The sequence below is a fragment of the Stenotrophomonas sp. YJH_SMC_106-19 genome, assembly GCF_059368375.1.
This window is the reverse complement of sequence record NZ_JCAFRQ010000002.1, coordinates 396,814-452,836: the sequence shown is the minus strand read 5'-3', so window position 1 is coordinate 452,836 and position 56,023 is coordinate 396,814. Positions and strand designations below refer to the sequence as shown.

The following is a 56,023-nucleotide window of genomic DNA, read 5'->3' as shown; positions in this document are numbered from 1 at the left end:
CACCGCGAACACCGGGCCGTCCTCCTGCCTGGCCAGTACCAGCGCATCCTGCAGCCGGTCCAGCAGGTGCAGGCGGTTGGGCAACCCGGTCAGCGCGTCGTGCATGGCCTGGTGGGTCAGCCGCTGCTCGGCACGCAGGCGCTCGCCGATCTGGCCCAACAGCTTTTCATTGACCTCAGCCAGTTCGCGCGTGCGTTCGTCCACGCGCTTTTCCAGTTCGGCATGCGCCGAACGCAGGCGCTGCTGGTCGCGCTGGCGGGCCAGTCCGGTGCCGATGTTCTGCGCGACGAAGGTCAGCAAGCGCTGGTCGTGGATGCTGAAGGCACGCTGCTCGCTGTAGCTCTGCACCACGATCGCGCCAACCACTTCGTCATCCCGCAGCAGCGGCACGCCCAGCCAGCACAGCGAGCGCGCGCCGGACTCGCGCACCTCGCCACTGGCGCGCAGCGAGTCGATCTGCGCGCGGGAGGCCAACAGCGGCTGGCGGTTGCGCACCACGTATTCGGTCAGGCCACGACTGAACGCACGGGAGGCGCGGCTGGCGTGGCGTTCATCCACCGAGTAGACGAAATCCAGTCCATCACCCGCCTCGTTGACCAGCGCGATGTAGAAATTGCGCGCGTCGAGCAGTCGGCCGACCACGCCATGCACCTGGCCGTAGAACTGCTCCAGGCTCTCGGCGGACATCGCCATCTCTGCAATGTCGTACAGCGCGATCTGCAGCTGCTCGGCACGACGACGCTCGGCCACTTCGTCCTGCAGGCTGTGGTTGGCGCGCTGCAGCTCCTGCGTGCGCAGTTCCACCTGCTGCTCGAGCCGCACCTGGGCCTGGCGCCGGTCCATCGCGGTCTGTACGTGCTGGGCAACGAAACCCAGCAGTGCACGCTCGGCCTCGCCATAGCGGTCTGCCTGCTCGTAGCTCTGCACCACGATGGCACCGCACACCCGGCCATCGCGCAGCATCGGCACACCCAGCCAGTCCAGGCTTTCGGGGCCGCGAAGCGGGTCATGCTCCTGCCCGACCTCGCGGGCCAAGAGTTCCCGCGAAGGTCCGCTCAGGGGCCTGCCATGGTGCAGCAACGCCACCGTCAGGCTGCGCGGCATTCCACCGGCGTCGAAGCTCTGCGCCGGATCGGCGACGAAATCATCCACCTGGTCGGCGAAGTACAGGAACCTGATCTGGTCGTGCAGGTCATCGTATTCGACGATGTAACAGTTTTCCGCGTACATCAGCGTGCCCAGCACGTCGTGCACGCGGCGCAGCATCTGCCCCATCTCCAGGTCGGCGCCGGCAAGATCGGCAATCTGGAACAGCGCCTGCTGCAGCCGCTCGGCCTCTTCCAGCGCCTTGATCTGTCCCGCCTGGCGGCCCCGCTGCAGGGCCAGCTCCATGGCCTGCCGCGCCAGACCCCACCATGCGGACGAAGGCGCCGCGCCTTCCACCACCAGGTACAGGCGGGCACCATCATGATCCCAACCGTGGCGGCCATCGCCTGCAGCCGGTGCCCCGCTGTCGGCCGCGACCGGGGGTATCGGCCAGATGGCGTCACCGCGCCCCAGCTGGGGATCGTCCCAGCCGACCCGGACCACCGCCGATTCCGGCAGCAGCGCATGCAGCGCGCGCACGAGTTCCGTACTCAGCACGGCCTCGTGTGATGGCGTTTGCGCAGGTTCAGCGTGCGTGGACAAATGACAATCTCTTGGCGCCGTCTGTGCGTCGCCTCCCCTGAGCCGCCGAGCATAGCGCGCCACCGGGGGGGCAATGGAAGCCCGGCAACCCCGAATCGTGCGCCCGTTCGTTATTCCTGGCGTCCGCACCCCGTTCCGAGCCATGAACCTCGCCCTGTCCGCCCCCGCACCCCGCTATGCGCCATCGTCGGCAGGCCTTAACCTGTACCGCGTGGAAGCCAGCGCCCTGCCAACCGATGAAGCCTTGATGCTCGCCTGGGCCGGCGGCGACCTGCACGCGTTCGAGAGCCTGTATGCGCGCCATCGCAAGCGCCTGTTCGGCTTCCTGCTGCGCCAGCTGCGCGATACCGCCCTGGCCGAGGAGATCTTCCAGGACGTCTGGCAACGGGTCATCAGCGCACGGTCCGGCTGGCAGCCGGATGCCGCCTTCAGCACCTGGCTGTTCCGCATCGCGCACAACCGGCTCAACGATCACTGGCGCGCCGCACGCCACCGCCCGGCGGCGCCGGCCGATGCCGAGCTGCGTCTGGCCGCGCTGGAAGACGGGCAGACCCCGGAAGCAGAGCTTTCAGAATTCGAGCAACGTCGCCGCATCCAGCGCGCGATGGAAGAACTGCCGCTGGAGCAGCGCGAAGTGCTGCAGCTGCGGCTGGATCAGGAACTGAGCCTGGAGGAGATCGGCCAGATCACCGGCGTAGGCCGGGAAACCGTGAAATCGCGGCTGCGCTATGCGATGGACAAGCTGCGTGCGGGACTGAACGCATGAACCGAGACGAACCCCTGACGCCTGAAGAGCGCGAGCTGGCGCGCCTGCTCGGCCGTCGTGTCGAACAGGCGCCTCCGGCGGCGCTGGATGCCACGATCCTGGCGGCCGCCCGTGCGGCGGTGCAGGCGCCACCGGCCGACGCGCCCGGTGCGGGCAGCGTGCGTGCACGGCGGCCGCGCCGGCACTGGCCTGCGGTGTTCGGCGTTGCTGCATCGATGGTATTCGCCATCGGAATCGCCTGGCAGCTGCGCCCGGAACCGCCCGCGGTCCCGGCGCACGATGCACAGATCACTGCGCCGCGCGTCGCCGACGAGGTCGCTGCCGAAGTGGCCGCGCAGCCTGCCGAGCGCCCTACCCGGCCTTCCCCTGCCGAGCCGGCCATCGCAAGTGCGCCGCCGGCACCACCGGCGCCAGTCGCGGCACCCAAGCCCGCCGCGCCGACCCGATCCTCCGCACCGCAGACACCGGCACCGACGGTGGCGGCACGAGCGAAAGCGGCGGCTCAGGCCACCGAGCGCGCCGCCGCCGACACCGCAGCTCCGCCGCCGGCTGCGGAACCTCCGGCCGCTGTGGCCTATTCGGCACCGCTGCCTGCTGCGGCGCCTGCGCCGCCGTCGCTGGAAGCGCGCGACGCCGTTGCCCCCCTGTCCGGCGCGATGGAGGCCGCTCCGGCCAGCGCGGGACAGCGCGGTGACACCACGACGCTCAAGCGGGCCGCACCGCTCCGCAGCGCACCGGGCGTGATGCGTCGCGGCAGCGATGCCGCGCTCAGCGCTACGGCCGTGCAGGCCGAAGTGGCCGCCGACGCCCAGCTGCCCCGCCGGCAGTGGCTGCAGAAGATCCGCGAACGTCGCGACGAAGGCCAGCGCGACATCGCCCGTGCCAGCCTCGAGCGCTACGTGCAGCAGTATCCGGAGTCGCGGCTGCCACGCGACCTGCGTCCTCTGCTGGACGACTGAAGCATGGGGGCGGCAACCCCGTAGAATGAAGGGAATGCCCGATACCCTCGCCCAGCCCGTCAGCCACACGCTGGAAGTCAAGCACAGCCGCTTCATCGCCCATGCCGCGCCCATCGATGGCGCGGCGGCGGCGATGTCGTTCCTGCAGCGGGTGATGGTGGCCGACGCCACGCACAACTGCTGGGCCTACCGGCATGGACAGGAGTATCGCTCCAGCGATGATGGCGAGCCGGCGGGGACTGCCGGCCGGCCGATCCTGGCCGCCATCGATGGCCAGGGCTTCGACCGGGTCATGGTGGTGGTGATCCGCTGGTACGGGGGTATCAAGCTCGGCGCCGGTGGCCTGGTCCGCGCCTACGGCGGTACCGCCGCCGAGTGTCTGCGCACGGCACCGCGGCTGCCGCTGGTGGCGATGGCACGGCTGCAGCTGCTGGCCGGCTTCGAGGACCTGGGTACCCTGCATGCGGCCCTGCCCGCGTTCTCCGCCGAGAAGCAGGATGAACAGTTCGACGCTGAAGGCGTGCGCCTGCGGATCGAATTACCCGCCGACCAGGCCGACGCATTGAAAATCCGCCTGCGAGACGCCACCCGTGACCGTATCCGTATCCGAGATGACGACCAGGATGACTGACAAGGACGACGCGGCCGCCGCGACCCCGCCATTGCGCCGCCTCGGCAGCCTGCGAACGCTGTGGCCGTTCGTGCGCCGGCACAGTGGCCTGTTCGCCGCCTGGCTGCTGGCGCTGGCCGTCTCCTCGGCCGCCACCCTCAGCCTGCCTCCGGCCGTCAAGCAGATGATCGACCACGGCTTCAGCAGCGGCGGCCAGATCAACCGGGCGTTTGCCCTGCTGATGCTGGTGGCGGTAGTGCTGGCGATCGCCACCTCCGCACGCTTCTACTTCGTGTCGCTGCTCGGCGAGAAGGTAGTGGCCGACCTGCGCAGCCGTCTGTACGGGCACCTGATCCAGTTGGGTGCCGGTTTCCATGACCGCAGCCGCAGCGGCGAACTGGTCTCGCGCCTGACCGCCGACAGCGAGCTGCTGCGCAGCGTGGTGGGCTCGACCATGTCAGTCGCATTGCGCAGCAGCGTGACGGTGGTCGGCAGCCTGGCGATGCTGTTCGTGACCAGTCCGCGCCTGGCGGCGTGGTCGCTGCTCGGCATCCCGCTGGCGGTACTGCCCATCATCATCGGCGCACGCAAGCTGCGCACCGTCGCGCGCAGCAGCCAGGACCGCATCGCCGACGCCAACAGCCTGGCCAGCGAGACCCTCGGTGCCGTCCGCACGGTGCAGGCACATGCGCGCGAGCCTTACGAGCGCGGCCGCTTCGACCTGGCGCTGGGCGATGCGATCCGGGCCGCACGCCGGCGCATCGGCGCACAATCGCTGGTCACCGCCAGTGCCATCCTGCTGATCTTCGGTGCCATTGTCGGCGTGCTGTGGCTGGGCGCCCACGATGTCATCGAGGGCCGCCTCAGTGCCGGCACCCTGGGCCAGTTCGTGCTGTATGCGCTGATCGGCGGTGGTTCGGTGGGCGCTCTGGCCGAAGTCTGGAACGAGCTCCAGCGCGCTGCCGGCGGCATGGGCCGGATCGGCGAACTGCTGCAGGAGGATGTCGAGATCCGCGCGCCCGCGCATCCACGCGCGCTGCCGCAGCCGCTGCAAGGCGAGATCCAGTTCGATGACGTGGTGTTCCACTACCCGCAGCGACCGGACCAGGCCGCGCTCGACCACTTCAGCCTGCATGTGCGCCCCGGCGAGACCGTGGCCCTGGTCGGTCCCTCGGGTGCCGGCAAGAGCACGGTGCTGTCGATGCTGCTGCGCTTCCATGACCCGGCCAACGGCCGCATCTGCGTGGACGGCATCGATGTGCGCGAGGTCGATCCCGCCGACCTGCGCGCCCAGCTGGCCCTGGTGCCGCAGCAACCGACGCTGTTCGCCGCCAGCGCCCGCGACAACATCCGCTACGGCCGCCTGCAGGCCAGCGATGCCGAAGTCGAGGAAGCGGCTCGTGCCGCTGAGGCCGATGGCTTCCTGCGTGCGTTGCCGCAGGGCTATGACAGTGAGCTGGGCGAGCGCGGCGCGCGCCTGTCCGGCGGGCAGCAGCAGCGCGTGGCGATCGCCCGCGCGCTGCTGAAGGATGCGCCGATCCTGCTGCTGGACGAAGCCACCAGCGCGCTCGACGCGCAGAGCGAGTACGGTGTGCAGCAGGCGCTGGAGCGCCTGATGGCGGGCCGCACCACGCTGGTCATCGCACACCGTCTGGCAACCGTGCTCAAGGCCGACCGCATCGTGGTCATGGACCAGGGGCGCATCGTCGCCGAAGGCACGCACGCACAGTTGTTGGCTGAAGGGGGTCTGTACGCGGAGCTGGCGCGACTGCAGTTCATCGATTGATGACGGTCGGCTAACACCTCTGGCCCCAAGCTGGCCGCGCAGAAGCAGCATCCGCTGAAGGAGGTGGACGATGTCGTTCCGTCAGTTTCCCGCAGTCGACAGCAATGGCGAGAGCCATATCATCATCGAGTTCAAGCCCGAGGCCAGTGGCAGCGGGCATCATTCCGAAGCCACCCCGCGCTACGAGCTCGACGACGGGCGTCATCTGGTGCGCAATGGCCGCGAGTTCAGCACCAGTGGCGGCGAACTGCGGCTGACCATCTAGCGTCGCGTGGGTCATCGCAGGGCAGCCGGGCATAGCCCGGCCTCACCGGCAGCACCCTGGTCAGTTTTTCGCCACAGATCTTGACAGCTTGTGCTGGCAAGGCGTGAGCAGTGTTATCCACATGTTTGCGCAGAATTCATCCACATCCCCTGTGGATGAATGCACTACGCCAGTACCCGTCCGATTCCGCTGGCATCCACGGCGGCCGCTGCGTCGGCCAGGGCACGGGGATCACTGCCGGCGACGAAGCCGATGCGGAAATGCACTTCCCCGCCCGGCGTGCGCGAGGAATGGATAGAAGCCAGGCTGATGCCGTGCTGCTCGAAGATGTTCAGCAGCTCACGCAGTGAGCCCGGGCGATCTTCCGGCAGGTGGACCGACACGGCGTTGCGCTCGGTCAGATCGGCCAGCAGGTAGCCTACCCGCTCGAAGGTATAGTTTCCCGAGGCCAGTGCAGGCGCGCCGAAGGCGGCCTGGTTCGCCGCCAGCATCTGCTCGCGGAACGCACCGCGCGCCATGTCGTCGCCTTGGTCGACCTGGGCCTGCAGCATGCGCAGCTGGCCGACCAGGCGTTCCAGCATTGGCGCGACATGCGGATTGCCGAACTGGATGTCCTCATAGATCGCCGGATTCAGCGAGAGGATGCGCGAGATGATCGCGGTGTCCAGTTCGAACGACGCCGAGCGATAGGGAAGCATCGCTTCCAGTGTCCCCAGTTGCGGCTGATATTCCCGCAGCACGCCGGCCTGGGCCAGATGCGTGGCATGCACCATCGCCTGCACCAGCGCCATCATCTGGTCATGGTGCTGTGGCGTGGCGCGCACACACTCGGCCTGCAGCGCCACGCACAGCGCATCCAGCCAGGGCCGACAGTGCTGCAGTCGCGCTTCGCAGACCACCATCACCCTGCCCTTCAACGTGGGGGCTTTCGGCGGCGCGGTCATCGGGTGCAGGCCGACCACTTCGGCCTGTGAGGCAAGCATCGCCTGTACCGGCGCGTCCTTGACCGAGGTGACATCGAGCCACAGGCGCCCGCGTTCACGACCCGCCGAGCGGCGCACGTATTCGGCGATCAGTTCCGGCGTATGCCGGATCGGTGCAGAGAACACCAGTACATCGGCCTCGGCCAGCAACTGCTCCGGTGTATGCGAAGCAGCATCGGCCGGATCGTAGCCGATCACCTGCAGTCGCATCTGCTGCTCGAAGAAGCGGCCCAGCCAGCGCCCGTAGGCGCCGGCACTGCCGACGATGCCGATCGTGCGCGGCGCAAAGTGCTGCACTGCCGTCATGCCACCCGTTCAGCGCGGAAGCGCGTGCCTTCGGCCAGTGCGGCGGGCGCCGCGGCAATCACGTCGAACTCCTCGAAACCATTGGCCAGCGTGGCCTCCAGGGCGGCATGGGTACCCGCGATGGCACGCGAGATCGCCTGCTGCATCGACTCTCCCCGCAGCAGGAACGACACCACCAGCGACATCAGTACGTCGCCGGTCCCGGCCACGTCCACCGGCAGCAGCGGCGAGGTCCAACGCCAGGTCTCGTCGCGTCCCACCGCCAGCGTCACCAGCTCGCCCGGCGTGCCACCCACGCTGTGCGCGATCACCCAGTGCGGACCACGCGCCAGCAGCGTACGCGCGGCGGCGATGGCGTCGGCCTCGGCCAGCGCCGGCATGCCGGTCAGGCGATTCAGTTCAAAGGCGTTCGGGGTCACCAGCCAGGCATGCGGCAACAGGCGCTCGGCGAAGATCGCTTCCAGTCCCGGTTCCACGTAGGGGCCAGTGTGTGTGTCACCGATCACCGGATCCAGGCAGTAACGCAGCTGCGGGCAGGCCGGCAGGATGTCGTCCAGCCAATCGGCGAAGGTGGCACCGTTGGCCGTGCTGCCAAAGTAGCCGGAGACGAGCATCTTCGCCCGCTGCGGCAGGCCGCGCTCGTGGGTGCCCAGCAACAGATCGGCGAACCAGTCGGCGGGCAGCACGCGACCGCGGGTGGTGTCGTAGAACGGCGCGTTGCTGAGCAGCACGGTCGGAATTTCAGCTACGCGCACGCCGAGCGCGCGCATCGGCGGTACGGCGGCGCTGTTGCCGGCATGGCCGTAGACCAGTTGCGACTGGACCGAGATGACATCGATCGGCGACGGGCCGTCGGGCCGCTGGCGGCGGCCGTGGACCAGGTGGTTGTCAAGGGATTCGCTCATGGCCGCATTCTACGCCCAAGGGGGTTTTCGGCAGGGCTTGCAGCCCTGCACCTGCTCAATGCAACGGCAACGGCCGAAGCCAAAGCCAAAGCCAAAGCGGCATTCCGTGGGGTGGCGGGGCGGTGTGGCTGGTCAGGACACGCCGTAAACCCATCCATGGGGCTCGATGGCGCCATCCATGGCGCCAACGGTCCTGACCACCCACACCGCCCCACCTTCGACAGGTTCACGCGGCTGTTGGTAACTGCGGCTGTTGTTCCGCGCGGCTGTTGGTAGGTGTCGACCTTGGTCGACACATCTGTCAGATATCGAATGAATTCATCCACGCATGGCGTGGATCTACCGTGTCGACCAAGGTCGACACCTACCAGAGCAGAGTGCTGTTCCGACAGATCGCGGAAAACCACCGAAGGCGGGGTGGGTCCGGTTGCGGGGGCGTGAGCCGCATGGATGCGGCGACCGAGCTTACATGGACGTATTTGCAGCGTCCCCCGCAACCGGACCCACCCCGCCAATCCACGGATAGCGCGCTTCGGTTGTTGCCGTTGCCTCTGCAGGTGCAGGGCTGCAGGCCCTGCAAACCCACCCTCCCTCAGTGAGCAGCAGGCCGCGACGGCGGTAGCCACGCCGCCACGATGCCGAGCAACGGCAGGAACGCGGTCAGCTGGTAGACGTACTCAATGCTGGTCTTGTCCGCCAGCAGGCCGAGCACGGCAGCACCCAGTCCCCCCATGCCGAAGGCGAAGCCGAAGAACAGGCCGGACACCATGCCGATGCGGTGCGGCATCATCTCCTGCGCATACACCACGATGGCAGAGAAGGCAGACGACAACACGAAACCGATCAGCACCGCCAGCACCGTGGTCCACAGCAGATCCGCATGCGGCAACGCCAGTGCGAACGGCGCCACACCCAGGATCGAGGTCCAGATGATCGGCTTGCGGCCGATGCGATCGCCCAGCGGACCGCCCAGGAAGCCACCCGCCGCCGAAGCCACCAGGAACGCGAACAGATGCAGCTGCGCCTGCGCCACCGGAATGCCGAAATGGTGGATCAGGTAGAAGGTGAAGTAGCTGCCGATGCTGGCCATGTAGAAGTACTTGCTGAAGATCAGCACCAGCAGGATCGCCAGCACCTTGGCCACGGTGCGCGGAGGATGCCGCGACGCCACCGCCGCCACGCCGGCCGGGCGGGGTGCGCCCAGGTGCAGCGCATACCAGCGGCTCACATAGGTCAGCAGGGCGATGCCGACCAGCGCAGCACCGGCAAACCATGAGGCCGCATGCTGGCCGTACGGCACGATCACGGCGGCGGCAATCAGCGGCCCCAGCGCGGTACCGAAGTTGCCGCCGACCTGGAACACCGACTGTGCGAAGCCATGGCGCCCGCCGGACGCCAGCCGTGCGATGCGCGACGCTTCCGGGTGGAAGATCGCCGATCCGATGCCGACCAGCGCGGCGGCCATCAGGACCATCGCATAGTTCGGCGCGAAGCCGAGCAGCAGCATCCCGCACAGCGTCGAGGCCATGCCGATCGGCAACGAGTACGGCGCTGGATGGCGGTCGGTATGCATCCCCACCAGCGGTTGGAAGATCGACGCGGTGAGCTGGTAGGTCAGCGTGATCAGGCCGATCTGGGTGAAGCTGAGATTGAAGCCGCCCTTGATGACCGGATAGATCGCCAGGATCAACGACTGCATCATGTCGTTGACGACATGCGAGGTGGAGATGGCGGCCAGTACGCCGGGCGCCACCGGGCGGGAGGTCGTTGCAGGGGAAGCCAGAGTCGACATGGACGCAGTCAGATTTGGGGGCGGTTCCGCATGCTACGGTTGCCTTCCCCTCCCTTCTGCCGCGTTCGGGTCATGGCCTATCGCAAAAAGGACATTGGCGGTGACGTCGATCCGGCTGCGCCGTGGCGCGATGTGCCGCTGCATCGCCCGGTCACCTACCGGGTTACCCAGTACCCGGCCGGCACCCATATCGCAGGCCACAAGCACCAGCGCCACCAGCTGGTCTATGCCATCTCCGGGCTGATGGTGGTGCGCTCGGAAGTCGGTCGCTGGGTCGTGCCCTCCACCCGTGCGATCTGGATGCCGGCCGGCATGGTGCATGCGGTGGACTGCATTGCCGCCGTGCACATGCGCAGCCTGTACATCGACCCGTCATTCGCCCCGCAACTGCCGGCCGAACCGTTCGCGGTACAGGTGGCACCGCTGCTGCGCGAACTGCTGCAGGCAGCCACCCTGATCAAGGGCGAGCACATCGAAGACAGCCGCGATGGCCGCGTGGTGCGCCTGCTGCTGGACGAGCTGCATCGCATGGACGTATTGCCGCTGCACCTGCCCGCGCCCACCGATCCGCGCCTGCAGCGGATCTGCCAGCACATCCAGAAGCATCCCGGCGACGATGCGACGCTGCAGGACTGGGCGCAGTCACTGGAAGTGGATGTGAAAACCATCCAGCGCCACTTCGCCAACGAACTGGGCATGACCTTCGGCCAGTGGCGGCAGCAGGCGCGGCTGCTGGCGGCAATGGAACGGCTGGCGACCGGCGAGAAGGTCATCGATGTCGCACTGGCGATGGGCTACGACAGCCCCAGCGCGTTCACCAGCATGTTCAAGCGCCAGTTGGGGCAGACCCCGGCGGCGTTCTTCCGCTGACCCCATGCACAGAAACGCCGGGCATGGCCCGGCGCTACCGTTCAACGCTTGCGTTGAAAATTCAGGACGTCATCCGGTCCCAGAAGCCCTTCACGCCGTCCATGAAGGTGGCGGACTTCGGCGAGTGCTTGCGCGCTTCCTCACCGACGAAGGTGGCCTCGAACTGCTCCAGCAGCCTGCGCTGGTCGTTGGTCAGGTTGACCGGCGTCTCGACCACCACGCGGCAATACAGATCGCCCTCGCTGCGGCTGCGCACCGAACGCACGCCCTTGCCGCGCAGGCGGAACAGTTTGCCGGTCTGGGTCTCTGCCGGAATGCGGATCTCCGCTTCGCCACCCAGCGTCGCCACGCGCACGGTATCGCCGAGCGCCGCCTGCGAGATGCGGATCGGCACTTCACAATGCAGATCGTCGCCATCGCGCTGGAAGATGGGGTGCTCGCGCACGCGCACTTCCACGTACAGGTCGCCCGGCGGCGTGCCGGCCGGCCCCGCTTCGCCCTCGCCAGCCAGGCGGATGCGATCGCCGGTGTCGACGCCCGCCGGCACCTTCACCGACAGCACCTTGTCTTCCTCGACACGGCCATTGCCGTGGCAGGTCTTGCAGGGCTTGGCAATGATCTGGCCGCGGCCGCCGCAGTTGTGGCAGGCCTGCTGCATGGCGAAGATGCCGCGCTGGATGCGCACCTGGCCGCGGCCGTGGCAGACGTTGCAGGTCTCCACCTTGCCGTCTTCCGAGCCGCTGCCATCGCAATCGCCGCATTCGGCCAGGGTCGGGATCTCGATGCGGCGCTCGACGCCACGCACCGCTTCTTCCAGGTCCAGCTCCATCACGTAACCGATGTCGGCACCGCGGCGTGCCTGGCGCGGACCGCCGCCGGCACCACCGAAGATGTTGCCGAAGATGTCGCCGAAGATATCGTTCATGTCCGGACCACCCGGACCGCCCCCGCCCATGCCGTGCTCGAACGCGGCATGACCGTGGCTGTCATACATCCGGCGCTTGTTGCCGTCGGACAGCACCTCGTAGGCTTCCTTGCACTCCTTGAAGGAGGCTTCGGCGGCCGCATCACCCGGATTTCGGTCCGGATGGAACTTCATCGCGCAGCGGCGGTAAGCCTTCTTCAGCTCTTCTTCGTTGGCGGTGCGGGCCACGCCCAGCACTTCGTAGTAATCGCGCTTGCTCATATCGTGAATCGGCTTCCGGAATGTCGGGATTCGTCAAAGCGGAAGAGCGGAACCAGGTCCGCTCTTGCGTCGGGCGCCCCGACGCGCCGGAGGCGGTCAGGACCCTGATGCGACAACGGGACGCTGCCAGGCAGCGTCCCGCGTCGGTCCGGATCAGGACTTCTTGTCGTCCTTGACTTCGGTGAACTCGGCGTCCACCACGTCGTCGTTGCCCTTGCCCGCATTGCCGGCATCGGCGCCCGGGGCACCGCCCTGCTCTGCCGACGCTGCGGCGAACAGCGACTGGCCGGCTTCCTCCAGCACCTTCGACTTGGCTTCGATCTGTGCCTTGTCGTCGCCCTTCATCGCGGTTTCAAGATCGGCCAGAGCCGCTTCCACCTTGCCGATGACATCGCCGCCGACCTTGCTGCCGTGCTCGGTGATGGCGCTGCGGGTGCCGTGGATCAGGGCATCGGCCTGGTTGCGGGCCTGCACCAGTTCCTGGAACTTCTTGTCTTCTTCGCGGTTGGCTTCCGCGTCGGCGACCATGCGGGCGATCTCTTCCTCGGACAGGCCCGAGCCGGCCTTGATCTCGACCTTCTGTTCCTTGTTGGTCTTCTTGTCCTTGGCCGACACATGCAGGATGCCGTTGGCGTCGATGTCGAAGGACACTTCCACCTGCGGCAGGCCACGCGGCGCCGGCTCGATGCCGGACAGGTCGAACTTGGCCAGCGACTTGTTGAAGCGGGCCTGTTCGCGCTCACCCTGCAGCACGTGCACGGTCACGGCCGACTGGTTGTCCTCGGCGGTGGAGAACACCTGCGAGGCCTTGGTCGGGATGGTGGTGTTCTTCTCGATGATCTTGGTGAACACGCCGCCCATGGTTTCGATGCCCAGCGACAGCGGGGTCACGTCCAGCAGCAGCACGTCCTTGACGTCGCCGCCCAGCACGCCACCCTGGATCGCCGCACCCAGTGCCACGGCTTCGTCCGGGTTGACGTCCTTGCGCGGCTCCTTGCCGAAGAACTCGGTCACCGCCTGCTGCACCTTCGGCATGCGGGTCTGGCCGCCGACCAGGATCACTTCGCTGATGTCGCTCGAACGCAGGCCGGCATCGTTCAGGGCGACGCGGCACGGCTCGATCGACTTCTTGATCAGGTCTTCCACCAGCGCTTCCAGCTTGGCGCGGGTCAGCTTGATGTTCAGGTGCTTCGGACCCGACGCGTCAGCGGTGACGTACGGCAGGTTCACTTCGGTCTGCTGGGCGCTGGACAGCTCGATCTTGGCACGCTCGGCAGCGTCCTTCAGGCGCTGCAGAGCCAGCGGATCCTTGCGCAGGTCGATGCCCTGGTCCTTGTTGAACTCTTCCACCAGGTACTCGATGACGCGGTTGTCGAAGTCTTCGCCGCCCAGGAAGGTGTCGCCGTTGGTGGCCAGCACTTCGAACTGCTTCTCGCCGTCGACGTTGGCGATCTCGATCACCGAGACGTCGAAGGTACCGCCGCCCAGGTCGTACACAACGATCTTGCGATCCTTGTTGTCGCCCTTGTCCAGGCCATAGGCCAGCGCGGCCGCGGTCGGCTCGTTGATGATGCGCTTGACGTCCAGGCCCGCGATGCGGCCAGCATCCTTGGTGGCCTGGCGCTGGCTGTCGTTGAAGTAGGCCGGCACGGTGATGACCGCTTCGGTGACCTTCTCACCGAGGAAGTCCTCGGCGGTCTTCTTCATCTTCTCCAGTACCTTGGCCGAGATTTCCTGCGGCGCCATCTTCTTGGCATCGCTGGTGGCCACCCACGCATCACCATTGTCATGGGCGAGGATGCTGTACGGGACGTGGGCGATGTCCTTCTGCACCTCGGCGTCGGTGAACTTGCGGCCGATCAGGCGCTTCACCGCGTAGAAGGTGTTCTTCGGGTTGGTCACCGCCTGGCGCTTGGCCGAGGCACCGACCAGGACTTCGCCGTCCTTGGTGTAGGCGACGATCGACGGGGTGGTGCGATCGCCTTCCGAATTCTCGATGACGCGGGCCTTGCCGCCGTCCATGATCGCCACGCACGAGTTGGTGGTGCCGAGGTCGATACCAATGATCTTGCCCATGGGGGAGACTCCTGAGAAATGCTGTGTGGATGTCAGTCCGGCCGCTCGGCCGGTGGATGAATGGGATGTGGGGGAGGCTCGTGGAACATTCAAGCCATCTCCCGAACGCTGTGTTCAGCCGTTCAAGGTTCGCCGGGCATTGCCCGGCGATGACGATCCGGGGGTAGCGCCGGGCCATGCCCGGCGGCCGCTCCCGGATCGACCGCTCAGTCGGCGGCCACCACCACCAGCGCCGGCCGCAGCAGGCGCTCGTTGAGCAGATAGCCCTTCTGGAACACGGTCACCACGCTGCCCGGGGCGGCGTCCGGGGCCGGCACCTGGCTGATCGCCTGGTGGTGCTCCGGGTTGAACGGCTGGCCGGTCGGGTCAATCAGGACCAGGCCGTTATCGGCGGCGACCTTCAGCAACTGCTTGTAGGTCAGCTCCAGGCCCTCGCGCAGCGGGTGCGGGTCGTCGCCGGCGGCCTTCAGGCCGGCATCCAGGCTGTCGAACACGGGCAGCAGTTCGCCCAGCAGCTTCTCGTTGGCGAACTTGCGGGCCTGCTCGATGTCGCGGGCCACGCGCTTGCGCTGGTTCTCCAGGTCGGCGCGCTCACGCAGCGCATCGGCCCTGACCTGCTCGACTTCCGCGCGCAGGCGCTCCACTTCGTCATTGACGCCTGCTGCGGCGGCCGCGTCGGCGGCGCTCTGCTGGGATTCGAAATCTGGATGTTCGTGGTTCATGTCTGGGTCCCTGGCGGTCACTCCCCGCCTCCACCCACCCTAGTGTGGGCGGGATGCTGCGTTTCAAGCGTCCGCGGCACCGGATCCGCGCCCGGTCGGTGAAAAGGCCGCGCCCAGCACGTCGGCGGTGGCCTGTACCAGCGGGATCATGCGGTCGTAGGCCATCCGCTTCGGCCCGATCACCCCCAGCACGCCCAGCACCTGCCCATTGGCCGCATACGGGGCGGTCACCAGCGAAACCCCCTGCAGCGGCATCATCCCGGTCTCTTCGCCGATGAAGATGCGCACGCCCGGGGCCTGGATGGTCCGCTCCAGCAGCTGCAGGATCTCGCGCTTGCTGGAGAACAGCTCGAACAGTTCACGCAGGCGCTCCAGGTCGGACAGGTCTTGGACCCCCATCAGGCGGGTCTGGCCCGCCACCAGCATGTCGTCGGCCGCGGGCTGCAGGGCCTGCTCGGCCAGTTCGATGCTGTGCGCCAGCAGCTGCTCCAGCTCGGAACGGGCATCGCGCAGCTCCAGCAGCAGGCGCGCCCGGATCTCCGCCAGCGGCAGCCCGGCGAAATGGGCGTTGAGGTAATTGGCGACCTGCTCCAGCTGGCCCGGGGCGAAGTCCTGGCGGGTTTCGATCACCCGGTTCTGGACCTCGTTGTCGGCGAACACCAGGATCGCCAGCACCCGGCGGCCGTCCAGCGCCACGAAATCGATCTGGCGGAAGGCGAACTGCTCGCGCCGCGGCGCGCTGACCACGCCGACGAAGTGGCTCATCGCCGACAGCAGCTCGGAGGCACTGCCGAGCAGGGCCTGGGTGCTGCCGCCACCGGCCAGTTCCTGGCGCAAGCGGGCCAGCTCGCCCTCGCCCGGCGGCTGCATCTGCAGCAGGCTGTCGACAAACACCCGGTAGCCATGCGCGGTCGGGATCCGCCCGGCGGAGGTATGCGGCGACGCCAGCAGGCCCAGGTCCTCCAGGTCGCCGAGGATGTTGCGGATGGTGGCCGGACTGACTTCCAGCCCGGCCACGCGCGCCAGCGTCTGCGAGCCCACGGGCTCACCATCCTGGATGTGGCGCGCGATCAGCGTGCGCAGCAGATGGCGCGCGCGCGGGGCGAGTTGGTCGGCGGAACCGTGCATGGAATCAACCTGTGAGACACGGAGACTAGATAATGGCGCCGGATCACCTTGGCAAGCCATTGGACCGCCCGCGTGCGCGTGCTAGCGTTGCGCGGCTCAGCTACCCCCAGACCCATGCTCAGACACCTATCGATCAAGGATTTCGCCGTCGTCCGCGCCACCGAACTTGAATTCGGGCCTGGCATGACCGTGGTTTCAGGCGAGACCGGCGCCGGCAAGTCGCTGATGGTCGACGCGCTGGGCTTCCTGTCCGGCCTGCGCGCCGACAGTGGCGTGGTCCGCCACGGTGCCGCCCGTGCCGAGCTGTCGGCCGAGTTCGCGCTGGAGCATCTGCAGGCCGCACGCCAGTGGCTGGCCGACAACGAGCTGGACGATGAGGACCAGTGCCAGCTGCGCCGCGTGATCCGCGCCGACGGCGGTTCGCGGGCCTGGATCAACGGCCGCCCGGTCACCCTCGCCCAGCTGGGCGAACTGGCCGCGCTGCTGGTGGAAATCCACGGCCAGCATGAACAGCAGGCCCTGCTGGCGCGTCCTTCCCAGCTGGCCCTGCTCGATGCCTATGCCGGCAACGAGGAAGAGCGCCGTCAGGTCCGCCGCGCCGCAGCCGCCTGGCAGGCACTGGTCGATGAATCCCTGGCGCTGTCGCAGCAGGGCGACGTCAGTGACCGTATCGGTTTCCTCGAGCATCAGCTGCGCGAACTGGACCGTGAGGATCTGGAGCCCGAATCGATCCTCGCGCTGGGCGCCAGTCATCGGCGCCAGGCCCATGCCAGCGCGCTGCTGACCGCCTGCCAGGCCGCCAGCAACCAGCTCAACGGCGACGAGGGCAGCTCGGCGCTGGATCAGCTGCAGCAGGTGCGGCACGAACTGGCCCGGCTGATCGAACACGACCCGCGCCTGGGCGAGGTGGACAGCCTGATCGAAAACGCGTCGATCCAGCTGCACGAAGCCCTGTCACTGCTCGACCGCGTGCACGACGACCTGGATGCCGACCCCGAACAGTTCGAGGAGAACGAGCGCCGTCTCGGCCGCCTGCACGACCTTGCGCGCAAGCATCGCGTGCCGATGGACGAACTGGGCGCGCAGCGCGAGCGCATGCATGCCGAAGTGGAGCAGCTGCGCGGCGCAGACGAACGGCTGCAGCGCCTGGCCGGCGAGATCGACAAGGCCGCGGCCGCCTGGCGGGTGCAGGCCGAAGCACTGACCGCAAGCCGGCGCAGTGCGGCGGCCGCGCTGTCGACCACCACCACCGGCATCATCGCCGAGCTGGGCATGGGCGGTGGCCAGTTCCTGATCGAGCTGGAACCCCAGGACGGCGGCAAGCCCGACCCGCAGGGCGCCGAACGCGTGGAGTTCCTGGTCGCGGCCAACGCCGGTCAACCACCACGCGCCCTGCGCAAGGTGGCCTCGGGTGGCGAACTGTCGCGCATCTCGCTGGCAATCGAAGTGGCCGCGCTCGACCTGGACGCCGTGCCGACCATGGTGTTCGACGAAGTCGACTCGGGCATCGGTGGCGCGGTGGCCGACATCGTCGGCCAGAAACTGCGCGCCCTTGGCGAGAAGCGCCAGGTGCTGTGCGTGACCCACCTGCCGCAGGTCGCGTCCAAGGGCCATGCCCACTACCGGGTCAGCAAGGCACCGGTGGAAGGCATGACCCAGAGTGCGGTGGAGAAGCTGGACCTCAAGGCACGCGAGGAAGAACTGGCACGCATGCTCGGTGGCGTCGAAGTGAGCAAGGAAGCGCGCGCGGCCGCCCGCAAGCTGCTGCAGGTCTGACGCCGGCGGCGTCGAGCGACGCCCGGTCCGTCCCACCGCAGGTTCACCCCAGCGGCCGCGCCAGATCCACCGTTTCCACCAGGAAATCCAGGAACGCACGCACCCGCAGCGGCAGATAGCCACCCTGCCCCAGGAATACCGCGTGCACCTCTTCCAGATCGCCGGGATTGGCCTCTTCCAGCACCGGCAGCAGCCGCCCGGCCGCTATGTCGTCCCTGACCTGGAACGCGGCCAGCCGGGCCAGCCCGAGCCCTCCCAGCACCAGCTGCCGCAGGGCATCGCCGTTGCTGGCGCGCGCATTGCCGCTGGTGGGCACGCGCAGCACCTGGCCGCCCTGCAGCAGCGGCCACCCCTGCATCGCCCGCGCATGGCCGATGTCCAGCCGGTTGTGCGTCTGCAGGTCGTCGACGTTGCCAGGCAGACCGTGTCGCTGCGCATAGCCGGGTGAGGCCACGATCATCATCCGCGTCGCCCCCAACCGTCGTGCCACCAGGCTGGAACTCTTCAGCGGACCGGCCCGCACGGCCACATCGGTGCGCTGCTCGAGCAGATCGATCACTTCATCGGTCAGGGTCAGGTCCACCCCCACCTGCGGGTGCTGCTGCAGGAACATGGGCAGCAACGGCAGCAGGAAATGCTGGCCGAAGGGCACGTTGGCATTCACCCGCAGCCGCCCGCGCGGTTCGGCATGCGCGCTCGCACAGCGCTCGGCCTCTTCCAGGTCAGCAAGCACGCGCAGCCCGCGCTCGTAGAAGGCGCAGCCCTCCGGGGTCAGCTGCAGCTGGCGGGTGGATCGCTGCAGCAGGCGCGTGCCCAGCCGCTGCTCCAGCCGCGCCACCAGCTTGCTGACCGCCGAGGGCGTCATGTCCAGGCTGCGGGCCGCCGCGGAGAATCCGCCGGTTTCGATCACCCTCACGAACACTTCCAGCTCGCCGGAGCGATTGATGTCGGGTCGCGCCATGGTGATGAATCCAGTTCACAGATGATTATCCAGGCGCAGTCTAGTTCACAGAAAGCGGCAGGGACACCATGGCCCCTCCTTCCGACGGACCCTTCCGATGAACCGCCTGAGCACGTTGACCACCGCTGCCCTGCTCACCCTGTCCGCAGCAGCCAGCGCCACGGCCGCCCCTCCCCGGCACTGGGTGGCCAGCTGGCAAGCCAGTCCACAACCGGTTTGGCAGGCAGACTTCCTGTTTCCGACGCTGATCCCCGCAGAGCTGGCCGACCAGACCTTCCGCCAGACCGTCCGCATCAGCCTGGGCGGCTCGCGCCTGCGTGTCCGCTTGAGCAACGCCTACGGGACACAGCCACTGCGGGTGGGCCGGGCCACCCTGGCGGCACATCCGGGCGAGGTGCCGCAGGCGCTGACCTTCGATGGCCAGCCCGGCGTGCTGATCGCGCCTGGCCAGGACCGGCTCAGCGACGCGCTGCCACTGCCCACGCGCAACCTTCAGTCGCTGCAGGTCAGCATCCATCTGCCACAGCCCACGCCGCTGCGGACGTTCCACTGGGAGGGCCGGCAGACCAGTTGGATCGCGCCGGGTGACCAGAGCCTGGCTGCGGACCTGGACCGGGCCCGCAGCACCACGGCCCGCCTGCTGCTGTCCGGCATCGACGTCGAAACCGCAGCCCGCGCGCGCAGCGTGGTGGTGATCGGCGACTCGATCACCGATGGCGCAACGGCCAGCCTCGACCAGGACCAGCGCTGGACCGACCATCTCGCCGCACGGCTGGCACCGCAGGGAGTCGCAGTGGTCAACGCCGGCATCTCCGGCGGACGCCTGCTGCGCGACGGCATGGGGGAATCCGCCCTGGCCCGCTTCCCGCGCGATGTCCTCGACCAGCCCGGTGTCGCCAGTGTGATCGTGCTGATCGGCATCAACGACATCAGCTGGCCGGGCACAGCGTTCGCGCGCGACCAGGCCCGGCCCGGGCTCGCCGAACTGCAGGCCGGCTATCGCAGCCTGGCCGGACAGGCCCATCGCCATGGACTGCGCATTGTCGGCGCAACCCTGCCGCCGTTCGCCGGTGCCCTGCCCGGCACCCCGCTGGACGACTACTACCAGCCGGACAAGGACGCACTGCGCCAGCAGCTCAATGCCTGGCTGCGGCAGGACAGCCCATTCGATGCGGTGATCGACCTGGATGCAGTGCTGCGCGACCCCGCCGATCCCTCACGGATGGCCGCCGCCTACGATTCAGGCGACCATCTGCATCCGGGCGATGCCGGCAACCGGGCCATGGCCGAGGCCGTGGATCTGCGGATGCTGATGCCGCCATCGCACCCGGCGGTCACTCCGCCGCGCTGACGAAAAACCCCGGGCCCAGCCCGGGGTCTCGTCGCAACCGGCACGCAGGGGGTGCCTATCTGCGCTTCTTGCGCACGTACAGCACCAGCGAGTGTTCTTCCAGCTCATAGCCGTGATCGGCCGCGATCTTGCGCTGCAGTTCCTCGATCTCGGTACTTTCGAACTCGATGATCTTGCCGCTGTCCACATCGACCATGTGATCGTGATGGCCGCCGCGGTCCAGTTCATAGACGGCCTGGCCGCCTTCGAAATTGTGCTTGAGCACGAGGCCGGCAGCCTCGAACTGGGTCAGTACCCGGTACACCGTGGCCAGGCCGATCTCGTCACCATGCTCCAGCAGCTGGCGGTAGATGTCTTCGGCGGTCATGTGGTGCTGGGCAGTGCGCTGCTCGAGCAGCGCCAGGATCCGCATCCGTGGATGGGTTACCTTCAGGCCGACTTTACGCAGGTCGTGGGTTTCCATAGGTCTCCGTTCATTGGCGATTTAGCGCCAGCTGCCTCGGATTGGGTCGCGGTGGCACGCCGGGAGTGTATCATCGGTTCGATTTCCCCAACCGCCAGTCCCGATGCGCAATCTCCTGTTGGTCGCCGCCGTCGCCCTGTCCACCACCGGGTGCGGCATCATCTACAAGCAACCCATCTATCAGGGCAACCTGATCCGGGAAGATGCCGTGGCCAAGCTGCAGGTCGGGCAAAGCAAGCAGCAGGTGAACGCGCTGCTGGGCACGCCCTCCGTGCGGGACCCGTTCCATGCCCAGCGCTGGGACTACACCTCCAGCCAGCGGGTCGACCGTCTCGGCCGCACGGAAGTGAAGAACTTCACCGTGTATTTCGAGAACGACGCCGTGACGCGCTGGGAGGGTGACTATTTCCCGGCCAACGACAAGGCGCTGGCCCAGCAGACCGTCCGCCAGTTCGGCCGCAACCTGCCGAAGGACAAGAAGAAGAAGGGCCGCTGAGGCCGCCGGCCCGTTCCGACGGACGGGCCCTGGCCCTCAACCGCCGAGCGCGCGACGCCGGCGGTTGTCCTTGGGATCGGCCTGCAGCGGGCGCAGCAGTTCGACCCGGTCCCCATCCAGCAGTGCCTGCTGCGGGCGGGCCAGCACACCATGCACGGCGGCAGCCGGGCAGCCGGCACTGCCCTCAAGAGCGGCAGCGGCGATCGCATCGGCAACCGTGGCGCCCTCTTCCAGCTGCAACCGGCGTGACAGCACCCGCTGCGGCCAGGCAAGCACCACCTCGACCTCGATCATCGCTCAGTCCTCGTCGGCGACCCGGACGAAATCGTTGACCATGCGATCGGCCAGACCCTGGAAGCCGATCGCCAGCGCCGGGCCCAGCAGCCGTGAGCTGGGTTCGAATTCCAGGGTCAGCGTCACCTTGCAGGCGTCTTCGGCCAGCGCGTGGAATTCCCAACGGCCATGAAGCTGCTTGAAGGGACCGTCGCGCAGCTGCATGTCGATGCTGTGCGGGCGCTGCAGGGTGTTCTCGGTCTGGAACCAGGTACTGAACGAACCCAGGCCCAGGTCCAGACGCGCCACCAGCCGGTCCTCGCCCTGCTCCAGGATGCGGGCATCGGAGCACCAGCGGAAGCGGCGCGGATAAGCCTGGACGTCGTTGACCAGGTCGAACATGCGCGCGGCCGAATGTTCGACCAGGGCGCTGCGGCGGATAGTAGGCATGTATACGGGACGTTTCGGCAATCGACCGGGCGGGCCCGAATCGGAGACAATACGGAAATGAGCAAGAACAGCGGCAAGGATAAAGCAAAGAGCGCGACGGCCAACAAAACCATCGCGCTGAACAAGCGTGCCCGCCACGAGTACCACATCGAAGAGCGCTTCGAGGCCGGGCTGGCCCTGCAGGGCTGGGAGGTCAAGTCGATCCGGGCGGGGCGCGGCAACATCATCGACGCCTACGCTTACGTGAAGCGTGGCGAGATCTACCTGATCGGCGCACAGATCACTCCGTTGATCCAGGCCTCCACCCACGTGGTGGCCGAGGACCGGCGAGAGCGCAAGCTGCTGCTGCACCGGAACGAGATCGACAAGCTGATCGGCAAGGTCGAGCGTGATGGCTATACGATCGTGCCGACCGCGATGTACTGGAGCAAGAACAAGATCAAGCTCGAGATCGCGCTGGCCAAGGGCAAGCAGAACCACGACAAGCGCGATGCCGCCAAGGATCGCGACTGGGCGATCGAGAAGCAGCGGGTGATGCGGCGCGGCAACCGCGACGCCTGAAGCAGGCCCCGCCGCCTTGTGGCGCCGGGCCTTGCCCGGCGGCCCGGGCCGTCAACCGGCCAGCATGCCCTGCCCGCGCGCGCGCGGCGCCAGGGCTGCGTGCATCACGGCCAGGTGCATCACCACCGCCAGTTCCGGCGCGTGGCGGTCATCGCCCGCCCGCCACTGCTGGGCGAGCTGGGCAGCATCGGCCGGCAGCAGGGCCAGCAGCTGCGTATCGTCGAGGGCATCGGCTGCACCCTGCAGCTGGCGCGCCAGCTGCCGCGACTGCCACACGTGAACGCCGATGCTGAGGCTGGCCAATGTCATCAAGGTCAGCGCCAGGCCGTGCTCGAACCACTGCGCCAGCACGTCCGGCCCCCACAGCAACGCCGCCAGTACCGCCAGCGCCGGCAGGCGCCAGCCCAGCCAATGGGTGCGCCCACGCTGCGGCCAATGCACCACTACTGCGCTGGCGACCAGCGCCACCGCTGCGGTGGCCGGCAGTTCGGTCAGCCAGGTCGCCGCCAGCAGTACCGCCAGCAGTGCCCAGACCCAACCGGGAGGCAACGCCCGTCGCTGATAGTCGGCCCCGACCGGGCCCACCAGCTGGCGCAGGCTGCGCTGTTGCATCGCGTCGGTCACCCACAGTCTCCCGTTTCTGTCCTGCCCTGGATGGTCACGACCAGTGTGTCGCAAATCCGTGCCGGAGACGTTAGCAATCCGCTATGACACAGGCAGTACAACATGTTGCGGATTGACCGGCCGCGCGAGGTGACTGTTCAGCTGTTTTGCCGTAGCATGACAACCGTTGGGCAGGCCCTGCCCGTGGTGACACGGAATCGGCCCTGTACCTTGCAGCACTGTAGAAACCGGGGGTGCATTGGTTTCGACGGGGGTTGTGAAGTCGCCTGGCGCATGCCGAGGGGGTAGCTTTCCTCGTAAATCCAGCTGCAAAACTCTAGTTGCCAACGACGACAACTACGCTCTGGCCGCTTAAGGCCTAAGCCTCGAAACCGCTTGTGTCCATGCTCGCGGTGTAGAGTCACTATCATGGAATCGCGCTGGACGGCTGCCTGTCAGTCCGGCACTAGAACACAACAGGCTGGTTCCCGGATGCGCTTTGCACGCCGTGCTGTTCGGGGACGAGATTCAACGGCGAGCTAAGCATGTAGTGCTGGGGATGGAGTGCCTTCGGACGGCGGTTCAATTCCGCCCACCTCCACCAACAAGCGGTCCTTCAAGGACCGGAGAAGCCCGGACATTCCCGCCAGAAGGGGATCTCCGGGCTTTTTTATTGCCTGCGGCATACACCGCTCGCCGCGCGTGTCGATCTCGACATCGGTAAATCAGTTCAGAAATTTCCTACCCCCGCACTGGGGGAGAACGGTCTGCGAAGCCGTTCGTTCAAGGTCGCCATCAGAAAGGAGACCGCGCGGACATACCCCCTTCATCTCGAGTCGAGCCCCCAGGGCACGACCGGCTCATCGCACCTTTCACAAAGGAACTGTATTCATGCGTACGTCGCTTCGGGTTTCCCTTGCCAGTGCCATCACCCTGGTCCTGGCCAGTGCCCCTGCCTTCGCCCAATCCACCGAACGGGTGTGGACACGGGGCATGGACAACAACCAGCAGTACAGCAGTTTCATCGTCAAGTACCGCGATGGCAGCCGCAAACGCGTCTCTGCCGACACCGCCCAGGATGCGCTGAAACAGCGCTTGGGCGCGCAGCAGCGCAGCAAGCGCTCGGTGGGTGCGGCGCAGGCTGCGGCGGTGGCGCATCAGCGCCGCATGGGTGGCGGCGCCGATGTGATCAGGACAGACAAGGCACTGGATCGTCCGGAGGCCGAGATCCTGATGCAGCGCATCGCCGACGACCCGGACGTCGAATACGTGCAGCCGAACTTCATGATGAGTGCGTTCGCCACGCCCAACGATCCGCGTTACGCCGAACAGTGGCACTACAGCAATCCCGTCAGTGGCGCACGCGTGCCGGCGGCATGGGATCGCTCCACCGGCCAAGGGGTCGTGGTGGCGGTGATCGATTCGGGCTATCTCGACAACAACGACCTGCAGCCGAACCTGCTGCCGGGCTACGACATGATTTCCTCCACCCGGCCGTTCAGCAATCTGCAGTGCATCCTCGGCGGGCTGAATCCCGGTTGTGGCGGCTCCGACGATGGCGATGGCCGCGATGCGGATGCCTTCGACGCCTCGGGCATCGCGCACGGCACCCACGTTGCGGGAACCGTCGCGGCAGTAACCAACAACCAGATCGGCGTGGCCGGCGTGGCCTACAACGCGAAGGTCGTACCGGTACGCGTGCTGGGCAACCAGGGCAATGGCGGCTCGGATGACATCATCGACGGCATGCTCTGGAGCGCTGGCATCGCTGTGCCGGGTGTTCCCGCCAATGCCAACCCGGCCGAGGTCATCAATCTCAGCCTGGGCGGCCGTCGGCCCTGCTCGCCGGCCGAGCAGGATGCGATCGACGACATCACGGCCACCGGCACCCTCGTGGTGGTCGCGGCGGGCAACAGCAACCTCGATGTGTCCGAGTTCGCACCGGCGAACTGCAACGGCGTGATCGCGGTAGCCGCGAACGACCAGGGCGGGCGCCGCGCGTTCTACTCCAACTACGGTGCAGGCATCCATATCACCGCGCCCGGTGGCGAGACGTGGTCGTGCCGCGCCTCGGTGGGCGAGTTCCTGCCCCTGGCCACACCACCGAACTCGACCAACTGCGCACCGACCCGCCAGCATCCGGCGCAGGGCGTTCTGTCCACGGTGGGCAACAATGCCTTTGACTTCATGTCCGGCACCTCGATGGCGGCACCGCACGTGGCCGGCGTCGTCGCGCTGATGCAGGCGGTGGCACCGGTGCCGAAGACCACCGCCCAGGTCAAGGACATCCTGCGCCGCACCGCCCATCCGATCGCGGCGGCCAACTGCCCGGGCGGTTGCGGTCCGGGCATCATCGACGCCGCAGAAGCTGTCAGGGAGGCCAGCAACTGAGGCCAGGGGCGCAGCGGCCCGCCACAGCCGCTGCGCCATGCGTTGCCCGCCGGTCAGATCCACAGGCCACCTTCTCCCACACTCCCGGCACGAAACCCATGAACTGGTTCGACGGCATGGCCATCGGCTTCCTGCTCGGTGTCCTGGCATGTACTGCTGCGGTGGTCCTGGCAATCCGCAACAGCGATCTGGACGATTGACGACCGGCCGCTGAAGGAACCGGCGCACGCCGCTTCCGCCTTGACATACCTCCCGCTAGAGTGGCGCGACCGCGCAGGAGGATCGTATGGCAACCACGGGAATGGGCTTCGTCGGCCGCACGGCTCTCGTCTTCACCCTGCTGCTGGCGCTGAGCGGCTGCGCCACCCTGCGCCAGTTCGGGCCCTCGGTGCAGGTCGCCTCGGTTACCCCCGGCCAGTACATCGCGCTCAAGCGCGGTGACATCCTCACCACCGGCAAGCTCAGCTCGGCCACCCTGGAAACCCTGCGCGTGGCCGGGCTGGACGAGGGTGTCTGCGCCAGGCCGGGTCCGCCCTGCATCGATGCAATGGAGGCCAGCATCGTCGTGCGCGAGGAAGACAAGCGCTCGGCCCTGGCCGAACTCTGGCTGCAGTACGCATTGACTCTGCCCGCCCCCAAGCGCGAGTACTCCGCCGAAGGCCGTGCCAAGGCCGTGGTCACCGAACTGGACGCCGGGTTCCAGCCGCGTCTGGATGCGTGGATGCAGGTTGCGCGGCAGGCCTACGCCTATCTGTTCTTCACCGAGCGCACCGCCAACCAGCGGGGTTTCGAGGATCGCCAGACGCAGGTGCGGGACTACTACAACCTGGCCGTGCAGGAAGCCTCCGTGCAGCTGTTCGAGGCCTACGCTACCGGCCGGGTGCACAGCGACACCAGCCGCTTCCAGCTGGGACGATGGACCTTTGTGCTGGCGCCATCGGACGACGGCTCGCCCTTGGACGAGCGTACGCCGAGGGAGCTGGTTCCCGCCGCAGCGCTCTCGTTCACCGGCACCCTGCGCAGCGTGCATCGCCGGGATGGCTTCGGCGCCGAGCTGGTAGCGGTGATGGATGATCCCGGCAGCGACGTGGACATGCCTGCTGCCGAGGCCAGCGCCGCCGCGCCCGTACAACGCAGCTGGAGCGAAATGCCATCACCTTCGATGTCGGTGCTGCTGCGGTTCTCCGGCAACAACCTGTGGGAAGTGCTGCACGACGACGAGCCGGAGGTGGAGATCCACGATCCCTACCAGGTTTCGGAAGTCACCCTGCATGGCCAGCAGGTGCCACTGGCGGCCAACTTCACGGCAGGCTACGCGCTGTGGCTCGCACGCTCCAACTTCAGCCGGCAATCGCTGCGCTCGCTATTCGGCAGCAAGGGCGGCATCGATACGCCGCATCTGTACATGATGCAGCCCTACGACCCGAAGCGCCGCGTGCTGTTGATGATCCACGGCCTGGCAAGCAGCCCGGAGGCATGGGTCAACGTCGCCAACGAGCTGATGCGCGACGATGAGATCCGCCGGGACTTCCAGGTGTGGCAGTTCTACTACCCGACCAACATGCCCATCGCGATGAGCCACGATGCGATCCGCCACATGCTGGCCGATGTGCTGCAGCACTTCGATCCCACCGGAAAGGCCGCGGCCTCGCATGACATGGTGCTGGTCGGGCACAGCATGGGCGGAGTGATCTCGCGGCTGATGGTGTCTTCGTCCGGCGACCATCTGGTCGAGACCCTGCTGGCAACCGCGCAGATGACGCCGGCACAGCGCGAGCTGCTGCGCACCCGCGGCGCGCCGGTGCTCACGTTCAAGCCGGAGCCGGAGATTTCACGGGTGGTATTCATTGCCACCCCGCATCGCGGCACCGACGTTGCCGGCACCCGCCTCGGGCGCTGGATCGGCCGTCTGGTGCGGCTGCCACTGACCGTGCTGGAGGACGTGGCGACGATCGCCAACGACGGCCACGTCGACCGCGACGACGGCAAGCACGGCTACCAGATGAACAGCATCCAGAATCTCGACAAGGATGACCCCTTCCTCAAGGCCGTCGCCGATCTGCCGATGTCCCCGAGCGTGCGCTATCACTCCATCATCGCGCGCGCCAAAGCCGATGGACCGCTGGAGCAGACCAGCGACGGACTGGTGCCGTACTGGAGTTCGCACCTGCCGGGCGCCGAATCGGAGAAGGTGATCGTGTCCGGTCACAGCGTGCAGGAAGCCACGCCCGCCATCGTCGAGCTCAGGCGCATCCTGCATGAAGACATGCAGGCCCATGGTCACGCAGCAGAGTAGGTCCAGCGGACGGCGATCCGGTCACTGCCCGGGTTGGCGGCGCGAGAACCGGCCGTGCAGCGCCGCGGGGATCGCGAAGCCCTCCATGCGGACCTCCGGACGGTAATCGGCCGAAGGGGTGAAACTGTACTCACGGGCCAGCATGGCGCACAGCAGCACCAGCTGCGCATTGCCCACCGCCGAACCGACACAGGAGCGGGACGGGAAGCCGTAGGGAACATAGATTCCGGCAGTGCGCTTGCGCCGCTCCGGCAACCAGCGGTCAGGATCGAACTGAAGCGGGTCGTCCCAGTACTTGGAAGAACGGTGCTGGATGAAAGAACTCAACTCGAACACGCTACCTTCCGGAATTCTATGCCCGTCCACATCCAGGTCGCACATGGCGACACGTCGATTATTGAACGGCGTGGAGTACAGCCGCATCACTTCCTTCAGGAAGCGCATCGTGCAGGGAATGCGTGCCATCGGCAACGCAAGGATCTCCAGATCGGTCAGTGCATGAAATTCGTCCTCGATGCGCCGCCGCCAATCGGGGTGCATCTGCAGGGCCAGCAGCACGCAGGCCGCCATCATGCCGGGTACGCCGGAAATAGCGATCAACTGCACTGTCACCAGGTAGGTGACCTTCCGCAAGCCGATCCTATCGTGCAGTGACAACAACGACTGCGCATAGTCCAGATGAGAGGTGCCACCGCGCAGGCGTTGCTTGAGTTCACCGTAGATGGCGCGGGACTCGCCACGGCCAATCATGAAGTTGCGCAGAAGGTGACGACGATGAATCACCTGTTCCACCTGAGTGGTATAGCGCAACTGCATTGCGCGTTCGATTGCGGCCTGCCCCCGGGCATCTAGGCCGGCGATCACCATCGGGATCAGGGGCGTTGCCATCACCGTCCAGATCGCTGGTGTCGCATCAAGCTCCTCGCCGCACAGGGCATCCAGCGCGCCCCGCATGCGTGCCTGCAATGGCTGCAGTACTGCAGCTCCGGAAAGCTCCGCGCTGCGGGCAGCGATCAGACTGCGCACTTCGGTCCAACGCACGCGCTCGTGGCGCCGCAGTAGATCGCCCAGTGATTCGGCGACGAACAGATGCTCCGAGTTCTCCTTGTCGACCTTGCCCGCCAGCTCTGGACAGAACACACCGACGCCGCCTGTCTCCAGCTTCAGAACCGGCCCCTCGCGCTCAACGCGCTCCGCCAACCGTTCGGCGGCCGCGCCACCCTGATTTGATGTCCCTTGCATACGCTGCGCCTTAGGCAGAAAGGGACTCGAAGACGAGTCCCTTCGTCTTGCTACGACTCAATCGCGTGGCTTGCCGCGCGGAATCAGAACTCGACCCAGAGCGGCCAGATCCTCCACACACTGCTCTTCTCGTTCGGATGGATGTTCAGAGTGACGCGCAATGCTCGGGCGAATCTGTTCATTTTCACTCCTTTGATTGCTGTGTGATTTCGCCGGGATTATCCGGCAGATTTAGATATCACTGATAGGCAGCGATAATCAAGTAGTAAATCTGGCGCGGCGCAACATGATGGACACACCTCCAATGCAACTTGCCACTGCATTATCTGCAGCATCTGCCGTGCGCTATCGGACAGCGACTGCCGTTGCGGGAAATCCCTCATCGCACGTACGCACAGTGCCTCCTATGCTGGCCGCATCTCCCCGACAGCAGGCCAGCCACATGAACACCCAGGACCTCAGCCGCCAACCCCGTCCCGATCCGGCCGAGCGCGATGCCTTCTTTCCCTCGCCCTGGTCGCTCTCGCAGTTCACGTCACCCACCAGCAATCTGTCCGGCGCGGACTATGCCGACGCACGCCGGGATGGCCGCTGGAAGATACTGATGATCGGCGCCGATGAGCGCTACCTGCCGACCGCCAACGGCCACCTGTTCTCCACCGGCAATCACCCGGTCGAAACGCTGTTGCCGATGTATCACCTGGACAAGGCCGGCTTCGACTTCGATGTGGCAACCCTGTCCGGCAACGCCGTGAAGTTCGAATGGTGGGCGTTCCCCGGCGAGGACCGCGACATCGGCGGTCTGTACGAACGTTACCAGGCGCGGTTCCGCCAGCCGAAGGTGCTGGACGACATCGTGGCCTCGCTGGACGCGGCGTCGGACTATGCAGCCATCTTCATTCCGGGCGGGCATGGTGCACTGATCGGTCTGCCGGAGAGCCGCGCGGTCAGCAAGGCGCTGCACTGGGCGATGGCACAGCAGCGCTACATCATCACGCTCTGCCACGGCCCTGCAGCGCTGTTGGCTGCCGGGATCGATGAAGCGGGCGGTGATTCGCTGTTCCGTGGCTACCGCATCTGCGCCTTCCCCGATGCGATGGACCGGCAGACGCCGGACATCGGCTACATGCCCGGGCAACTGCCGTGGTTCTTCGGTGAAAAGCTCGCGCAGCAGGGTGTGCAGATCGTCAACGAGGGTATTGACGGCAGCGTGCTGCAGGATCGCCTGCTGCTGACAGGCGATAGTCCGTTGGCCGGCAATGCACTCGGCCAGTTGGCCGCACGCACCCTGCTGGACGCGCTGGCAGGTCGCTGAACACCGTGGCCGCGCTGGTGCCGATGCTGCTGGAACTGGAGCAGGCGCGTTCGATCGCCGAGATCGGCGCGCTGCTTCGCTCGATCGCCGCGCCCCTCGGCTACGATCGCGTGCTGGTGTTTGCGGCCGGCACCGGGTTCGAACGCGGCGCACACCGCGTGTACTGGATCGAGGGCGACTGGCTGGGCGAAGGGCGTGAGACCGATCTTGCCCGCTACCTGCATGCCTGCCCGGTCAACCGCCACGTGCTCGACAGCGATGCCCCGTTCTTCTGGAGCAAGCGCGACGGCGCAAGGGGGGCCCGCTACCAAGTGGTCAGGCCCCCCCGCGGCGACGGCCTGCATGGCCTGCAGGTACCCGTGTTCGGAACCACGGGGCTGGAAGGGGCGATCAGTTTCGCCGGAACGATCATCGACGCTTCCGCGCCTGCCCGGCTGCTGCTGGAGTCTGCCGGCACAGCAGCATTCCGCGCCGCCCGCCGGCTGGCCGAAGCACCGGCTGAACGCCCCCTGGGCGAACTGAGCACGCGGGAACGCGAGGTTCTACGTTGGGTCGCAGCCGGCCGGCGCCAGGCGGAGATCGCCGCCACGCTGGGGTTGTCCGCGCGCACCGTGGAGAACCACCTGCGCCGCGCGCGCCAGCGCCTGGGCGTTGCGACGACGGCGCAGGCCGTGCGCGCGGCCGCGCGACGCGGCGAGATCGAAGACTGAGCGGGCCCCGTGCAGCCGCCACGCCAATGACCCATCCCGGCATACCCTCCCCTGCCAATCCGTGCCATCCTTCATGGAATCGTTTACATGGAATGGAGGGATTCCACGATGCTGTCGCGTTTCCGTCGCCCTGCGCTGTGTGCGCTGCTGGCCTTCGCTCTTCCCGCCATCGCCTGGGCGGCGGCCCCTGCGCCGCTGAAGGTGATGTCCTTCAATGTCCGCACCCCGGCCGACACCGCGCCAGGCAAGCGCTGGCCGGATCGCCGCGATGCGATGGTCAAGGTCATCCTGGATGCCCGCCCGGCCGTCATCGGCACCCAGGAGCTGGTACAGGAACAGGCCGACTATCTCGCCGGCCACCTGCCCGGCTACGCGTGGTTCGGTGAAGGACGGCGCGGTGGCAGCGGCGATGAGCACATGGGCGTGTTCTACGACACGCGGGTGCTGGCCGTGGAGGAATCAGGCAACTTCTGGCTGTCCGATACACCGGAGGTCGCCGGCAGCATCACCTGGGGCAACCTGTACCCGCGCATGGTGACCTGGGCCCTGTTCCGTCGCCTTGACGATGGCCGCCGCTTCTACTTCATGGACACCCACCTGCCCTATCGCGACGAAGACGAACCGCGCCGGGTCAAGGGAGCCGAGCTGATCGGCAGGCGGGTGGCGACGCTGCCGCCGGATCTGCCGGTGGTGCTGACGGGCGACTTCAACAGTGAACCCGGGGGCGGAACCTACGCGACGCTCACCCGCGTTCTGCAGGACGCACGCACCCAGGTGGCGTCTCCCCAGGGGCCGCGCCTGACCTTCCATGATTTCACCGGCAAGGCCACCACGCAGCTGGACTGGGTATTGGTGAGAGGCTTCCGTGCGCGCAGCTTCCTGACCGATGACCGTCGCATCGACGGCGTGCTGCCCTCGGATCACTTCCCGCTGGTGGTCGAGCTGGACTGGCCCCGGCCCTGAGTCGGGTTGCCGCCGCGTTCACCGCGGCGGCTGCCGCGCCAACAGGCGATACAGCGCCTGATGCTGATCGCGCGCCTGGCAGATGCGAGCGCCGATGGCCAGCAGCACGGCCACGCCGATCAGGCCCAGGCCCAGCATGGAGTCCGGCAGCCGCACGAAGCCGATGGCCGCGGCCAGCATCGCCAGCACCAGCAGAACGACCACCGCGACGGACAGTCCTGCACCGGGTGGTCCCGGATCGCCGAACAACATTCGTTGGGTATCCCGCTTGCCGTCCGTCATCGCCTGTCCTCTGATGGCCCGCCCCACTTGTTACACGGCAGAAGGCGCTTCCGGGAGAGTCAGAAGCGTCATGAATGTGACGGTGTCCACGGCTCACGCCGCGCTGCCCTGCCTGAGTTCGCAAAGTGTGGAGGACGGCATGGCAGGGCGGCAGGCGCCCGCCCATCGGTGGCCCTGACCGGAAACGGGGACGGAGGCCACTGCCTCCGTCCCCGTCCGGTCAATTCACCTGTGCCACGCTCAGCGCCTGCGGGGACTGGCCCCAACCACCCAGCGCCTTGTATACGCCGACTACGCTGACGTTGACCTCCGCCTCGGCGGCCGCCAGTGCATCATCGGCGGCCAGCTGGGTGCGCTGTGCGTCGAGCAGGGTCAGGAAGTCTTCCGAGCCCTCGCGATAGCGGATCTGCGCCAGCGACTCGGCTCGTCGTGCGGCCTGCGCCTGCTCCACCACGATCGCCAGCCGTGCCTGCTGCTTGGAGTAGCGTGTCAGCGCGTTCTCGGTGTCTTCCAGTGCCAGCAGCACCGTCTGCTCGTACTGCGCGGCAACGCCCTCGGCCTCGGCCTTGCTGGCACGCAGACGTGCGCGCACGGTTCCGAAATCGAAGGCCGCCCAGCTCAACGACGGCGTCAGCGACCAGGCCTTGTTGTTGCCGTTGACCAGGCCATTGGCGTCGCCGCCGAGGAAGCCGACGAAACCGGAAAGCGACAACCGCGGGAACAGATCGGCCGTTGCCACCCCCACCCGTGCCGTGGCGGCTGCCAGCCGCCGCTCGGCCGCACGCACGTCGGCACGCTGGCGCAGCAGCTCGCGGGTATCGCCCAGCGGCAACGGCTTGGCGAACGCCGGCACCTCATGCGGCGCGAGCATGTCGGCCAGTACTTCCGGGCGCTGGCCCAGCAGCACCGCCAGGCGATTGCGGGACTGCGTCTCGGCCACTTCCAGCAGGGGAATATCGGCCTCGATCGCCTTCAGCCGGGCACGGCTGCTCTGCACATCCAGCTCGCTGCCGGCACCCAGTTCCCAGCGCGCCTCGGTCAGCTTCTGCGTATCACGCAGATTGACCAGTGTGTGCTGGGCCACGGCGATGCGCTTCTGCGTGCCGCGCAGCTCGAAGTAGTTGCGTGCCACTTCGGCGGCAACCAGTACCTGCGCATCGGCCAGGTTGGCCTGCTCGGCCCCCAGATCGGCGCGTGCCGCTTCGGCAGCACGGCGCTTGCGGCCGAACAGATCCAGCTCCCAGCCCGCATCGAAGCCGAGCTGGTAGCTTTCACTGAACACCCGCTGCCCACCCAGCTGCGGATCGGGTTGCTTGCGGCGGTCGTAACTGCCGCCTGCGGTCACGTGCGGTGCCTGGTCGAAGCGGCTTTCGACGAACACCGCCCGCGCCTGGCTGACACGCGCCACGGCCACGCGCAGGTCAAGATTGCTCGACAGTGCGCCGTGCACCAGCTCTTCCAGCACCGGGTCATCGAACTGCGCCCACCAGCTGGCAACGGGCGATGTGGTGCTGAACACCGGCTGCTCCGCGCCCTGCAGGACGACAGGCTCCTGCTGGGGCGCCTTGTAATTGGGACCGACGGTGACACAGCCGGCCAGCACGAGGCTGGAAACGGCCACCGCCAGGGTGCGGATCACCATGGCAGCACCTCGCCCAGATAGGTGAAGCTGCCACTCGGGCCTTCAGGGCCGATCAGCGCCATCTGCACGCTGGAACGCGCACCTTCGGCGATCTCGATCTCGCCGTGGCCACCATTCATGTCGGTCTTGACGTAGCCCGGGTGCACGGTGTTCACCTTGATCGGCGAGCTGCGGAGCTCGTATGCCAGGGCCAGCGTCCAGCTGTTCACCGCCGCCTTGGAGGCGTTGTAGGCCGGAATCTTGAAGTCATAGATGCCCGAACCCGGGTCGGCGTGCAGGGTCTGCGAGCCGAGGATGCTGGACACGTTGACGATGCGCCCGGCCTTGGCCTGCTTCAGCAGCGGCAGGAACGCCTGGGTCACCGCCACCAGTGCATATACATTGGTGTCGAAGGTGCGACGCCACGTATCCAGCGACTGCTCCGACGGTGCCTGTGCCGGGTTCTCGATCATGATGCCGGCGTTGTTGACCAGGATGTCCAGCCGGCCGTGACGCTGGCGCACCTGCTCGACCGCGTCGGCGATGCTCGCAGCATCGGTAACGTCCAGCTGCAGCGCTTCCACCGGCAGGCCTTCCGCCTGCAGCTTCAGTGCCTGCTCCACCGCCGTCTCACGCTTGCGGCCAGCCAGCAGCGTGTGCACGCCTTCCTTCGCCAGCTGGCGCACGGTCTCGGCACCGATGCCACGGGTAGCGCCGGTAACCAGCGCGATCTTGTTCTGATGGGTGTTCATGGATTCATGCCTTTGGAGGGAGAAGCCACCGCCGGTCATCGACCGGCGGCGACGGGGTTCCGTATCAGTGATGAATGGTGGGCTCGCCGTGCTGCACCAGCTGGCCACCGCCGTTGCGGGTGACGAACTTGCGCAGGGCGACGTAGAACACCGGGGTCAGGAACAGGCCGAACAGGGTGACGCCCAGCATGCCGGCGAACACCGTGATACCGGTCACCGAGCGCACCTCGGCACCCGCACCATGCGAAAGCACCAGCGGCACGGTGCCGGCGATGAACGCGATGGAGGTCATCACGATCGGGCGCAGGCGCAGGCGGCAGGCTTCCAGCGCGGCCTCGACGATGCCCTTGCCGCCCATCTCCAGCTCACGGGCGAACTCGACGATCAGGATCGCGTTCTTGCATGCCAGGCCCATCAGCACCACCAGGCCCACCTGCACGAACACGTTGTTGTCGCCGCCGGTCAGCCATACGCCGAACAGAGCCGACAGCAGGGTCATCGGCACGATCAGGATCACCGCCAGCGGCAGCGACCAGCTCTCGTACAGCGCGGCCAGCACGAGGAAGGCCAGCATGATCGCCACCGGGAACACGATGAACGCGGCCTTGCCCTGGGTGGCCTGCTGGTAGCTCAGGTCGGTCCATTCGGTGGCCATGCCGACCGGCAGCACCTGCCCGGCGATCTCGGTCAGCTTGTTCATCGCTTCCGCCGAGGACAGCAGGCGCGGGTCGGCTTCGCCGGCCAGGTCCGCTGCCGGGTAGCCGTTGAAACGCAGCACCGGGTCCGGGCCGAACGTCTGCTTGATGGTCACCATCGAACCGATCGGCACCATCTCGCCGCGGTCGTTGCGGGTGCGCAGCTTGGCGATGTCCTCGACGCTCTCACGGAACGGGCCGTCCGCCTGGGCGATCACCTGCCAGGTGCGGCCGAACTGGTTGAAGTCGTTGACGTACGCCGAACCCAGGTAGGTCTGCAGCGTGTCGAACAGCTCGGTCAGCTGCACGCCCTGCGCCTTCGCTTTCACACGGTCCACTTCCGCATCCAGCTGCGGCACGTTGGCCTGGTAGCTGCTGATCGGGAAGGCCATGCCCGGGGTCTGTGCAACGGTCCCCTGCATCGCCTGCACGGCATTCTGCAGCGCGCCGTAGCCCAGATTGCCGCGGTCCTCGATGAACATCTGGTAGCCATTGCCGTTGCCCAGGCCCAGGATCGGCGGCGGCATCATCGCGAACGCGAAGCCCTCCTGCAGGCCTGCGATCTTCTGGTTGATCTCGGCGTTGATCTCCGCCGCGGTCCGGCCATGACGCTCGTTGAACGGCTTGAGCGGAATGAACGCCACACCGGTGTTCGGGGTGTTGGTGAACTGCAGCGCGTTCAGGCCCGGGAACGAAATGGTATGCGCCACGCCGTCGGTTTCCTGGGCGATCTTGGCGACCTTGCGCAGCATTTCATCGGTACGTGCGATCGACGAACCTTCCGGCAGCTTCACGCCCGCGATCAGGTACAGCTTGTCCTGGGTCGGGATGAAGCCCGGCGGCACCAGCTTGAAGATCACACCGGTACCGACCAGCAGGATCGCGTAGACCACGAACACAGCGCCGCGGCGGCCAAGGGTGCGCGCCACGCCGCGCTCGTACTTCTCCGAGCTGGACTTGAAGAAGCGGTTGAACGGGCGGAACACCCAGCCGAACAGGCGATCGATCAGACGGCTCGGGCCATCCTTCGGAGCGCCATGGGCCTTCAGCAGGCGGGCGGCCAGGGCCGGCGACAGGGTCAGCGAGTTGATCGCCGAGATCACCGTGGAAATGGCGATGGTGACAGCGAACTGCTTGTAGAACTGACCGGTGACGCCCGACAGGAACGCCATCGGCACGAACACCGCGCACAGCACCAGTGCGATCGCAACGATCGGGCCGGACACCTCACGCATGGCCTGGTGGGCGGCTGCGGTCGGCGACAGACCTTCTTCGATGTTGCGTTCAACGTTCTCCACCACCACGATCGCGTCGTCGACCACGATGCCGATCGCCAGCACCAGGCCGAACAGGCTCAGCGTGTTGATCGAGAAGCCCAGTACGTACAGCGCTGCGAACGTACCGACCACCGACACCGGAACCGCGATCAGCGGAATGATCGACGCGCGCCAGGTCTGCAGGAACAGGATCACCACCAGCACCACCAGGGCGATCGCTTCAAGCAGGGTCGAGACCACCGCCTTGATCGAATCACGCACGAAGATGGTGGTGTCGTACACCGCTTCGTACTTCACGTCGGCGGGCATGGTCTTCTGCATCTCGTCCATCGTGGCGATGACCTTGTCGCGAATCTCCAGTGCATTCGCACCGGGCGACTGGAAGATGCCGATACCCACCGCATTCTTGCCGTCGAGCTGCGAGCGCAGGGTGTAGTCGCCAGCGCCCAGTTCCAGGCGGGCAACGTCGGACAGGCGCACGATCTCGCCGTCGACACCGCTCTTGAGCACGATGTCGCCGAACTCCTGCTCGCTGCGCAGGCGGCCCTGGGCATTGATCAGGGTCAGGAACTGGCTGTTCGGCAGCGGCTCGGCGCCGAGCTGACCCGCAGAGACCTGCACGTTCTGCTCACGCATGGCACGCACCACGTCGCTGGCCGTCAGGCCGCGCGAAGCAACCTTGTCCGGGTCCAGCCATGCGCGCATGGCGTAGTCACCACCACCGAAGATCTGCGCGTCGCCCACGCCGGGAATGCGTGCCAGCGCGTCCTTGACGTGCAGGCGGGCGTAGTTGCGCAGGTACAGGGTGTCGTACTTGCCATTGGGCGACGTCAGATGCACGACCATCAGGAAGGTGGGCGACTGCTTCTGCGTGGTCACGCCCTGCCGGCGTACGTCCTCGGGCAGGCGTGCCTGCGCCTGCGCCACACGGTTCTGCACCTTCACCGCCGCCGCGTCCGGATCAGTGCCCGGGCGGAAGGTGACGGTCATCTGCAGCACGCCGTCGGAACCGGCGACCGACTTGAGGTACATCATGCCCTCGACGCCGTTGATCGCCTCTTCAAGCGGCGTGGCGACGGTTTCGGCGATGACCTTGGGATTGGCGCCCGGATAGACCGTGCGCACGACCACCGACGGCGGCACCACTTCCGGGTACTCGCTGATCGGCAGGATCGGAATCGTGATCAGGCCTGCGGCGAAGATCACGATCGACAGTACCGCCGCGAAGATCGGCCTGTCGATGAAGAAACGGGAAAAGTCCATGGAGGAATTCCTGGGAAATGCCGCCGGCGGGCAACAGCCACCCTGCCCCTCGCCGATATGACGAAGGCAGGGAAGGCCGCCGCTGGAGCCGGCAGCTAAGCGGAAACTCGGATCAGGAGACGGCGGATCAGTGGTTCAGCGCAGCCGTGGCATCACGGCCCGGTGCGGCGGCCGCAGCCGGCTGCATCGCCACCGCCTTGGCCTGCACCGGCATGCCCGGCATGAAGACCTTCTGCACGCCATCGATGATGACCTTGTCGCCTGCGGACAGGCCCTGCTCGACGATGCGCAGGCCTTCCGCCGTGCGGCCAAGGCGGATGTCGCGGCGCTGGGCCTTGCCATCCTTGTCGACCACGTACACGTACTTGCGGTCCTGGTCGGTCAGCACAGCCTTGTCGTCGATCAGCATCGCCTGGAACTGGCCACTGCCCAGCAGCTGCACACGGGCGAACAGCCCCGGGGTGAACTGCCGGTCGGCATTGTCCAGCAGCGCACGCACGCGGATGGTGCCGGTGCTGCGTGCAACCTGGTTGTCGAGGAAGTCGACCTTGCCCGCGTGCGGGTAGCCTTCTTCACCCGACAGGCCAACCTTCACCGGCAGGTGGCTGTCGCGCTCGCTCGGGCGCTCGCCCTTGCGTGCCATCTGCGCGTAACGCAGGAAAGTGCTTTCGTCGGCATCGAAGTAGACGAACACGGTGTCCAGCGAGACCAGCGTGGTCAGCACGCTGGCGCTGTCGCCGGCGGTGACCAGGTTGCCCGCGGTGACCATCGCGCGGCCGGCACGGCCGTCGATCGGCGCACGCACCTTGGTGAACTCCAGGTTGAGCCGGGCAGCATCCAGTGCCGCCTGCGCGGCCTGCACGGCTGCGCCGGACTGGTCTGCCGCAGCGCGACGCTGCTCGGCGGTCTCGGTGGAGATCGCCTGCTGCTCGGCCAGGCGCTTGGCCCGCTCCGATTCACTGCGGGCCAGGGTTGCCTGGGTGCGGGCGCGGGCCAGTTCAGCGGCGGCGCGATCGTACTCGGCCTGGTAGCTGCGCGCGTCGATGGTGAAGAGCACATCGCCCTTCTTCACTTCCTGGCCTTCGACGTAGTTGACCTTGTCGATGTAGCCGGACACGCGTGGACGCAGTTCAACGCTCTGCACCGCCTCGATGCGGCCGCTGAACTCGTCCCATTGGCTGATCTGCTTGACCAGCACCGGGGCTGCGCTGACCTGCGGCGGTGGCGGTGCACCGGCTTCTTCGGCATGGCCGCCACTGCAGGCAGCGAGCACCGCCGCGGCGAGGATCGACACGCCGACCATCGCAATGCGATGGCCGAAACGATGTGGGGTGGTTTTGGGGGAAGTCATGGCATGCATCCGTACGGAGGGGTGGTACAGCTAATGAGAATGGCTATCAGAAAGTGCGGCGTATGCTGCAACCTCAACCAAGGTCAAGGTCAAGCGACACCGACGGCGTCGCGCCACGGTGGTGGAACTTCCAGTCGCAGCAGGCCCCGCGGCAGTTCCGCATCGCTGCTGTCGCAGCGAACGATGGCGCGGTTGTCGCGGCAGCCATCAAGCAGCGACACCACGCGCCGGCCGACCAGCAGCGAGCTCGGCCACTCGATGCAGGCGTTGGCGGCGTTGGCCGGTGTACACACCGGGCTGCACACCTCCAGCATCTGCGCACGGACACCGACCGCCTGTGCTTCCTGGTGCACCACCTGCGCGTACATGCGCAGGGCGGCGGTGGTGATCGAGGTCTCGCCGTAGCCGGCCCAGGGCTTGAGACCGGCAGGGCTGCCGATCATCACGTAGCGCCGCGCATGCACGTTGTCACGCAGCAGCGGCAGCAGGTGGCGTACCGCATGCACATGGGGCATCAGGTCGGCCTGCAGTGCGCCGAGCAGTTCGTCGCCCTTGCGGTCCATCACCCGGCCACGGTTGTAAGGACCGCCCATGGCCGCGATCACCGCCGCCAACGGCCGAGGGCGTTGCGCGACGCGCTCGGCCAGGACCTGCGCCGAACCGTCGTCTGCCAGTGAACCGAGCATGGTCTGCAGGCCGGGCTCATCGGCGAACTGCGCTTCCAGCGACGCCAGCCGTCCTGGATCGCGGCCGACCACCAGCACCGGGCTGCCGGCTTCCAGCAGCGCACCGACCACGCCCTGGCCGACCGCACCGGTTCCGCCGAGGACCAGGACTTCGGGCATCAGAATCCCATTCACGGGACATTTCCTCCCAAATCCGGGATAGTCCCGATTCGGCGCAGTCGATCGCTCTTCTGCGGCGCCAAGCGGATGGCACCGCCACGCTGCTGCCGCATGGGCGCGGTAAACTCACGGAAATCCTTGTGCACCAAGGAACTCGGGCGGATCTCAACGGTCATCGCCAGATCCAGGGCGTTCTGGCCGGCACGCCGGAAACGGGCAAGAATGTTGCGCAGGCTCATGGCGGGGGGACTCCATTTCACGAATGGCGCCACGATAGACCTCAAACCTTTACTTGATTAGTCCTGATTAAGGGGAATAATCATCCCGTTCCCGGTCCAATCGATCTGTCACGATTGTCCCACCCCCGACGTCCAGGACTCCCGACCATGTCCCACGATCTCAATGAAACGCTGATCTTCGTCAAAGTGGTCGAGCAGGGCAGCTTCATCGCAGCTGCCAAAGCGCTCGGCCTGCCCAAGACCACTGTCAGCCGCAAGGTGCAGGAGCTGGAGACACGGCTGGGCGCGCGCCTGCTGCACCGGACCACGCGCCGTCTTGGCCTGACCGAGGCGGGCTCGATCTACCACGAGCACTGCCAGCGCATCGCGCGCGAGCTGGAAGAAGCCGAGAGCGCGGTCAGCCAGTTGCAGTCCGGCCCACGCGGCTGGCTGCGTTTCACTGTGCCCTACTCCATCGGCATCACCTGGATCGCGCCGTTGCTGGGCCAGTTCCATGCGCAGTACCCGGAAATCCGCCTGGACATGCACATGGGCAACGAGAAGCTCGACCTGATCGCCGGTGAAGCCGATCTGGCCCTGCGCGTCGGCGCCCTGCCCGATTCCAACCTGGTCGCACGCAAGCTCGGCAGCCTGCGCACGCAGGTGTTCGCCAGCCCAGCCTACATCGAGCGCTACGGCGAACCACTGCACCCGGAAGAGCTTCAGTTCCATCGCATCCTGGCCATGCGCAAGCCCTACCACACTGGCAATTCACCGCGCTTTACCTGGCAGCTGGGCGAGAACGGAGGGGAACTGCGTGACTTCCCGGTGACGCCGCTGATGACGGCCAACGACATGTCCGCGCTCAACGGCGCGCTGGTGTGCGGTGAAGGCCTGCTGCTGACCGGCGATGTGATGGCCAAGCCGTTCGTCGAGTCAGGCATGGTCCGTCGCGTGCTTGCCGGGTGGACAGGTCCGGAGGTGGATTTCAACGCGGTCTTTGCCGGCGGCCGCCTGGTCTCGCCGAAGGTGCGCGCATTCGTCGACTTCCTGGTGGAGAAGCTCAACTTCGACGCCAATTACATGCTGGCGCAGTGCCCTGGCGCGAAGCTCGCGCGGCAGCAGCAGGAGCAGGAAGATGCCGCGCTTGAGATCAGCGGCAAGCGGATCCTGGAGAAGGTGGCCGCGCCGGCGGCGTGAAGCGGGGCCTGCCCGGCGTCATGCGGTGCGCTGTTCCAGCAGATGCTCGATCAGTGCCCGCAGCTTCGGCTCGGCCTGGCGCCGGCTGGGGTAATACAGGAAGAACCCTGCGAACCACGGACAGTACGGCTCCAGCACGCTGACCAGTTCGCCACGCTGCAGCCACGGGCGCCATGTGTCCTCCATGCCGAAGGCCAGCCCGGCGCCCGCCAATGCCAGGCGGGTCATCGTGGCCATGTCATTGCTGGTGATCTCCGGCTGCACATCGACGCTGAACTCGCGTCCGCGCTCTTCGAATTCCCAGCGATAGGGCGCCTTGCGTGGTGCGGCGCGCCAGCCGATGCAACGGTGCCCGGGCAGCTCGCGCGGGTGCCTGGGCACGCCGTGCTGCTGCCCATACCGCGGAGTGCACACCACCACCTGCCGCTGCCGGCCGGACACCGGAATCGCCACCATGTCCTGTGCGATCACCTCGCCCAGCCGCACACCCGCGTCGAAACCCGCCTCGACGATGTCGAACTCCTCGTCGGTCACCGTGATGTCCAGCTGCAGCTCCGGGTGCCGGGCGGCGAAGCTGGCCAGCAGGGGACCGGCCAGGAAATGCTCGGCAATGGAGGACACGGCCAGGCGCAGCTGGCCCTTGAGGGTGCTGCCGCGACGCAGCGTGGACTCCACGGCACTGCCCAGCTCAGCCAGGGCGGGCCTGACCGCCGCAAGCAGCGCCTGCCCGGCATCGGTGAGGTTGACGCTGCGGGTCGTGCGCAGCACCAGAGCGACACCGAGCGATTGTTCCAGCCGGGCGATGGTCTGGCTGACGGCCGACCGGGTCACGCCCAGTTGCTGGGCCGCTCCGGTGAAGCTGCTGCAGTCGGCTACCCGCTGGAACACCGCGAGGGCATTGAGATCGACGGACATTGGTAAGTAGATCTATACAAGGTAGTCAGCAGTCGCCATCTTATCGCGACGAGGCAGGCTGTCTACCGTGGCTGCACCGGGCACGACCCGGCATTTCCCCCTAGCCCTTCCGGAGACCTGCCATGAGCCATTCCCGAACCATCCTGATCACCGGTGCCTCCAGCGGCATCGGCGCCGGCATCGCCCGCTCGCTGGCGCAGCCGGGTGCCCGCCTGGTGCTGGGCGCGCGCCGCCTCGAACGGTTGCAGGCGCTGGCGGATGAACTGCGCCAGCACGGCGCCGACGTACGCGTGCATGCGCTGGACGTGACCCAGCGCGCGCAGGTCGAGGCGTTCGCCACTTCAGCCCTGGAGGAATTCGGCGCCCTTGATGTGATCGTCAACAATGCCGGTGTGATGCCACTGTCGCCGATGGCATCACTGAAGGTGGACGAATGGGACCGGATGATCGACGTCAACATCCGCGGTGTACTGCACGGGATCGCAGCCGTGTTGCCCCATATGTGCGCACGCGGCCGCGGACAGATCATCAACATCGCGTCCATCGGCGCGCTGTCGGTCGTACCGACCGCTGCGGTCTACTGCGCCACCAAGCACGCGGTACGCGCCATCTCGGAGGGCCTGCGCCAGGAACACCGCGAGCTGCGGGTCACCTGCATCCACCCCGGCGTGGTGGAAAGCGAGCTTGCGGACAGCATCACCGACCCGGTCGCCGCCGAAATGATGGTCGGCTATCGCGCCATCGCCCTGCAGCCGGATGCGATCGGGCGCGCGGTGCGGTTCGCCATCGAGCAGCCCGACGACGTGGACGTGAACGAGATCGTGGTGCGGCCGACGGCCGCAGCATGACCCGGCCGCCGTTCCTGCGCTAGGCGCCGCGCATCTCGCCCAACGAAAATGCCGCCTGCAAGGGCGGCATTCCCGTTCCGGCTGCGCCGGACCTGCACGCACGCGCCGCGCGTTACTGCTGCAACGGAATCACACGGATTTCAACACGGCGGTTCTTGGCACGGCCGGCATCGGTGCTGTTGTCGGCAATCGGGTACGCCTTGCCGGCGCCCAGCGTTTCGATACGCACGCTCTGCACGCCCTGCCCGATCAGGTACTGGGCGACCGAATCGGCGCGCTCCTTGGACAGGCGGTTGTTGACCGCATCGCTGCCGATGCTGTCGGTATGGCCGACCACTTCGATCATGGTCTGGTTGTAATCACGCAGGGTGCCGGCCACGCCGTTGAGCGCGCCGTAGAACTGCGGCTTCAGTGCCGACTTGCCGAAATCGAAGGTGATGCCGTCGGGCAGGTTCAGCATGATGTTGTCGCCCTGGCGCTGCACATCGATGCCGGTGTTGGCAGTGCGCTCGCGCAGCGCGCGTTCCTGGCGATCCTGGTACTGGCCCACGGCCGCGCCACTGAGCGCGCCGATGCCTGCACCGATCAGCGCGTGCTGGCGGCGCTCGGTCGCACTGTCGCCGCTGAGCAGGCCGGCGGCCACGCCAATGGCGGTACCGATCAGCGCGTTGCGACCGGTCCGGTTCTGCTGCTCGGTCGGGTTGCCGTACTGATCGCTCTGCACGTAGGAACCGCCGGTGGCGCAGGCCGACAGGACGGCCGCGCTCATCAGGGCCAGTGCGACATTGCGGGTGGTGTTGCGGATCATGATGGTCTCCTTGGTTTCCGGTCGGGCCGGCGGCTTGCGGGCCGCCCAGAGGATAAACAGCAGGACGCGATGCCGGGATGATGAACACGCCGCTCGACAGGCCCTTGTTCAGCTAGCTGTCTGGAACCCCGCGACGGCGCTTTACCCCGCTCCCGACTGGCGGTAGGCGGCGAGCGCTGCATCCCGGCCGGCGGCCAGATCCACCAGGGGGCTGCGCGGATACTCCGGCGCGTGCTCGGCCAGCCACTGCGGATGCTGCCACGGCGCGAAGCGCGCCTTCACCGGCAGCGCCGCCAGTTCCGGTACCCAGCGGGTGATGTAGCGCGCCTGAGGATCGAACTTTTCGGCCTGGGTGATCGGATTGAACACCCGGAAGTAAGGCGCTGCATCCGCACCGGTACCGGCCACCCACTGCCAGCCCATCGTGTTGTTGGCCAGGTCGGCATCGACCAGTGTGTCCCAGAACCAGCGTGCGCCATGCAGCCAGTGCGCGCGCAGGTGCTTGCACAGGTAGCTGGCGACGATCATCCGCACCCGGTTGTGCATGTAGCCGGTATGCCACAGCTCGCGCAGGCCGGCATCCACGATCGGTACACCGGTGTTGCCGCGCTGCCAGTCATGCAGCTGGCCGGCGCTGGGCGTGGCCCACGGAAAGCGGTCGAAGCGCGGGTTGAGGTTGCCGGTGGGGGTCTCCGGAAAGTGATGCAGCAGGTGGTAGGCGAAGTCACGCCAGCCCAGTTGCCGCAGGTAGCCATCGATGTCGGCGTCGGTACCGGCGCTGCGCAGCCCTTCCAGCGCATGGGCGATGCGCCAGGGCGCGATCTCGCCGAAGTGCAGGTGCGGTGACAGCCGCGAGGTGCCGACCCGGTCCGGCAGGTCGCGCTGCGCGCGATAGCCTCGCAGCGCGCCGTCCTCGAACACCGAAAGCGCCTCCAGCGCGCCGGCCTCTCCCGGCTGCCAGTGCTCCCAGAAGCCCTCGTCCCAGCCGAGCGCCGGTGCCAGCCCGAGCGCCTGCAGCGACTCGCCTTCGACGGCATGCGCTGCCAGTGCCGCGGGCGCCGCCTGCAGCCCGGGCAGGCGCCAGCGACTGAGCACGTTGCGCCAGTAGGGGGTGAACACCTTGTACGGCTGCCCCTGCTGGGTGGCGATATCCCAGGGCTCGAACAGCAGACTGCCGTTGCAGCTCTGCGCATCGATGCCCTGCTCGCGCAGCGTGCGCTTGATGGAGGCATCACGTGGCTGGGTGGCGGGCTCGTACTTGCGGTTCCAGTACACCGCCGTGGCACCGGTCCGTGCGATCAGTGCCTGCAGCACCGGCAGGCTGTCGCCGATCTGCAGCACCAGGGAAGAACCGCGGCCACGCAGATCCGCATCCAGCGCGGCGAGCGAGCGATGACTCCACGCGTTGGATGCCGCTCCCGGCGCCCACTCGCCTTCTTCGTGCGGCGCGTGGATGTACACAGGGACCACATCGTGCCCCGCATCCAGTGCGGCCTGCAGGGCCGGATTGTCCTGCAGCCGCAGGTCGCGACGGAACCAGACCAACGCTACCGACACGTGCACCGCCTTTGCTGTGGAAGGCGGCCATGATAGCCAGCACAGGTGAAGACCGCGCAGGGGCGCAACGCCGTCCGCAGCCGGACTATTTCCCGGCGTCGAAACGCTGCATGGCTTCGCGGATCAGCGTACGCGCCTCGGCCGCGTTGCCCCAGCCCTGCAGCTGCACCGGGTTGCGTCCGGCTGGCAGATCCTTGTACACGCGGAAGAACGCCTCGATGCGCTGCCGCTCGATCTCCGGCAGATCGGCCAGATCGCGGACGCCTGCATAGCTCGGATCAACCTTGTCGGTCGGCACGCCGATGACCTTCTCGTCATGTTCGCCGCCATCGATCATCTTCAGATAGCCGATCGGGCGGAAGCGGATGATCACGCCGGGGTGCAGGGGTTCACGGGTCAGTACCAGCGCGTCCAGTGGATCGTTGTCACCCGCCAGCGTGCGCGGCATCGAACCATAGTTGGCCGGATAGGCCACCGGCATCGACTGGAAGCGGTCGACGTGGACCAGCCCGTCGTCCTTGATCTCATACTTGGTGAAGCTGCCAGCGGGAATTTCCACGGCCAGGTTCACCTCCTGCGGTGCCTGCTGCGGCTGGGCCGCCAGGAACGGATGCAGCACCGCATCAGCGGCGGCCACCGCACCGGCCAGCAACAGCAGAGCGGCACCGATGGCAGCAAGAGGAACGATGCGTCGGGGCATGGTCATCGGCGTCTCCTTATTCCCAGCAACGGTCGGCGCGACCCTTGGCAGTCTGCGCGCGCGGGCAGTCGCGTGGCGTGATGCGGCCGTCGGTCAGCTCCGTGCGCTGCTTGCCCCCGCTGGCGTCGCGGCGCAGCTCGAAAGCATCGTACAGCTGCCCGGTCACCGTGCGCGCCTCATAGCGCAGGTGCTGCGGATCGATGCGCAGCACCTGGAACAGCTGGGTGTCCTCGGCCACCGGGGCCATCGTCCTTCGGGCTTCATCGGAAAGACGGTACTGCTTCGGTCCCGCCACGGTCACCACGTACTGTGGTGTGGCGGCCTGTCCTTCGCCACGGCGGCCATAGGTGTGGTCGTGCCCCTGCAGCACCAGATCCACCTGGTGACGACGCACCACCGGCAGCAGCACGTCACGCAATGCGGCGTTCTCGCGGCCTTCGCGCGGCGAGTAGAACGGCTGGTGCAGCATTACGATGGTCCACGGCTGCGGATTGCCGGACAGCACCTTGTCCAGCCAGTGTGCCTGGGCCTGGGCGGTGCCGAGATCGAGTGCCGAGGTTCCATCAAGCACGGCCACGCGCACGCCCTGCGCATCGAACCAGTAGCTGGTCTGCTGCGCGGCAGGGGCGCCATTGCCCGGCAGTGCGAAGGTCACCGGCCAGTGCCGGCCCAGTACGCGGCGTTCCTGCGGGGTGTCCTCGAACTCCTCGAAATACTCGTGATTTCCGATGGCAGGCGCCACCAGTGTTTCCTGCGCCAGCCAGCCGGCGGCGGCGAACCATTCACCCCATTCACTGTCGTCCACACCGTCGCCGCCGCTGACCAGGTCACCCGCGAACAGGCTCAGGCGAGCGTCCGGTGCCGCCTTCTGCGCGGCCCGGACCACGCGGCTGACGTGACTGAGATTCTTGTTCTGGGTATCGCCGAAGTACAGCAGCGTCAGCGGCTGTCCGGCGGTGGCCAGCGTGCGCAGCTGGTTCCATGCACTCCAGCCTGCCCTGCCCTGCACACGGTAGATGTATGCGGTATCCGGCTGCAGGCCATCGATGTCAACGCGGTGATGGTGCGACAGGCCGTTCTCGGTCTGCAGCGCCCGCGTGGTCGCGCGCAGCGCGCGAATGCCTTCGATGGCCGGCGAATCGCCGGCACGCGCGATCTCCAGCAGTGGCGCCTGTACGCTGCCATCCGTGCGCCAGGCCACGGCGAATCCGTGGCTGGGGTCGGCCGAGGGCGAGGCAACGATACGATCCGGCAGTGGCGATGCCGCATAGTGGCGGCTGCCCGCCGGCACCTGCGTGTTGGGTTCGACCGCCGCGGTGACCAGCAGAGGCAGGGCCAGCAGCAGGCTGGCGACGAACGCGCGCGTGCTGTGCCGCCTCATGCGCCACACTCCAGCGGCAGCGCCAGCTGCCTGGCAATGCTTTCCCAGTCAAAGGCGACCACGCCCTGATCGTCATGCACCGCATACAGCGCACCGTGCGGGAACCGCGTGCTGGGCTGCTGCATCAGCCAGATGCCATCGGTATTGGCCACGGTATTGCCCTGGAAGGCACCGACCGGCTTCAGCGTGTGCCGATCGAACAGATGGAACACGCTGCGCTGCTTGCCCTGCTCGGTGGTGATCCACCAGCCGTCCTTGCCGCAGGTCCGCAGGGTCACCCCTTCGGCCTGCGCCTTGAACACGTCACGGCCGAAGGTGGTGCCGGTGAAGCGGCCTGCCAGCGTATAGACCTTGAACTCGCTGGCGTAGCTCTCATCCTCTTCGGCAATCAGCAGACGGTCGTTGTCCGGATCGCCCCAGATCGATTCGACCACGCGCAGCGCACCGGCCTCACTGGTGTCGCCGATGTCGGCGATGCGCTTCGCGTCGATCTTCGCGCCGTCGCGGGAAACGTGGTACTGGCGCACGCGCTTGTCCAGTTCCGCCAGCGGCGGCAGGATGTCGCGGCCCTGTGCGTCCTCGCCGTTGTCCCAGGAGTCCGTGACGTAGACGCTGTAGCCGTCCGCCCTGCGATCGACCCACAGCCCATAGGGCTTGCGCAGATCTTCGGCAGCGAACGTCGCCAGTGGTATGAAGTCCGGCAGGGACAGGACCTGGACCCGGTGATTGTCGCGTTCCACGATCCACAGCAGGTCGTCGGTCACGGCGATGCCATTGGGGCGATCGAACTGTCCCAGGCCGGTACCGGTGGCACCGACGTTGCGCAGGTGACGGCCGGTGCTGCCGTCATACACCACCAGTTTGTCGGTGGCCTTGGCGGTGGCGATCAGCCAGATCTGCCCGTCCGGCGTGCGCCAGGTTGCGGGCGAATCGATGTTGTCGGCGGGCGTGAGTGGCGAGACGAACGCCTCGGCAACGGTGGCCACCGTGCGCGCCGGAGGCGTCGGCGACGCCGCATGTGCCGCCGGCGCGCGGTCGGCCGCTGGCGTGCAGCCCACGACCAGCGCGGTTGCGATCGCTGCCACGAGCACCGGAACGTGCCGCCCCATCACAGCGCCACCTTCAGGCCCAACGCATAGGTGCGGCCATATTCTTCCATCTGCAGCGTGCGCGAGCGCGTGCCCTGGTACAGCTCCAACGGCTTGTCCAGCAGGTTCTGCGCCTCGAAGTACAGGCTGACGCGCGGGCTGAAGCGATAATCCAGCGAGAAGTCGAGCTGCGTGTTGGGTGCCACGTAGATGTCGAATGCACGGCCCTTGCCGATGCTGTCCAGATATTCGCTGCGGTACACCGCAGCCAAGCGGGTGCTCAGGCCATATTTCTCGTAGCCGACGTGCGCGCTGTACACGTGCTTGGAGGCACGCGGCAGCGTGAAGTCCTCGCCGGCACGGTCCGCGATGCCGGCATCGAATTCGGTATCCAGCCAGGTGCCGCTGGCCCCGACCAGAAGACCGTCGAAGCCTGCCGGCAGGAAGGCCAGCTGCTGCTGCCAGTTGAACTCGGCGCCGCGTACCGTGGCCTTGCGGCCATTGATCGGCTGGGTCACGTCGAAGCCGTCGTAGTCCGGATCATTCGTACGCACGGTTTCCACGATATAGCCGTCGATGGACTTGTGGAACAGGCCAAGCGAAACGATGCCGGTGCTGCCGATGTACTTTTCCAACGACAGGTCGATGTTCTTCGACTCGTACGGATCCAGCTCGGGATTGCCCAGCCGCACTTCCTCGTCGCCGCGGCTGTAGCCCACACGGGGCGAAACGTCGCCGAAGGACGGGCGCGAGACGGTCTTGTTGGCCGAGGCGCGTAGCACCCAGTCATCGGCTGCGTCGTAGCGCAGATGCAGGCCCGGCAGCACATTGGTGTAGCTGGTGTTGGCCACGCGCGGGGTGACGGTGAAGCTGCGCCCGTTGGCCGCCACCTCGACCTGGTTGCCCACCGCCCTGAAACGGGTGTTCTCCACGCGTGCGCCGCCGATGATGCGCAGCGCGCCGATATCCCAGGTCCCCATCGCATAGCTGGCGAAGATGTCTTCGCTGGCCACATAGTCCTCTTCCAGCGATGCCAGGGCATTGGCGCCGGCATCCTGCGGCCGGGCGCTGTACTGGCTGCCATTGGCCGCCCAGTAGGCCCGCATCGCCGCCGAATCCATGCCATCGCCCAGGTTGCCATGGCGATGCTCGGGGGCCGACGTGGTCCAGCTCGACAGTGCCACCTTCGGGCCCACCCGCAGCTCACGCTCGTCGGTATTGACATCGCGGTCGCGCCAGCGGCCCAGCAGGCCGAACTTCAGGCTGCTGCTGTCGCCGTCGAAGCGTACGTTGACCTGCGCGCTGTGCTCCTTGTCGTTGACCTGCTTGGGCGAAAGCACGATGCGGTCGAAGGCGTAGTTGCCGTTGTCCAGCCACTGCGGGTTGTCGAAACTGTAGGTCGGCAGCCGGCTGCGCTGGTCCAGGGTGCCGTTGAAGTCATCACCATCCAGTGTGAACCGCGCCTCCATCTCGTCGTTCACCCGCTCCTCGGTGCGGGTGTAGCCGATACGGTAATCGACCACCGCGCTGGTCAGCCGGTTCTCGCCACCGAGGCTGGCTGCGAAGATGTTCTCTTTCTTGGTGCGGTAACGCATGCGCTTGTCGATCGCATCGCCCGGCATGTCATCCAGCCGGTACTGGTCGGTGCCGGTGCGCACCATGTCGGCATCGTCGAAATTGAAGATCACCCGCTGGCGGGTCTCGGCATCGTCGAACTGGCTGTACAACGTGCGCAGGTAGTACTTGCTGTCTTCATTCGGGCGCCAGTCCAGGTTGAGGTTGGCGCCGATGCGCTTGCGCTCGATCTCGTACTTGCGGTGCTGCAGGTTGATCGCGGTGACATCCCCCGGTGCAGCATCATCCTCGCCGTCGTACTCCACTTCGGTGTTGTCCGATTCAAACCTGCGCTTCTGGTAGTTCACGCCCAGCGCGATGCCGAACGTATCGGCGAACACTTCGCTGTAGTTGAAGGCGGCCTTCGGGCTGGTTTCGCCCGAGAGCTGCTGGTGGCTGCCCTCGATCTTGGCACGCAGGCTGCGCCCGTCGCGATCGAATGCCGAGGCCGATTCGACCAGGACCGCACCGCCGATCGCGTCGCCGGGCATGTCCGGGGTCGGCGACTTGACTACGCGCAGCCGCTCGGTGGAGTCGGAGGGAATGACATCCAGCGGTGCAGCGCGGCTGGAGTCCTCCGGCGTACCCACGGCGATTCCATCGACGCTGACGCTGTTGAGGTTGGCGTCCAGGCCCCGGATGACCACGAAACGGCCTTCGCCCTGGTCGCGGGTGACGCTGATGCCGGGTAGACGCTGCAGCGATTCGGCCACGTTCTTGTCCGGATACTGGCCGAGGGCGTCGGAAGACACGGCATCTTCAATCGCGTCGCTGCTGCGCTTCAGATCGACCGCGCGGATCTGCGATTCGAGCTGCGCACGCACCTCGACGCGGTCCAGGTCGATCGCATCGACGGCCGCTGCCCCCGTGGCGGCGACCGTCTGCTGGGCGGCGGCCTGCAGCGGAGCGCTGGCCCCCATCGCCAGGGTCAGCGTGATGGCAACGGCCAACGGAGTCTTGATATGCACTGGGAATCCCCATTCCTGTTAAGAATGGGTCTGGACGGTATGTCCGCAAGGTTGCATGGCCATGACAGACGCCCTCGCTCCGCGCCCGCTGGCTGCGCTCCGTTTGGGGTTCCGTACCCCGATCCGGCAGAATGATCGCCTCTCCCTTCCCCCCTTTCCGACCATGAAGATCGTCGAAGTGCGCCACCCGCTGGTGCAGCACAAGATCGGCCTGATGCGCAACGCCGCGCTCAGCACCAAGGATTTCCGCGAACTGGCCAACGAGCTGGGCACGCTGCTGGCCTATGAGGCCACCGCTGACCTGGACACCGAGCCGCACACCCTGCCCGGCTGGGCCGGTCCGGTGACCGTGCAGCGCATCGCTGGCGCCAAGATCACCGTAGTGCCGATCCTGCGGGCCGGCCTGGGCATGCTCAGCGGCGTACTGTCGCTGATCCCTGCCGCCCGCGTGAGTGTGGTCGGCCTGCAGCGCGATGAGGAAACCCTGCAGCCGGTGCCGTACTTCGAGCGCCTCACCGGGCGCCTGGAAGAGCGCGATGCGCTGATCCTGGACCCGATGCTGGCCACGGGCGGCACCCTGATCGCCACCATCGACATGCTCAAGCGGGCCGGTGCGCGACGCATCAAGGGCATTTTCCTGGTCGCCGCTCCGGAGGGCATCGACGCGGTCAAGGCAGCGCATCCGGATGTGGAGATCTACACGGCGGCAATCGACGCCCAGCTCAACGAAAAGGGCTACATCCTGCCGGGCCTCGGCGACGCGGGCGACCGCATCTTCGGCACCCGCGTCGGCTGACCGGTGCGACGGGGTCAGATCCCTTTCGCAGAAAGGGCTCCGACCCCGGCACTCACCCCAGCGCGCGCGCCTTCAGTTCACCCTGCTCGTGCAGGGTCACGAAACGCCCCTTGTCGTCGCGCCCCAGCTGGGCCAGTGCGACCTGCGGGTCGTGGGTAAAGAACAGATGCACGTTGCGCGCCAGCTTGTCCTCCAGGAACTGCCGCTTCTCGTCGATCAGCAGTTCCGCATTGCGGTCATATCCCATGGTGATCGGCACGTGCACCCACGAGCGCCCCGGAATCAGGTCAGCGCAGAACACCACGCCACCGCGCGCGACCTCGCCTGCATGCCCATGGCCGACGATCTCGGCCAGCATCAGCCCCGGCGTATGACCATCGCTGTAGCTGAAACGCACGCTGCTCCCCAGCGCCCGGGAGAACTCGCCGTCGACCACTTCCAGGCGCCCACTGGCCTGCAGCAGCCCGGGCAGCTCCGGGATGAAACTGGCACGGTCGCGCGGGTGCGGCTGAAGTGCGCGCTGCCAGTGCTGTGCACCGACCACATAGGTGGCATTGGGAAACAGCAGTTCGGGCTCGCGCCCCTCGCTCCATGCTGCCAGCAGGCCGCCGGCGTGGTCGAAGTGCAGGTGGCTGAGGACCACCACGTCGATGTCCTCGTGTTCGAAGCCTGCCTCACGCAGCGAATCGATCAGCACGTGCTGGCTTTCCTGCACGCCATAGCGCTCGCGCATGCGCGGATCGAAGAACGCGCCGATGCCGGTTTCAAACAGGACCGTCTTGCCTTCCAGCGGGCTGGCCAACAGCGCGCGGCATGCCAGCTCGATACGGTTCAGCTCATCCGGTGCCGCCCATTTTTCCCACAACGCACGGGGTGCGTTGCCGAACATCGCACCGCCGTCGAGGCGCTGCGAGTTACCACGAATCGACCAGAGTTTCATGCGCCGATTATCGTCGGCAGGCCGTTAAATAATCGCTAGAACGAAACTGCAGCGCCCTGCCGTTGCGGGCAGGGCGCTGCGGCTCACCGTCGGCCGGATGGGACCCGGCGAGCCCGGCCGTTACCTGCCGGGCACCACCTGGGCGCTGCCGACCGGGTTGCGCGGATCGCTGCCGCCGAACAACCGGTTGCTCCTGCGATCCCATTCCACCGTCTGCAGATTGCCCCAGACGTGGCTGGAGCCGCGGCCACCGGCGGCGACATTCCCCGGCAGATCGATCTTGTGGCCCATCGCCTGCAGCTGCTTCACGGTGGCCGCGTCGAACGCGTTGTCTTCGGCCTCGATCAGGTCCGGCAGCCACTGGTGGTGGTAGCGTGGCAGCGCGGCGACCTGCTGCGCGTCCAGGCCGGCGTCGTAACCAAGGATGCCCAGCAGCACCATGGTGATGATGCGGCTGCCGCCGGGGGTGCCCAGCACCACGACCTTGTCGGCGTTCTCCATGAAGGTCGGCGTCATCGAGCTGAGCATGCGCTTGCCCGGCTTCGGTGCGTTGGCCTCGTAGCCCATCACGCCGAACGCATTGGGCGTGCCCGGCTTCAGCGCGAAATCATCCATCTCGTTGTTCAGCAGCACACCTGTGCCCTTGGGTATCAGGCCCGAGCCGTACAGCAGGTTGACGGTCTGGGTGGCGCCGACGCGGTTGCCATCACGGTCGATGATCGAGAAATGGGTGGTCTCGTCGTCCTCCAGCGGCGTCGGATTGCCCGACAGCAGGTCGCTGGGCGTGGCCTTCTCCGGATGGATGGTGGCACGCAGGCCCTGGGCATAATCCTTGCTGGTCAGTACTTTCTGCGGGATCTGCACGAAGTCCGGATCGCCCAGGAAGAACGTGCGGTCGCGGTAGGCGCGCCGCATCGATTCGACTACCAGATGGGCGCGGTGCGCCGGATCCATCTGCTTGATGTCCCAGCCTTCCAGGATCTGCAGCATGCTGGCCAGGGCGATGCCACCGGACGACGGCGGCGGCGCCGTGGTGATCTTCCAGCCGTTGTAGTCGAAGACGATCGGCTCGCGCTGCTTCACCCGGTAGCCGGCCAGCTCCTCGGCGGTCCAGCGGCCACCGGCCTGCTTCACTCCGGCCAGCAGCAGCTTGCCGGTCTGGCCCTTGTAGAAGCCATCGAAGCCACCTGCCGCCAGCCGCTCCAGCGTCTGCGCCAGTTCCGGCTGCCGGAACACATCACCGGTGGCGATCGGCCTGCCGTTGCGCAGGTACACCTCGCGGGTCCCGGGGTAGCGCTCCATCACCTCGCGGCGCGAGGCATAGCCCTTGGCCATCCGCTCGTACACCGGGAAGCCGTCGCGGGCGATGCGGATGGCCGGTTGCAGCGAAACCGCCAGGGGCAGCCTGCCGTGCCGGGCCGAAAGCTCCACCAGTGCCGCAGGCAGGCCGGGGATACCCGCCGACCAGGCGCCGTTGACCGAGCGGTCGCGATCCAGGTTGCCCTTCCCGTCGAGGAAGGCCTGCGGCGTGGCAGCAGCCGGCGCGGTCTCGCGCGCATCCAGCATCACGTCCTTGCCGGTGGCCGCATCATGCAGCAGGAAGAAGCCGCCACCGCCCAGGCCGGAACTGATCGGCTCGACCACCGCCAGCGTCGAGGACACCGCCACCGCGGCGTCGAACGCGTTGCCTCCCTGCGCAAGGATGTCGACGCCGGCCTGGGTGGCCAGCGCGTGGCCGCTGGCAATGGCAGCGCCATCGGGACGTTCGGCACGGGCCGGCGCATCGGCCCAGGCAAGCGGGCTCAGCAACAGGCCGAGCAGCAACACGGGACGGGCGAGCAGCGTCTTCATTCGGATGGGGGCTCCGCGTAGAGTTCGGGATGATCGTGCTGCAGCCGGCGCAGTTTGGCCAGCAGCTGGTCTTCCGTTTCCACGATCTCCGGGTCCGGATCGATGCATTCGACCGGGCAGACGACCACGCACTGTGGCTCGTCGAAATGGCCCACGCACTCGGTACAACGGGCGGGGTCGATCACGTAGATGGTTTCACCCATCGCAATGGCCTGGTTCGGGCAGGCCGGCTCGCAGACGTCGCAGTTGACGCAGAGCTCATTGATTTTCAGCGACATGGCGATACTCCTCGCCCGCGCCTTGGGACAAAGGACCGGCCAGCGCGGGCGCGCGGGCCGGTCAGGTCATCGGTGGCGCCCGCTACAGGCGCCACCCGGGCCACGTTGCAACGTGGCCGCCACGGCTCGGTCTTACTTGGCTTCGACGAAAATGTACTCGGCACCGGTCGGCTGCACGGCCGCCTGCACGCGGGCGTTGTCGGCCGACTGGCCGATGAAGACGACGCGCACGCCCTTCATCGAATCCGGCGACACGTCCTTGAACACGGCCTGGATCATGTCCGCCATCTTGCCCGAGGCCGACGAACCGAAGGCCAGCATGTTGCCCGGCTGCACGCCACGGGCCACGGCCTGGGTCGCGCTCTCGGTCTGGCGCTCGTACTTGGCCTGGAAGTCCGGGTCCGATTCCGGCGAGAGGTAGTACAGGAACGGGCTGTTGGAGATGTTGCCCATGTTCTGGATGGCGACTTCCTGCAGATACTTCTTCCAGCCTGCGTCGTCGTCCTTGGACGGGGCGACCAGCGCCTGCTTGGCTTCGTCGACCGGAGCGGCCTCTTCCTTCTTGCAGGCGGTGAAGGCCAGGGCCAACGAGGCGATCAGCATCGCGCGCATGGTGGTGTTCATGGTTTCCTCCCGGAATGGTGCGTGGTGTTGTACGTAAGGGGTGCGGGTACGGCGGGGCTTACGACTGGGTCGATTTCGCCTCGCGGACCCTGCGCAGGGCTTCAAGCACCGCGGCCGGCACGAAGCCGGACACGTCGCCGCCCAGGCGCGCGATCTCGCGGACCAGCGAAGACGAAATGAAGCTGTGCTGCTCGGCCGGCGTCAGGAACAGGGTCTCGACTTCCGGGATCAGGTGGCGGTTCATGCTCGCCATCTGG

At 67.0% G+C, this 56,023-nt stretch carries 51 protein-coding genes and 1 other RNA gene (2 of these 52 running past the window's edge); 19 read left to right on the top strand and 33 right to left on the bottom strand.

Features of this window, described 5'->3' with window-relative positions; all coding sequences use genetic code 11:
- Positions 1–1,644: the 5' portion of a bifunctional diguanylate cyclase/phosphodiesterase gene (locus AC5P5M_RS09710; RefSeq protein WP_495205796.1), read on the bottom strand. 1,152 nt of this gene lie to the left of the window's left edge; the window shows 1,644 of its 2,796 coding nt (coding positions 1–1,644); it begins with the start codon at positions 1,642–1,644; the stop codon falls past the left edge of the window.
- 292 nt (positions 1,645–1,936) lie between these two features.
- On the opposite strand from AC5P5M_RS09710, the gene AC5P5M_RS09705 reads away from it, so the two are divergent.
- The 5 genes from AC5P5M_RS09705 (at position 1,937) to AC5P5M_RS09685 (ending at position 6,075) form a co-directional block, all read left to right on the top strand.
- On the top strand, positions 1,937–2,455 hold the full coding sequence (locus tag AC5P5M_RS09705) for an RNA polymerase sigma factor (RefSeq protein ID WP_229765872.1): 519 nt from the start codon (positions 1,937–1,939) through the stop codon (positions 2,453–2,455).
- Positions 2,452–3,414 (top strand): hypothetical protein, encoded by a 963-nt coding sequence (locus AC5P5M_RS09700; protein ID WP_495205795.1) that lies wholly within the window; start codon positions 2,452–2,454, stop codon positions 3,412–3,414. Before AC5P5M_RS09705 ends, AC5P5M_RS09700 begins: the two co-directional genes overlap by 4 nt.
- A 34-nt stretch (positions 3,415–3,448) precedes the next feature.
- Positions 3,449–4,045 carry an IMPACT family protein gene (locus AC5P5M_RS09695; RefSeq protein ID WP_053519787.1) on the top strand — a complete coding sequence of 199 codons (597 nt, stop codon included), beginning with the start codon at positions 3,449–3,451 and terminating at the stop codon, positions 4,043–4,045.
- Positions 4,038–5,810 (top strand): ABC transporter transmembrane domain-containing protein, encoded by a 1,773-nt coding sequence (locus AC5P5M_RS09690; protein ID WP_065181307.1) that lies wholly within the window; start codon positions 4,038–4,040, stop codon positions 5,808–5,810. The genes AC5P5M_RS09695 and AC5P5M_RS09690 overlap by 8 nt, the downstream gene beginning before the upstream one ends.
- Before the next feature lie 70 nt (positions 5,811–5,880).
- The gene (locus AC5P5M_RS09685; RefSeq protein WP_277381668.1) at positions 5,881–6,075 is read left to right on the top strand and encodes a hypothetical protein; all 195 of its coding nucleotides are present in this window, start codon (positions 5,881–5,883) and stop codon (positions 6,073–6,075) included.
- A gap of 164 nt (positions 6,076–6,239) precedes the next feature.
- Here the strand turns inward: AC5P5M_RS09685 and AC5P5M_RS09680 are convergent, their stop codons facing one another.
- The 3 genes from AC5P5M_RS09680 to AC5P5M_RS09670 all read right to left on the bottom strand — a co-directional run bounded on the left by AC5P5M_RS09680 (position 6,240) and on the right by AC5P5M_RS09670 (position 10,061).
- Positions 6,240–7,364 (bottom strand): prephenate dehydrogenase, encoded by a 1,125-nt coding sequence (locus AC5P5M_RS09680; RefSeq protein WP_495205794.1) that lies wholly within the window; start codon positions 7,362–7,364, stop codon positions 6,240–6,242.
- Positions 7,361–8,269, bottom strand: coding sequence for a pyridoxal kinase (gene pdxY, locus AC5P5M_RS09675; RefSeq protein WP_128988981.1), 909 nt, complete (start codon positions 8,267–8,269; stop codon positions 7,361–7,363). The genes AC5P5M_RS09680 and pdxY overlap by 4 nt, the downstream gene beginning before the upstream one ends.
- A 592-nt stretch (positions 8,270–8,861) precedes the next feature.
- Positions 8,862–10,061 (bottom strand): MFS transporter, encoded by a 1,200-nt coding sequence (locus tag AC5P5M_RS09670; RefSeq protein WP_495205793.1) that lies wholly within the window; start codon positions 10,059–10,061, stop codon positions 8,862–8,864.
- Positions 10,062–10,133: 72 nt separating this feature from the next.
- Here AC5P5M_RS09670 and AC5P5M_RS09665 point away from each other — a divergent pair, with 72 nt between their 5' ends.
- The gene (locus AC5P5M_RS09665; protein WP_111185602.1) at positions 10,134–10,931 is read left to right on the top strand and encodes an AraC family transcriptional regulator; all 798 of its coding nucleotides are present in this window, start codon (positions 10,134–10,136) and stop codon (positions 10,929–10,931) included.
- Positions 10,932–10,992: 61 nt separating this feature from the next.
- Here AC5P5M_RS09665 and dnaJ read toward each other — a convergent pair whose 3' ends face one another.
- The 4 genes from dnaJ to hrcA form a co-directional block, all read right to left on the bottom strand.
- The gene (dnaJ, locus tag AC5P5M_RS09660; protein ID WP_053519713.1) at positions 10,993–12,117 is read right to left on the bottom strand and encodes a molecular chaperone DnaJ; all 1,125 of its coding nucleotides are present in this window, start codon (positions 12,115–12,117) and stop codon (positions 10,993–10,995) included.
- Positions 12,118–12,270: 153 nt separating this feature from the next.
- Entirely contained in the window at positions 12,271–14,193 is a 1,923-nt protein-coding gene (gene dnaK / locus AC5P5M_RS09655) for a molecular chaperone DnaK (RefSeq protein ID WP_053519712.1), read from the bottom strand.
- Positions 14,194–14,399: 206 nt separating this feature from the next.
- Positions 14,400–14,915, bottom strand: a complete 516-nt coding sequence (gene grpE, locus AC5P5M_RS09650) for a nucleotide exchange factor GrpE (RefSeq protein ID WP_053519711.1) — start codon at positions 14,913–14,915, stop codon at positions 14,400–14,402.
- A gap of 63 nt (positions 14,916–14,978) precedes the next feature.
- Positions 14,979–16,043 carry a heat-inducible transcriptional repressor HrcA gene (gene hrcA, locus AC5P5M_RS09645; RefSeq protein WP_053519710.1) on the bottom strand — a complete coding sequence of 355 codons (1,065 nt, stop codon included), beginning with the start codon at positions 16,041–16,043 and terminating at the stop codon, positions 14,979–14,981.
- Between the two features lie 114 nt (positions 16,044–16,157).
- On the opposite strand from hrcA, the gene recN reads away from it, so the two are divergent.
- Positions 16,158–17,819: a DNA repair protein RecN gene (gene recN, locus AC5P5M_RS09640; protein ID WP_053519709.1), complete on the top strand. Its 1,662-nt coding sequence runs from the start codon at positions 16,158–16,160 to the stop codon at positions 17,817–17,819.
- A 43-nt stretch (positions 17,820–17,862) separates the two neighbouring features.
- Here the strand turns inward: recN and AC5P5M_RS09635 are convergent, their stop codons facing one another.
- The gene (locus AC5P5M_RS09635) at positions 17,863–18,780 is read right to left on the bottom strand and encodes a LysR family transcriptional regulator (RefSeq protein WP_111185598.1); all 918 of its coding nucleotides are present in this window, start codon (positions 18,778–18,780) and stop codon (positions 17,863–17,865) included.
- 97 nt (positions 18,781–18,877) lie between these two features.
- Between AC5P5M_RS09635 and AC5P5M_RS09630 the strand changes: the two genes are divergently transcribed.
- On the top strand, positions 18,878–20,131 hold the full coding sequence (locus tag AC5P5M_RS09630) for an SGNH/GDSL hydrolase family protein (protein WP_495205792.1): 1,254 nt from the start codon (positions 18,878–18,880) through the stop codon (positions 20,129–20,131).
- A 55-nt stretch (positions 20,132–20,186) separates the two neighbouring features.
- Here the strand turns inward: AC5P5M_RS09630 and fur are convergent, their stop codons facing one another.
- A complete protein-coding gene (fur, locus tag AC5P5M_RS09625) occupies positions 20,187–20,594 on the bottom strand; it encodes a ferric iron uptake transcriptional regulator (RefSeq protein WP_053519706.1) in 408 nt (135 codons plus the stop codon).
- A 103-nt stretch (positions 20,595–20,697) separates the two neighbouring features.
- On the opposite strand from fur, the gene AC5P5M_RS09620 reads away from it, so the two are divergent.
- Positions 20,698–21,090, top strand: coding sequence for an outer membrane protein assembly factor BamE (locus AC5P5M_RS09620; RefSeq protein WP_495205791.1), 393 nt, complete (start codon positions 20,698–20,700; stop codon positions 21,088–21,090).
- Between the two features lie 36 nt (positions 21,091–21,126).
- Here the strand turns inward: AC5P5M_RS09620 and AC5P5M_RS09615 are convergent, their stop codons facing one another.
- The gene (locus AC5P5M_RS09615; protein WP_053519704.1) at positions 21,127–21,384 is read right to left on the bottom strand and encodes an RnfH family protein; all 258 of its coding nucleotides are present in this window, start codon (positions 21,382–21,384) and stop codon (positions 21,127–21,129) included.
- A gap of 3 nt (positions 21,385–21,387) precedes the next feature.
- Positions 21,388–21,813, bottom strand: a complete 426-nt coding sequence (locus AC5P5M_RS09610) for a type II toxin-antitoxin system RatA family toxin (protein WP_053519703.1) — start codon at positions 21,811–21,813, stop codon at positions 21,388–21,390.
- Positions 21,814–21,870: 57 nt separating this feature from the next.
- Here AC5P5M_RS09610 and smpB point away from each other — a divergent pair, with 57 nt between their 5' ends.
- Positions 21,871–22,374, top strand: coding sequence for an SsrA-binding protein SmpB (gene smpB, locus AC5P5M_RS09605; RefSeq protein WP_019661238.1), 504 nt, complete (start codon positions 21,871–21,873; stop codon positions 22,372–22,374).
- 51 nt (positions 22,375–22,425) lie between these two features.
- Here smpB and AC5P5M_RS09600 read toward each other — a convergent pair whose 3' ends face one another.
- Positions 22,426–22,998: a hypothetical protein gene (locus AC5P5M_RS09600; protein ID WP_053519702.1), complete on the bottom strand. Its 573-nt coding sequence runs from the start codon at positions 22,996–22,998 to the stop codon at positions 22,426–22,428.
- A gap of 229 nt (positions 22,999–23,227) precedes the next feature.
- Here AC5P5M_RS09600 and ssrA point away from each other — a divergent pair.
- The 3 genes from ssrA (at position 23,228) to AC5P5M_RS09585 (ending at position 27,664) form a co-directional block, all read left to right on the top strand.
- Positions 23,228–23,581, top strand: a transfer-messenger RNA (tmRNA) gene (gene ssrA, locus AC5P5M_RS09595).
- 287 nt (positions 23,582–23,868) lie between these two features.
- Positions 23,869–25,368, top strand: a complete 1,500-nt coding sequence (locus AC5P5M_RS09590) for a S8 family serine peptidase (protein ID WP_495205790.1) — start codon at positions 23,869–23,871, stop codon at positions 25,366–25,368.
- 286 nt (positions 25,369–25,654) lie between these two features.
- Positions 25,655–27,664, top strand: coding sequence for an esterase/lipase family protein (locus tag AC5P5M_RS09585; RefSeq protein WP_495205789.1), 2,010 nt, complete (start codon positions 25,655–25,657; stop codon positions 27,662–27,664).
- A gap of 21 nt (positions 27,665–27,685) precedes the next feature.
- Here the strand turns inward: AC5P5M_RS09585 and AC5P5M_RS09580 are convergent, their stop codons facing one another.
- A complete protein-coding gene (locus AC5P5M_RS09580) occupies positions 27,686–28,906 on the bottom strand; it encodes a cytochrome P450 (RefSeq protein ID WP_128990661.1) in 1,221 nt (406 codons plus the stop codon).
- A gap of 442 nt (positions 28,907–29,348) precedes the next feature.
- Between AC5P5M_RS09580 and hchA the strand changes: the two genes are divergently transcribed.
- From hchA to AC5P5M_RS09565, 3 genes are all read left to right on the top strand, one after another.
- Entirely contained in the window at positions 29,349–30,221 is an 873-nt protein-coding gene (gene hchA, locus AC5P5M_RS09575; protein WP_065175070.1) for a glyoxalase III HchA, read from the top strand.
- Positions 30,222–30,226: 5 nt separating this feature from the next.
- Positions 30,227–30,931: a PA1136 family autoinducer-binding transcriptional regulator gene (locus AC5P5M_RS09570; protein ID WP_495205788.1), complete on the top strand. Its 705-nt coding sequence runs from the start codon at positions 30,227–30,229 to the stop codon at positions 30,929–30,931.
- A 108-nt stretch (positions 30,932–31,039) separates the two neighbouring features.
- Entirely contained in the window at positions 31,040–31,894 is an 855-nt protein-coding gene (locus tag AC5P5M_RS09565; protein ID WP_065181299.1) for an endonuclease/exonuclease/phosphatase family protein, read from the top strand.
- Between the two features lie 18 nt (positions 31,895–31,912).
- On the opposite strand, the gene AC5P5M_RS09560 is transcribed toward AC5P5M_RS09565, so the two are convergent.
- The 7 genes from AC5P5M_RS09560 to AC5P5M_RS09530 form a co-directional block, all read right to left on the bottom strand.
- Positions 31,913–32,176, bottom strand: a complete 264-nt coding sequence (locus AC5P5M_RS09560) for a hypothetical protein (RefSeq protein ID WP_053517461.1) — start codon at positions 32,174–32,176, stop codon at positions 31,913–31,915.
- Between the two features lie 220 nt (positions 32,177–32,396).
- Positions 32,397–33,818, bottom strand: a complete 1,422-nt coding sequence (locus tag AC5P5M_RS09555) for an efflux transporter outer membrane subunit (RefSeq protein ID WP_495205787.1) — start codon at positions 33,816–33,818, stop codon at positions 32,397–32,399.
- A complete protein-coding gene (locus AC5P5M_RS09550) occupies positions 33,812–34,549 on the bottom strand; it encodes an SDR family oxidoreductase (protein ID WP_053517458.1) in 738 nt (245 codons plus the stop codon). Before AC5P5M_RS09550 ends, AC5P5M_RS09555 begins: the two co-directional genes overlap by 7 nt.
- A 64-nt stretch (positions 34,550–34,613) precedes the next feature.
- Positions 34,614–37,784: an efflux RND transporter permease subunit gene (locus AC5P5M_RS09545; protein ID WP_495205786.1), complete on the bottom strand. Its 3,171-nt coding sequence runs from the start codon at positions 37,782–37,784 to the stop codon at positions 34,614–34,616.
- 127 nt (positions 37,785–37,911) lie between these two features.
- A complete protein-coding gene (locus AC5P5M_RS09540) occupies positions 37,912–39,135 on the bottom strand; it encodes an efflux RND transporter periplasmic adaptor subunit (RefSeq protein ID WP_495205785.1) in 1,224 nt (407 codons plus the stop codon).
- Positions 39,136–39,224: 89 nt separating this feature from the next.
- Positions 39,225–39,995: an SDR family NAD(P)-dependent oxidoreductase gene (locus AC5P5M_RS09535; protein ID WP_053517454.1), complete on the bottom strand. Its 771-nt coding sequence runs from the start codon at positions 39,993–39,995 to the stop codon at positions 39,225–39,227.
- Complete coding sequence (locus tag AC5P5M_RS09530) at positions 39,992–40,219, bottom strand: hypothetical protein (RefSeq protein ID WP_495205784.1); 228 nt, start codon at positions 40,217–40,219, stop codon at positions 39,992–39,994. The genes AC5P5M_RS09535 and AC5P5M_RS09530 overlap by 4 nt, the downstream gene beginning before the upstream one ends.
- 147 nt (positions 40,220–40,366) lie before the next feature.
- On the opposite strand from AC5P5M_RS09530, the gene AC5P5M_RS09525 reads away from it, so the two are divergent.
- Positions 40,367–41,398 carry a LysR family transcriptional regulator gene (locus AC5P5M_RS09525; RefSeq protein WP_065174970.1) on the top strand — a complete coding sequence of 344 codons (1,032 nt, stop codon included), beginning with the start codon at positions 40,367–40,369 and terminating at the stop codon, positions 41,396–41,398.
- An 18-nt stretch (positions 41,399–41,416) separates the two neighbouring features.
- Here the strand turns inward: AC5P5M_RS09525 and AC5P5M_RS09520 are convergent, their stop codons facing one another.
- Positions 41,417–42,313: a LysR family transcriptional regulator gene (locus AC5P5M_RS09520; RefSeq protein WP_460256447.1), complete on the bottom strand. Its 897-nt coding sequence runs from the start codon at positions 42,311–42,313 to the stop codon at positions 41,417–41,419.
- Between the two features lie 122 nt (positions 42,314–42,435).
- On the opposite strand from AC5P5M_RS09520, the gene AC5P5M_RS09515 reads away from it, so the two are divergent.
- The gene (locus AC5P5M_RS09515; protein ID WP_459061887.1) at positions 42,436–43,161 is read left to right on the top strand and encodes an SDR family oxidoreductase; all 726 of its coding nucleotides are present in this window, start codon (positions 42,436–42,438) and stop codon (positions 43,159–43,161) included.
- Positions 43,162–43,273: 112 nt separating this feature from the next.
- Here the strand turns inward: AC5P5M_RS09515 and AC5P5M_RS09510 are convergent, their stop codons facing one another.
- The 6 genes from AC5P5M_RS09510 to AC5P5M_RS09485 all read right to left on the bottom strand — a co-directional run bounded on the left by AC5P5M_RS09510 (position 43,274) and on the right by AC5P5M_RS09485 (position 51,229).
- Positions 43,274–43,969 (bottom strand): YiaD family glycine zipper/OmpA-like lipoprotein, encoded by a 696-nt coding sequence (locus tag AC5P5M_RS09510; RefSeq protein ID WP_053517326.1) that lies wholly within the window; start codon positions 43,967–43,969, stop codon positions 43,274–43,276.
- A 141-nt stretch (positions 43,970–44,110) separates the two neighbouring features.
- Complete coding sequence (locus AC5P5M_RS09505) at positions 44,111–45,526, bottom strand: cryptochrome/photolyase family protein (RefSeq protein ID WP_459061886.1); 1,416 nt, start codon at positions 45,524–45,526, stop codon at positions 44,111–44,113.
- Between the two features lie 85 nt (positions 45,527–45,611).
- A complete protein-coding gene (locus AC5P5M_RS09500; protein ID WP_065174967.1) occupies positions 45,612–46,232 on the bottom strand; it encodes an inorganic diphosphatase in 621 nt (206 codons plus the stop codon).
- A 10-nt stretch (positions 46,233–46,242) separates the two neighbouring features.
- Positions 46,243–47,607 carry a purple acid phosphatase family protein gene (locus AC5P5M_RS09495; protein ID WP_460256445.1) on the bottom strand — a complete coding sequence of 455 codons (1,365 nt, stop codon included), beginning with the start codon at positions 47,605–47,607 and terminating at the stop codon, positions 46,243–46,245.
- On the bottom strand, positions 47,604–48,716 hold the full coding sequence (locus AC5P5M_RS09490; protein WP_459061884.1) for an NHL repeat-containing protein: 1,113 nt from the start codon (positions 48,714–48,716) through the stop codon (positions 47,604–47,606). Before AC5P5M_RS09490 ends, AC5P5M_RS09495 begins: the two co-directional genes overlap by 4 nt.
- Positions 48,716–51,229, bottom strand: coding sequence for a TonB-dependent receptor (locus tag AC5P5M_RS09485; RefSeq protein ID WP_495205859.1), 2,514 nt, complete (start codon positions 51,227–51,229; stop codon positions 48,716–48,718). The genes AC5P5M_RS09490 and AC5P5M_RS09485 overlap by 1 nt, the downstream gene beginning before the upstream one ends.
- A 211-nt stretch (positions 51,230–51,440) precedes the next feature.
- Here AC5P5M_RS09485 and upp point away from each other — a divergent pair, with 211 nt between their 5' ends.
- Complete coding sequence (upp, locus tag AC5P5M_RS09480; protein ID WP_053517320.1) at positions 51,441–52,073, top strand: uracil phosphoribosyltransferase; 633 nt, start codon at positions 51,441–51,443, stop codon at positions 52,071–52,073.
- A 52-nt stretch (positions 52,074–52,125) separates the two neighbouring features.
- Here upp and AC5P5M_RS09475 read toward each other — a convergent pair whose 3' ends face one another.
- From AC5P5M_RS09475 to coaD, 5 genes are all read right to left on the bottom strand, one after another.
- Positions 52,126–53,013: an MBL fold metallo-hydrolase gene (locus tag AC5P5M_RS09475; protein ID WP_053517318.1), complete on the bottom strand. Its 888-nt coding sequence runs from the start codon at positions 53,011–53,013 to the stop codon at positions 52,126–52,128.
- A 120-nt stretch (positions 53,014–53,133) separates the two neighbouring features.
- On the bottom strand, positions 53,134–54,864 hold the full coding sequence (ggt, locus tag AC5P5M_RS09470; protein WP_197600423.1) for a gamma-glutamyltransferase: 1,731 nt from the start codon (positions 54,862–54,864) through the stop codon (positions 53,134–53,136).
- Entirely contained in the window at positions 54,861–55,142 is a 282-nt protein-coding gene (locus tag AC5P5M_RS09465) for a YfhL family 4Fe-4S dicluster ferredoxin (protein WP_053517316.1), read from the bottom strand. Before AC5P5M_RS09465 ends, ggt begins: the two co-directional genes overlap by 4 nt.
- 132 nt (positions 55,143–55,274) lie before the next feature.
- Positions 55,275–55,766: a hypothetical protein gene (locus AC5P5M_RS09460; RefSeq protein WP_053517314.1), complete on the bottom strand. Its 492-nt coding sequence runs from the start codon at positions 55,764–55,766 to the stop codon at positions 55,275–55,277.
- 58 nt (positions 55,767–55,824) lie between these two features.
- Positions 55,825–56,023 carry the end of a pantetheine-phosphate adenylyltransferase gene (gene coaD / locus AC5P5M_RS09455; protein ID WP_053517312.1) on the bottom strand. 311 nt of this gene lie beyond the right edge of the window, so only the last 199 of its 510 coding nucleotides appear in the window; its start codon lies off the right edge, out of view; the stop codon is at positions 55,825–55,827.

Coding starts and splice junctions, on each gene's coding strand:
- AC5P5M_RS09565 (WP_065181299.1), top strand. CDS start 31,040: ATGCTGTCGCGTTTCCGTCGCCCTGCGCTGTGTGCGCTGCTGGCCTTC.
- AC5P5M_RS09585 (WP_495205789.1), top strand. CDS start 25,655: ATGGCAACCACGGGAATGGGCTTCGTCGGCCGCACGGCTCTCGTCTTC.
- upp (WP_053517320.1), top strand. CDS start 51,441: ATGAAGATCGTCGAAGTGCGCCACCCGCTGGTGCAGCACAAGATCGGC.
- recN (WP_053519709.1), top strand. CDS start 16,158: ATGCTCAGACACCTATCGATCAAGGATTTCGCCGTCGTCCGCGCCACC.
- AC5P5M_RS09475 (WP_053517318.1), bottom strand. CDS start 53,013: ATGAAACTCTGGTCGATTCGTGGTAACTCGCAGCGCCTCGACGGCGGT.
- AC5P5M_RS09460 (WP_053517314.1), bottom strand. CDS start 55,766: ATGAACACCACCATGCGCGCGATGCTGATCGCCTCGTTGGCCCTGGCC.
- ggt (WP_197600423.1), bottom strand. CDS start 54,864: ATGAAGACGCTGCTCGCCCGTCCCGTGTTGCTGCTCGGCCTGTTGCTG.
- AC5P5M_RS09615 (WP_053519704.1), bottom strand. CDS start 21,384: ATGATCGAGGTCGAGGTGGTGCTTGCCTGGCCGCAGCGGGTGCTGTCA.
- AC5P5M_RS09695 (WP_053519787.1), top strand. CDS start 3,449: ATGCCCGATACCCTCGCCCAGCCCGTCAGCCACACGCTGGAAGTCAAG.
- AC5P5M_RS09520 (WP_460256447.1), bottom strand. CDS start 42,313: ATGTCCGTCGATCTCAATGCCCTCGCGGTGTTCCAGCGGGTAGCCGAC.
- fur (WP_053519706.1), bottom strand. CDS start 20,594: ATGGAAACCCACGACCTGCGTAAAGTCGGCCTGAAGGTAACCCATCCA.
- AC5P5M_RS09555 (WP_495205787.1), bottom strand. CDS start 33,818: ATGGTGATCCGCACCCTGGCGGTGGCCGTTTCCAGCCTCGTGCTGGCC.
- AC5P5M_RS09665 (WP_111185602.1), top strand. CDS start 10,134: ATGGCCTATCGCAAAAAGGACATTGGCGGTGACGTCGATCCGGCTGCG.
- AC5P5M_RS09590 (WP_495205790.1), top strand. CDS start 23,869: ATGCGTACGTCGCTTCGGGTTTCCCTTGCCAGTGCCATCACCCTGGTC.
- AC5P5M_RS09610 (WP_053519703.1), bottom strand. CDS start 21,813: ATGCCTACTATCCGCCGCAGCGCCCTGGTCGAACATTCGGCCGCGCGC.
- hchA (WP_065175070.1), top strand. CDS start 29,349: ATGAACACCCAGGACCTCAGCCGCCAACCCCGTCCCGATCCGGCCGAG.
- AC5P5M_RS09465 (WP_053517316.1), bottom strand. CDS start 55,142: ATGTCGCTGAAAATCAATGAGCTCTGCGTCAACTGCGACGTCTGCGAG.
- AC5P5M_RS09700 (WP_495205795.1), top strand. CDS start 2,452: ATGAACCGAGACGAACCCCTGACGCCTGAAGAGCGCGAGCTGGCGCGC.
- AC5P5M_RS09510 (WP_053517326.1), bottom strand. CDS start 43,969: ATGATCCGCAACACCACCCGCAATGTCGCACTGGCCCTGATGAGCGCG.
- pdxY (WP_128988981.1), bottom strand. CDS start 8,269: ATGAGCGAATCCCTTGACAACCACCTGGTCCACGGCCGCCGCCAGCGG.
- AC5P5M_RS09490 (WP_459061884.1), bottom strand. CDS start 48,716: ATGGGGCGGCACGTTCCGGTGCTCGTGGCAGCGATCGCAACCGCGCTG.
- AC5P5M_RS09530 (WP_495205784.1), bottom strand. CDS start 40,219: ATGAGCCTGCGCAACATTCTTGCCCGTTTCCGGCGTGCCGGCCAGAAC.
- AC5P5M_RS09620 (WP_495205791.1), top strand. CDS start 20,698: ATGCGCAATCTCCTGTTGGTCGCCGCCGTCGCCCTGTCCACCACCGGG.
- dnaJ (WP_053519713.1), bottom strand. CDS start 12,117: ATGAGCAAGCGCGATTACTACGAAGTGCTGGGCGTGGCCCGCACCGCC.
- AC5P5M_RS09670 (WP_495205793.1), bottom strand. CDS start 10,061: ATGTCGACTCTGGCTTCCCCTGCAACGACCTCCCGCCCGGTGGCGCCC.
- AC5P5M_RS09630 (WP_495205792.1), top strand. CDS start 18,878: ATGAACCGCCTGAGCACGTTGACCACCGCTGCCCTGCTCACCCTGTCC.
- AC5P5M_RS09560 (WP_053517461.1), bottom strand. CDS start 32,176: ATGACGGACGGCAAGCGGGATACCCAACGAATGTTGTTCGGCGATCCG.
- AC5P5M_RS09550 (WP_053517458.1), bottom strand. CDS start 34,549: ATGAACACCCATCAGAACAAGATCGCGCTGGTTACCGGCGCTACCCGT.
- AC5P5M_RS09545 (WP_495205786.1), bottom strand. CDS start 37,784: ATGGACTTTTCCCGTTTCTTCATCGACAGGCCGATCTTCGCGGCGGTA.
- AC5P5M_RS09705 (WP_229765872.1), top strand. CDS start 1,937: ATGCTCGCCTGGGCCGGCGGCGACCTGCACGCGTTCGAGAGCCTGTAT.
- AC5P5M_RS09690 (WP_065181307.1), top strand. CDS start 4,038: ATGACTGACAAGGACGACGCGGCCGCCGCGACCCCGCCATTGCGCCGC.
- AC5P5M_RS09540 (WP_495205785.1), bottom strand. CDS start 39,135: ATGACTTCCCCCAAAACCACCCCACATCGTTTCGGCCATCGCATTGCG.
- AC5P5M_RS09580 (WP_128990661.1), bottom strand. CDS start 28,906: ATGCAAGGGACATCAAATCAGGGTGGCGCGGCCGCCGAACGGTTGGCG.
- AC5P5M_RS09500 (WP_065174967.1), bottom strand. CDS start 46,232: ATGACCATGCCCCGACGCATCGTTCCTCTTGCTGCCATCGGTGCCGCT.
- AC5P5M_RS09635 (WP_111185598.1), bottom strand. CDS start 18,780: ATGGCGCGACCCGACATCAATCGCTCCGGCGAGCTGGAAGTGTTCGTG.
- grpE (WP_053519711.1), bottom strand. CDS start 14,915: ATGAACCACGAACATCCAGATTTCGAATCCCAGCAGAGCGCCGCCGAC.
- AC5P5M_RS09680 (WP_495205794.1), bottom strand. CDS start 7,364: ATGACGGCAGTGCAGCACTTTGCGCCGCGCACGATCGGCATCGTCGGC.
- AC5P5M_RS09685 (WP_277381668.1), top strand. CDS start 5,881: ATGTCGTTCCGTCAGTTTCCCGCAGTCGACAGCAATGGCGAGAGCCAT.
- AC5P5M_RS09525 (WP_065174970.1), top strand. CDS start 40,367: ATGTCCCACGATCTCAATGAAACGCTGATCTTCGTCAAAGTGGTCGAG.
- AC5P5M_RS09485 (WP_495205859.1), bottom strand. CDS start 51,229: ATGGGGGCCAGCGCTCCGCTGCAGGCCGCCGCCCAGCAGACGGTCGCC.
- smpB (WP_019661238.1), top strand. CDS start 21,871: ATGAGCAAGAACAGCGGCAAGGATAAAGCAAAGAGCGCGACGGCCAAC.
- dnaK (WP_053519712.1), bottom strand. CDS start 14,193: ATGGGCAAGATCATTGGTATCGACCTCGGCACCACCAACTCGTGCGTG.
- AC5P5M_RS09495 (WP_460256445.1), bottom strand. CDS start 47,607: ATGAGGCGGCACAGCACGCGCGCGTTCGTCGCCAGCCTGCTGCTGGCC.
- hrcA (WP_053519710.1), bottom strand. CDS start 16,043: ATGCACGGTTCCGCCGACCAACTCGCCCCGCGCGCGCGCCATCTGCTG.
- AC5P5M_RS09515 (WP_459061887.1), top strand. CDS start 42,436: ATGAGCCATTCCCGAACCATCCTGATCACCGGTGCCTCCAGCGGCATC.